The sequence below is a fragment of the Rhizobium sp. rho-13.1 genome, assembly GCF_007000305.1.
Classification (GTDB): Bacteria; Pseudomonadota; Alphaproteobacteria; order Rhizobiales; family Rhizobiaceae; genus Rhizobium; species Rhizobium rhododendri.
The window spans coordinates 172616-230286 of the sequence record NZ_SCFL01000006.1 but is presented as its reverse complement, the minus strand read 5'-3'; the positions used below and the strand labels follow the sequence as shown (position 1 = coordinate 230286).

Here is a 57671-nt window from a genome sequence, read left to right as displayed (position 1 = left end):
TTCGGCCTTGAGGCCCCCCGACACCAAGTCGAGCTGTGCTTTGGAAAGGCCAAGTAAGCTACTATACGTTAGAGGCCGCGGTCAGAAAAATGCAGACGCGGCCTGGTTTTATGCTGAACCAAAACCGGCCGCGAAGGAGATCAAACCGCGTGGACTTTTGGAAAAGTGTGAAGATCGGAGCGTGATTCACTTTTCGTCGCGACCAAGATCGACCCTGTTGCTCAAGAGTAGGGTAGGGAAGCGACAGAGCTCGCATCCAAAAGCCTCTCTAGCTGAGACCAAAGCGGGAAAAATTTACGCTGCGACGCGCAACGTCATCCATTCCATAAGGCTATCGATCGCCATCGGCCTGGCGAATAAATAGCCTTGAAATGTATCGCACCCGATGCCGCGCAGGATGTCAAGCTGGCGAGTGTCTTCGACACCTTCCGCGATACATTGCATCTTCATCGATCGGCATAGCGCAACGACCGCCGCCAGTATTTCGCATCCCGACTCGCTCGCTGTCCCAATCACGAAGCTTCGGTCGATCTTCACCTTATCGATCGGCAGCCTGTGAAGATAGCTCAGGCTGGATTGACCCGTACCGAAGTCGTCGAGCGCGATTTTGATGCCGAGGCCGCGAAGAAGGCGGATTGATTGCTCTGCAGCATCGAAGTCACGCATGACGGCGGTTTCCGTCAGTTCCATGATGATGCGGGAGGGCTCAGTGCCGGATTCGAGGATCATTGCAATGATGCCAAGCACGGTCTCTGAGGACGTGAGGTCATGGGCAGACAGGTTGAACGATAACTTTATTCCGGCGGGAAGCCGTGTGAGATGCGCGAGCGCCTTGCGCAGGAGCGTCAAGGTCAGCCGGTGGATGATGCCTGCCCGCTCGGCAAGTGGAATAAAGATATCAGGGCGGACAGGGCCAAGAGTCGGACTGGTCCATCTGGCCAGCGCCTCCACTGCCCTCATCTCGAAATTCGGCCCACTGACGATTGGCTGAAGGTCGAGCTCCATTTCGGTCTCGAGATCGGCGGCCTGCAGTGCCGCTTCCACGGCGCGGTCCGACCGAATGAGCCGCTCGTGCTCGCTTGAATAGAGCACGGCAAAACCGCGTTGCTCGCTCTTCGCTCTGTAGAGGGCATAATCAGCTTGGTCGTAGAGTGTCATGGCGCTGACGACCTCGGACGTCGACGTAGAAAGACCACAAGATGCTCCGATAGAGATGACGATATCGCCAAGCTTGAAAGGCACCAAAAGAGCTGCGCACATCCGGTTCGCAAATACCGTCGCCGCTTCTCCGTCCATTCCCAGAAAGAAAGCGAATTCATCGCCTCCAAGACGTGCCACCATTGCTTCAGATCCGAAAGCCACCCGAAGTCGCTCTCCGGCGGCTTCGAGCAACTGGTCTCCGACGATGTGGCCATAGGTGTCGTTGACCGCTTTGAAGCGGTCAAGATCAATAATTCCCACGCAGATCCTGCCGCCCCTGTTACCATCCAGTCCGATACGGCCCGACAACTCCGAGAAGAACAGCCGACGGTTTGGAAGTCGAGTAAGGGGATCCGTATGCGCGAGAACCGTCACCTCACGGTTTAACCGTTGCGTCTCGGCCTCCGAGCGGACCAGTCGAACGAAGCCGCGATGACTGTTAAGTAGGACGCGGATCATCACGATGGTCACAAGCAGGATATTCAGGGCGATGGCGATGTACACCGCATCGCCAAGCGAAAAATAATAAATGAGATAGGGAATAGTCACGATGGCAGTCACGGCCAGAGCTGCCTGGGGAAGGTGGATCAGGCAAAAGATACATCCAATGACAGTAATTGCGATAAAGATCGCAACGTGTGCCTGTTGGTGGTCACCCCCGTAGCTGCCCAATCCCAAAGACCAGGAGATGTAGACCGAGGCCATCACACCGCCAAGGACAGTGGTCCTTCTGAGCGTCTGGATTGCTTCGGCCCCATTTAAAGCCGTATCAGGCTTTTTCAGCCAGGCAATAAGGCGCAGAATGCTGGCGGATACCAGAACCAGCGGAATCCATACGGTCATCCAAGCAGGGGCAACGTCAAGATGAGTGTAGGCGACCGCAACTGCGTTCAAGCTTAGCAGAGCATAAAGCAGAGGAATTTGGCCCTGGAGCTCGCGGCATTGGGCGATCGCCAGCTCGGGCTGCTCTTCGCGCAAGGTGAGCCAACGAAATAATCGCATATAGCTAAGCATGGCATCCTCATTTTTAGATGAAGATGGCAGCTTCGCGTAAAATCATTCCTAATATACTGATGATAATTACAAGAATAACAGGTTTGGAGAGCAATTCATGCGGTATGCAGCTTGTGTGTATGTGGCTGCAATGAGCGAACAAAGTTGCAGGTGGCACATACCAAGCTCAGCGATTCCACCGCGTTTGTCGTCCCGGCCTATATCGTGCAACAGTACGAAATGCCGTTCGATGCGCACGCTAGGTCAAGGAATTCTGTGCATTTAAGCGCTAAAAGCTCTTGAACATCAAACATGGAAAGCCGCTGCCATCGCCAATTTTGCAGGTGTCTTCCGCATCTCTACGCTGTGACCTTCCTATTGGAGCGGAAGAGCGGGCTCTATATCCAAAACTCCGATCTATCTGACACAGAATTAAAGGCGCCTCCGTGTTTTTAGACAACCTCGTTTGGCCGAAAAAGCGGCCAAGGACAACGGCGTTCATCTGATACCAAAAATAGTTGCTCGCCGTCGGGTACAAACGCTGAAAAGGCGTTCTTATCGTCACCGAAAATTAGGCAATGTCTTGTATTTGTCAAATTGTTGCGTCTGGAGAAGAATAATGAACCTCGCCCGTGTCATAGCCTGTGTGACTTTAACGTTCATCTGGTTTTCCAGTGCAAACGCAGGATCCCTTCCAGAGGCAAAGAACGAGACGATCCTGACCATCTCCGGAAACATCGAAAACACAAATGCAGGGCTGGATGCTCAATTCGACCGCGATATGCTTGAAACGCTGGGCCTAGAAACTGTCGAAACGTCAACGCCGTGGTATGATGGCAAAGTTCGCTTCGAAGGAGTGTCACTCCAAAAGCTGATGACCCTTGTCGGCGCCAAAGGATCGACTGTAACTGCAATCGCACTTAATGACTATAGCTGCGTAATTCCGCTCGAAGACTTTAAAAAATATCATGTCATTCTCGCCCTGAAACGAGATGGAAAATACATGGCGATTCGAGACAAGGGGCCATTGTTTATCGTGTATCCCTACGACAGTGATTCTCAGCTGCAAAACCAGCTTTATTACACACGGTCGGCCTGGCAGGTCGCCAAGCTAAGAGTCGAATAGAGATTAAGCGTGAGATGGATCCTGGGAGCCGTCATCTGCGGCCTGATAGTAGCAACGTGCTACATCGCCACCATTATCGCTGCGCAGCAAACAGGTTTGCAAAAATTTACCCGGTACAACGATTCTTGGACCGTCAATCAAGCGTCTGTCGAGTATTTGAGGCTCGAACGCAGTCTGGCTGCTTATGCTTTAGATATGACAGATGCAAATAGAGCAGACGCCCGCCTCCGCCTCGAGATTGCGATTGGTCGTATTCAGCTTCTCCAGCAGGGCAGTCTACGCGTTCTCATTGAAGGCGACCGACACAACAGAGCCGTGTTCGAGGCGTTCAGAGCAACGCTTCTGAGCTTGGATGAACGGTTGGAGCATCTGGACAGGGCAGGTGTGCAAGCTGCTCTTCAGTCGATGGGCAGGCTCGATTCGCCTTTGATGGGCCTTGGCGTTGCGGCAACCGAGTATGGCGCAACCCTTCTTAACGACGCGCAGGCACAAATGCGTCATCTTTATTTCATTCATATCGGACTTGCGTCAGGACTTATTCTATGTGGCGTCGTGCTGGTGATCTTTCTGCTTCGTCAAAACCGGCTGCTCGGTCGCGCCCACACCCGCACGGAGCGATTGGCAACCGATCTTCGCCAGGCAACGGAAGAACTGCAAAATCAGAACCTTCGTCTTGAACACGATGCTCATCACGATGCACTCACCGGTCTTCCCAATCGCGTCCTGCTCAGACAAGACCTGGAGCTACGGCGGGCAACAGCGCATAACGAAGTATCTTCTATTCTTCTTCTTGATCTCGATGGGTTCAAGGATGTCAACGATACGCTCGGGCACGATATGGGTGACGTGCTCCTCCAGGCTGTCGCGGCGAGGTTGAACCGTTTGAGCCATGGCGGCGATACAGCTTGCCGTCTGGGTGGGGATGAGTTTGCCGTATTGTCCACAGGCTTGACCCGGGAAAAGGCATTTGATCTCGCCAATAGCATAATCACAAAGATCGCCGAACCGTATCAGATCGATCAACTGCGAATCAAAATCAATACATGTGTCGGTATTGCTTTTTCGGATGATGTGTCGACGACAGAGGAACTGTTGAAGCAAGCAGATCTTGCCCTCTATGAAGCCAAGGCGCTCGGAGCGGGGCATGCATGCCTATTCGATCCTCAGATGCAAGTACGCTTGCAGGAGACGAAATCCTTTGAGATCGACTTGTCACGGGCTCTGGAACAGGGCGAGATGGAGGTCTACTATCAGCCCCAGGTCATAATGGCGACCCGCGACATTTGCGGCTATGAGGCGCTGCTGCGATGGAAACACCCGACACGCGGCTTCGTCTCGCCCACGCTATTCATTCCGGTCGCTGAGAGGATCGGATTAATCCACGAACTGGGGGCGTGGGTTCTCAAGACAGCGTGTGTTGAAGCTGCGGCGTGGGGACGCCTCTCCAAGATTTCCGTCAACCTTTCTCCAGTTCAGTTTCGTGGGGTGAACCTCATCCAAAAGCTTGCGGCCACCCTCGACCAGACTGGGCTTTCCCCCGACCGGCTGGAATTGGAAATCACAGAATCTGTGATGCTTGACAAAAATGAACAGACGCTTGAAACGCTACGGCAAATAAAGGCGCTCGGGATCCACATCGCAATGGACGATTTCGGTACCGGTTATTCGTCGCTTGGTAGCCTCAGCAGCTTTCCCTTCGACAAGATGAAAATCGATCGATCTTTCGTCCGCGACGTTACGACATCGCCGAGTGCTTTGACGATCGTTGAACTAGCGATAGGGGTAGGCCGCAGCCTGAGCATGACCACAATCGTGGAAGGCATTGAAACGGAGGAACAATTCGAGTTGCTGAGGCGGCTTGGATGTGAACAGGCCCAAGGCTACCTGACTGGACGGCCCATGCCTGCTTCGGAACTTGCGTACCTGCACTCCGATCACGTAGAAGGGCAAAGATTGGTAGGCAAGGCTTTATAGTGGAATTGGGAGTGTGCCGGCATGGAGCTATTGACCATACATGGAATTGACGTGCCGCTGGCACCCTGCGAGGTTTCTCCTGTCATATGGTTGGCGCTTACCAGCGGCAGTTATGAAGCAAAAGAAGCACGGGCGGTTTTCAGGGCTGTTAAACCGGGAGACCGGGTACTTGAACTTGGGTCAGGCATTGGCATCATCACGTCGATCATCGCGAAAATCGAAGGGGTATCGGTGTGGGCGTTTGAAGCCAACCCAACCACTGCACTGCTGGCACAACGAGTCATAAGGGCTAATGGTCTCGACAATGTCATCTTTTCGCAGGGGCTTCTCACAAACGGAGAACCAAAAACCTGCAGGTTTTACGTACGCAAGGACCTTTGGATGTCATCTATGGATGAAAACCAAGGGGCCTACGAGCACGAAATAGAGCTTACATCTGCCAACATTGACACATTCATCATGCGCAATCGTATCAACGCCCTCGTTATGGACATAGAAGGAGCAGAACGGGATCTCCTACAGAACGCCGAGCTGCCAGGGATCGAACGCATCTTCTTGGAACTTCATGACCATCTATACGGGTTGTCCGGTATCCGCGACATTACGCATGCGTTGGCGCTCAAGGGCTATGCCTATGATCCAAGGGGTTCGCAGGGTCATTGCGTTCTGTTTTCAACAGACGATAGTCCACGCCAGTATGACCCTGAGATTTGAAATCAGTGAACAAAAGCAAGATGGCCAAGCCACATAGGCCGGCCTTCGCTGTAGCCAAACCATGGACTTTACGCTTGTATTAACTACGCCGTTGGAAGCAGATGATATTGTCCGGTTGTATCTCCCGCCATTAGCATTTCGTACATTCGATATCCCACATATGTGATTGGTATGTTTCGGGGGTGTTGTGAATGTTCAGGGTATTGACGTGTCTTTCGGGTGAACACGATCTTCGTCTGGTAGTGTTGGCTGGGATTTTGTGCTTCCTGTCGAGCTATGTCGCGATGATGTTGCTCCAGAGAGCGCAGAAAACCGGCGGTATTGCCCGAGGAATCTGGTTGGCGACTGCTGGCGTCGCCGGTGGTTTTGGCATCTGGTCGACGCATTTTATTGCCATGCTCGCCTATGATCCCGGCGTCGTCGTCGGCTACGAGGCCTACCGCACTTTCCTATCCCTGCTAATTGCCGTTGCGACGACTGGAGCCAGCGTCGCCACAGCAACCTACTTGCGCAGTCGTGCCGGTTTTCTGGCTGGAGGCAGCCTTTTTGCGCTCGGTGTCGGCGCAATGCACTTCCTCGGGATGTTGGCGATTGAATTCCCCGGCAAGATCACGTGGGACCGTGACCTCATCGCCGCCTCGCTGCTCTTAGGATGCCTATTTTCGATGGCCGGCTTCTCCGTCGCCTACCAATGCGGAAATAGCCTTAGAAGCAAGCTGCTCTCGGCAAGCATGCTGACGCTTGGCGTCGTTAGCCTGCATTTCACTGCAATGGGTGGGGTCAATATCGTCCCGGCCGCAGTACAGCTGGATCGTTTCAATCTTCTGTCGCCAATCGTGATGATTGTGACGATCGCCAGTGTCTCACTTTCACTTTTGGCATCCGGCCTTGCAGCAGCTCTTTTTGCTGTTCGTGCGGAGAACGCCGCATCTGCGAGCAACGCAAACTTCAAGATGCTGATTGAGGGCGTTACCGATTACGCTATCTACATGCTCGGTCTTCAGGGTCATGTCAGCAGCTGGAACGCTGGCGCCGAACGCGCCAGCGGATATACCGCCGCGGAGATCGTCGGTAAGCATTTTGCAATTTTCTATTCACAGAAGGATCGGCACAACGGGATCCCGGCGACCGCGCTGGACATCGCAAGAACCAGAGACAAATTCGAGGGAGAGTATTGGTACTATCGCAAGGACGGCACGTGTTTCTGGGCACATGTTGTCATCAATCCAATTTTTGCGGACAATGGCGAACTGGCTGGTTATGCCAAGATTATCAGGGACAAGACTATTCACAAGGCCGACGCAGATCGCCTTGCCGCGGTTATGAGAAACCTTGATGTCGCCCTGCAAAATATGTCCCAGGGAATTTGCCTATTCGATGCGAATGAGTGCCTGGTACTGGCCAATGAGCGCTATAGCGAGATATTCGGCTTCCCTCCCGGTTTTATCGTCCCGGGCCTTCGCTATCGCGAAATCGTCGAGCGTGGCTATTCCCTGACCGATGCTTCGCCTGACGTCTACGGTCCGAAAGCGTCGCACCATTACGACCGAAATATGGCCGTCGTACGGGGTGGCGAGCACGGCGCCATAATCCATAGACTTTCGAGCGGCACCTCGGTGCAGGCAAATTACAATACTATGGAGAGCGGCGCTTGGGTCGTCACATTCGAGGACATCACTGCGCGGCTATTGTCCGAAGAAAAGATCTCTTTCATGGCCAGCCATGACGGCCTGACCGGTCTGGCCAATCGTGCAGAATTCAACGCATCTCTCGCGCAGGAGCTTGTTCTTGCCCGTCGAACCGCGGCCCAGCTTGCGGTCATCGTTATCGATCTCGACAAGTTCAAGGAAATCAATGACCAGCATGGACATGCGACAGGCGATCAGGTTCTGAGCGTGCTTGCCGACCGCATGACTGCAATGCTCGACGACGACGAATTTGTTGCTCGTTTCGGAGGCGACGAATTTGCAGCGGTCAAGCGCTTTACTGAGATGGTCGAACTGCATGACTTTCTCGCTCGGCTGGAAGCCTGCCTGTGCGCCGAGATCCACGTCGAAGGTTTTGAGATCAAGCCCGGTGCGAGCATGGGGATCGCGCTTTATCCACAGGATGCTGACAGCGCTGAGTTGTTGCTTGGTAATGCCGATCTGGCGATGTACAGGGCGAAAGGCGCTTTGAGGCAGTCGGTCTGCTTCTACGAAACGGCAATGGATGAGGCGGCGCGCGGCCGCCGCGCACTGGCAAATGATCTATGGGCGGCCGTTGAGAAGAAACAGTTCCACCTGCATTATCAAGTGCAGAAATCGGTTATGACAGGCGCCGTTACTGGTTACGAGGCCCTGTTGCGCTGGAACCATCCGGACCGAGGGAACGTGCCGCCGATGGACTTCATTGTTCTGGCTGAGGAGTGCGGTGCAATCCTTCCGATCGGCGAATGGGTGCTGCGCGAAGCTTGCCGTGAAGCGGCTCGTTGGCAGCAGCCGCACAAGATTGCTGTCAACCTCTCGCCGGTGCAACTGATGAACACCGATATCGCCGCACTGGTTCATACTGTTTTGCTCGACACGGGTCTGAACCCGGCACGCCTCGAACTTGAGATCACCGAAACATCGATTATAACGGACAAGGATCGCGCGCTACACGCGCTTCGACAAATCAAGCAACTCGGTGTCTCAATCGCCATCGACGATTTCGGCACAGGCTATTCGTCGCTTGAAACCCTTCGGGCCTTTCCTTTCGATAAGATCAAGCTTGATCGCAGCTTTATGGACCAAGTGGAGACAAGTCCGCAGGCCAAGGCAATTGTTCGCGCCATTCTTGCCCTAGGTCAGAGCCTCGAAGTACCTGTCCTTGCGGAAGGCGTGGAGACGCGAGTCCAGCTCGACATTCTTTTGTCGGAGGGATGCAACGAAGCACAGGGCTACTTCCTTGGCCGACCAAAGCCAATGCACGAGGACGCGGACGCCGATCAGACAATAACGCCCGAAATGGCGGCCTAGGTTACGAGATGATCGAGGCTGCATTCCTTTGCGCCTCATGAAGCGTCACAACGCGCAGTCCTGAAAGAACTTTGGGGATAATGACCCCCATCCTGCCTCGCGAGGACGGGTTACTGACATCGATTGACGCAAAACACCAGCTCCAACCAGCGCGTTCGGCGGGCCCATTGTCAGACTAGCTTCCGGTCCCCCAGCTTAGTGTTCCGCCTCACCGAAAAGGCGCGCGCCTTCGTCTGTGACAATTCCGACCGTTTCCTGCAGTGCAATCGTGGCGCTCCAGTCGGGTTCGCGCTCATTGAGCAAGTTCAAAACCAAATGACGATCGAGCGGTTCAAGCGTCAATTTGAAAATTGATGTCTCCGGCCAAGGCTCTTCTAAAGAGCCACTTTCGCACAAATCGCGCCGATGTTGACCTGCCTCTTGAAACGCCTTGTCCAGCGTGTCGCAGTACGCGAGGAGCGTAGTATTCGAGGGGCTAATTGGAAATGCCCACACAACCATAGGTTCAGGCATGGCAAATATCCTTTCGGGCGCGAAGTACTCTCAATGCTTGTATCTATAGAACGGATATGGCACTTAGACCAAGAGGAGAAGATAAGCGTCCACTACTTTGCAATCGCCTGTCCTCGCGACCAGAAATGGTTGTATATCCTCTATAAGGCGCCTAGACTAACTGGCGGCCCAGAGGGTTTTACTGGAGGCATGAGCGCCGGCAACCATGCAATGATAGCCGGGGCCGCCTCTGACGGCAACCCGCAGCATTTGGTCAAGGGTGTGGTCAAAGCATGTATCAAAGTAGACGCCCCTGGCACGAGCTAGCTGAGCACCGCTAGCACCTGTTAAAATCACCCACCTCTTTTTGAGGCAGCCTCTAAGTAGTGCGGCCGTCTGCGCAAGAAGGCAGTCTCGCGCGACGAGCGGTGGTCGGTGGTGAGATTCCAAGGTTGCCCGCGCGAATTGTGCGACGAGACTTGCGATATGGCGGGTGTTGGGAGAATTCCAGCATTTCGGCCGCTATGCGTCATAATCGGGCTTCAGGTCCACCCGATACAAAACTAGCTGGCTCGTCCCTTTTTCCTGACACGGGTGAGCAAATCTCGTGCGTGGGCGAGGGGTCCCACTGCCGATACGCGTGAAAATGCTTTTGCGTTGCTCAGTTCGACGGGGTCATGTCTGCTTGCTGCATCACACACAAAGTGGCTGGCAGCGCCTAAACACATGGGACTGTCATATCAAGGCGCATGATCCAACCTCATCAGGGCGACTAACGAGAGCGTGCCCAGTTTTATATCCGCAGTCAGGTAGCTGGAGACTTCGCGCTCGCTGTTGGTAACTAGGGCAGGTGCAGCCTTCATCTTCGCGGCTATATCGCTCGCCAGTCCTACTCGTTGACCGCTGTCGATCGCGGTTCTGACCTATTCGTGTGGCGTGGATGGCGAGCAGCCAATCTTGATAACGAAAGATGAAACGGCAGCCCAGCCGGATGGATGCTCGGCTTCGTGGTCGAACACCATCCCACCGGCCCTAGCGCCGACTTCGGATAATTTTGTTTGTTGTCAACTCTTGCGGCAAGTAGCGATCTGAAGTTGACCTGATTGAAATTTTTATTTGACGACATATTTTAATCCACGCAAACGTAGGAGCTGACATGGCCGTAGGGCTTGAAACCAACGCCCTGACGGGCGTGGCCGGATTGGACGATGTCCTTTCAGGAGGACTTTCACGCGATCATGTGTTTCTGCTGGAAGGAAATCCCGGCACAGGCAAGACGACAATCGCACTGCAATTTCTCCTCGAAGGCGCCAAACTTGGAGAAAAGTGTCTCTACATCACACTCTCCGAAACGGATTCAGAGCTGCGGGCGAGCGCCGCCTCGCACGGGATGGTTATAGATGATACCATTGAGCTCTTCGAGCTCGTCCCGCCGGAAAGCCTGCTCGATCCGGATCAGCAGCAGAGCCTTTTGTATTCTTCGGATCTCGAACTCGGTGAAACGACTAAGCTAATCTTTGACGCTTTCGAGCGCATCAAGCCGAGCAGAGTTGTCCTTGATAGCCTTTCCGAAATCAGGCTTCTGGCGCAGAGTTCGCTTCGCTATCGTCGTCAGATCCTGGCTCTCAAGCATTTCTTTGCCCGGCAGGGTGCAACGGTGCTGCTGCTCGATGACATGACGACCGAGATGATGGATAAAACTGTCCACAGTGTGGTCCACGGGGTCATCCACCTTGAGGAACTAGCTCCAGATTATGGCTCCGAGCGCCGGCGGCTGCGGATCATCAAATACCGCGGACGGGCATTCCGCGGCGGATATCATGACCTTGCCATCAAGACAGGTGGAGTAGAGGTGTTTCCGCGACTGCGTGCCGCCGAGCATCGAACTGATTTCGCCCGTAATATTTTGCCGACCGGCAACGCTGAGTTTGACAGCCTGCTTGGGGGCGGGATCGAACGCGGATCGAGCACGCTCCTCATTGGCCCTGCCGGCACGGGAAAGAGCACGTTTACCTTCGAGTTCGTCAAGGCCGCCGTCGCCCGTGGTGAAAAGGCTGCAGTTTTCATCTTCGACGAGGAGCTTGGCCTACTTTTCGCACGCATGAAAGCGATGGGCCTGGATCTCGAGGGGTTGAGCGATCAAGGCTTTGTTCACATAGAGCAGCTGGACGCCGCTGAGCTGTCGCCGGGGGAGTTTACTCGTCGGGTTATGGACCGGGTCACAGAAGCCAATGCAAAGACTGTGATCATCGACAGCATCAACGGCTACCAGTCTGCGATGCCCGATGAAAACGCCCTCATCCTTCATTTGCACGAGCTTCTGCAGTACTTGAACAGACAGGGAGCCAATACGTTCATCACGGTTGCCCAGCATGGACTTTTCGGCGACATGAAATCTCCGGTGGATGTCACCTATCTGGCCGACACCGTCATACTGTTGCGTTATTTCGAGGCTGCCGGGCGCGTCCGCCGCGCGGTCTCCGTGATCAAGAAGCGTGCCGGTAGGCATGAGGACACGATCCGAGAATACCGGATCGACAATACAGGTCTGAGCCTCGGTGCGCCGCTCTCCGGGTTCCAAGGTGTGTTGCGCGGCGTGCCAGTCCTCACCGATGTTTCCGAGCCTCTCATGGTCATGACCACCGGAGGGCTGGGCAATTCCTGATCGTTTTGCAGACGCGATCATACTTGCCCCTGGCGGGCGGGATGCAGATGTGGCTTCTTCGCTCCTTTCTGCCGCAAAGATTGTGTGCCGGTCGGCTGGAGACCTTCCTTCCTTCGTTGCAGCCCTTGGCGACAAAGTTGCCTTTGGAGTGCTGACAGAGGAGACGGTACGATCGGGCGACTTGAAGCCGCTCGCCAGCTGGATTGCAAACCAGCCGAGCTGGTCGGACATGCCGTTCATAGTGTTAACGCAGAGAGGCGGCGGCCCAGAAAAAAATCCGGCTGCGGCGCGTCTTTCTGAAATTCTCGGCAATGTAACCTTTCTGGAAAGGCCGTTTCACGCCACCACCTTTATCAGCGTGGCGCGCACTGCCATGAAGGGCCGGCAAAGGCAATATGAAGCGCGTGCGCGCCTAAACGACCTTGCAGATGGCGAACGGCGTTTGCAGGCCGCGCTCGAAGCGGGGCGTCTGGGCTCTTGGGAACTGGAACTCAAGGCAAACCGGCTCACGACTTCTGAATTATTCCGCACAACTTTCGGACAGCCTAAAGACGGCCCGCTCTCTTACGAACATTGGTTGGCGACTATTCACGAGGACGACCTGCCGCGACTGAAACGTGCAATATCTCTGACAGTGGAGACTGGCAGGGACTGCGAGATCGACTTCCGCTGCATCTGGCCCGATGCCACCCAGCACTGGGTCGATGTGCGCGCGCAGCTTTACCGGGACAGGAACGGTGGAGCGCAAAAACTCGTCGGCATTGCATCCGATATTACCGAACGCCGCGTGGCCGAGGATACGCTAAAGAGCGTCAACGATCTGCTGGAAGAGCGCGTATCTCTGCGAACAGCCGAGTTGAAAGCAGCCAATGCGGGGTTGATCGAACAGGTGGCCCAGCGGGAGAGGGCGGAAGAGCAACTCAGGCAGGCTCAGAAGATGGAGGTCATCGGCCAGCTCACCGGCGGTGTCGCCCACGACTTCAACAACCTGTTGATGGCCGTGCTTGGAAACCTTGATCTCCTTCGCAAGCATTTCCAGCACGATCCGAAGGCATGTCGCCTGATTGACGGTGCTATCCAGGGCGCAAAGCGTGGCGCGGCGCTGACACAACGCTTGCTTGCCTTTGCGCGACGTCAGGATCTGAGCGTCGAACCGACAGACCTCGGCAAGCTGGTGACCGGAATGGAGGATTTGCTCAAGCGATCGGTCGGCACGACGATAGCAATCGAGGTTCTGCTTGAAGACAACCTGCTGCCTGCAATGATCGATTCAAACCAGGTCGAACTCGCACTCCTCAATCTCGTTGTCAACGCGCGGGACGCCATGCCCTCCGGCGGAGTAATCAAGGTTCGCGTTCGCGGCGAAGAAATACGAGAAGTTTCCAAGGATCTCACGTCAGGGCGCTACCTCGTTTTATCGGTAGAAGACACCGGAACCGGAATGAGCGAACAGACGCTGATGAAGGCAGTCGATCCGTTCTTTTCTACAAAGGAACTTGGAAAGGGAACAGGCCTTGGCTTGTCGATGGTCCACGGGCTTGCTCTGCAGCTGAAGGGAAGCCTGCGTCTCACCAGTGCTGTCGGTCACGGAACTTTTGCGGAGCTGTGGCTCCCCGAAACTTTCCGGCCGATATCTATCGATGACGCTCTCGAGCCGGGTGGCATTGGCGTCACTCGGGCGATACGGATCCTTATGGTGGACGATGATGCTCTTATCGCCATGGCCTCGGTGGACATGCTTGAAGATCTCGGTCACGAAGTCGTGGAAGCAAATTCTGGTGCTGATGCCCTGAAGTATCTGGAATCAGGCAACACGTTCGACCTAATGATCACCGATTATTCCATGCCTGGTATGACCGGTGCTGAGCTGGCCATGGCGGTACGGGAAAAGGTGCCGGGGATGCCAATTCTCATAGCAACTGGATACGCCGACCTCCCAGCTGGTAGCGGGATGGATCTTCCGCGCCTCGGCAAGCCTTACACTCAGGCACAGCTCGCGGCGGAAATCGGAAAGGTCTTGCATCGCGGCTGACCGACGCTGTAGCGAGACATTAAGCCGTTTACAGAGATGACCCTATCAACGTGAGGAATAGAAGCGTCGATCATGGGTATCGGCATCGGGATCCCTCGCCGATTTACAGCATGTGAGCGTGACAGGCGGATAGGGAAACAGCGGCACTGGACGATTTTTTACCTGTTGCACCGCAGGCCATCCATTAACAGACCGATTAGTCGATGGGACCGATCACGCCAATCAGGTGCGTCGGGGATGGAGTAAATGCTTGAGAGAGCATGCAAAAGGTCCGTCGTGTCAATATCACTGCGCACCGCCCGCGATTGGGCTGCACTCTTCAAGAGATCGTCTAATGCAGATCTCAGAACACCAGAGCCTTCGGCAAACAGCGCCGAGTTCGAGGTCATCAATATCCGCAAGCTGTTGGCCATGCCGCGTTTTGTAGCGATATAGCCCACGAACCTGCGCATCCATTCCTCAAGCGCCGCATCGGGTGCATGGGTTTTTGCCAAGCCGCCGGCAGCAGCAGCCAACATTTCCAATTCGCGTCGGTAAACAACCTCCACCAAGTGCTCACGGGTCGGAAAATGTCGATACAGTGTACCGATCCCGACGCTGGCCCGGCGAGCGATGTCCTCAAGTGAGGTCTCGACACCATTCTCGGCGAACGCGTCCGCTGCAACCTCGATCAGCCGCTCCTTGTTCCGGCGCGCGTCTGCCCGCAACGGAGGTTCGCTGGTCGGCTCTTTTTTTGGCTCGGCCGAGGCCAAAGGCTACTCCATCATTTTGCACTTGACGATGACCAGGAAGTCCCTAGATTAAACGGAGGCGCCTCCATTTTACGCGTCTCTTCCTCTTGTAATGCACGCCGGCCTGTCTGTCAGGTCGAAAGTTCTATCGATTGCTTCACCACGACGACAGTGAGAACCCATCATGGCCGGAACGCTTCAAATTTCATTGGACATCAACGGACAATCACGCGAACTCTCCATAGAGCCGCGCGTCACTTTGCTCGACGCGCTTCGCGACCATCTCTGCCTGACAGGCACCAAGAAGGGCTGCGACCAGGGGCAGTGCGGTGCTTGCACGGTTCATGTGGACGGCCAAAGGGTGCTCTCCTGTCTGACGCTCGCCGCCCAGGTGGAAGGTCGGCAGATCTCGACGATCGAGGGGCTGGCTGGGAAAAATGGTGAACTTCACCCAGTTCAGGCAGCTTTCGTGGATCAGGATGCGTTTCAATGCGGATACTGTACCCCTGGCCAGATCATGTCGGCTGTCGCCTGCATCCGCGAAGGCCGAGCCAGATCCGACACCGAGATCCGAGAATACATGTCCGGCAATCTCTGTCGATGCGGTGCCTACAATAGCATCGTCGCCGCCGTGCGCAAAGCAGCGGAGACTGGCGCATGAGAGACTTTTCCTACGTACGTGCGACCTCCATCGACGAGGCGCAACAGGAAGTCCAAAGCGGTGCGGTCTTCCTTGCAGGGGGCACCACGCTTCTGGACCTCGCCAAGTGCGGCGTGGCCGAGCCGGAGCGCGTGGTCGACATCACGCACCTTGCTGGGCTGGACGGGATCGACGCCGATGACACGGGTGTCAGCATCGGCGCTCTTGCTAGGATGGCGGCCGTCGCAGACCATCCCCACATCCTTTCCCATTTTCCGGCCGTGGCACAGTCTCTCTCGCTTGCCGCCTCCGCACAGCTCAGAAACATGGCGACGATCGGCGGCAATCTTCTTCAGCGGACCCGCTGTTCATACTTCCGAGAGCCGGGCGCCTTTACCGCGTGCAACAAGCGGAATCCCGGGTCAGGCTGCTCGGCCATCGGCGGCGTGACCCGCAACCACGCGGTGCTCGGCACGAGCCCAAATTGCATTGCCAGCTATCCGGGCGATCTGGCAATCGCCCTCGTGGCCTTCGACGCCGAGATCAAGATCGGCGAGCGAAGCGTGGCGATAGACGAATTCTTTCTGCTGCCAGGCTCGACGCCGCAAAGGGAGACTTTGCTGGAAACCGGCGAGATGATTACGGCCGTGACGATCCCCGCCTCTCCGGCAGCACGAAATTCGACCTATCTGAAAGTCCGCGATCGCCAATCTTACGAGTTTGCCGCATCGAGCGCGGCCGTCGGTATCGAACTGGAAGCGGACGGCAAGACGGTGCGCGATATTCGTATCGCGCTCGGCGGTGTTGCAACAAGGCCCTGGCGCGCACGCGCGATAGAGGCCGCACTCATCGGCAAGGTTCTCGATGTTGCATCCGTGGAAGCCGCCAGCCGGCTTACAATGGAGAATGCGCTTCCGCACGGCGGCAATCAGTACAAGATCAAACTCGCGCCGCGTGTGGTCGCGCGCGCCATTCTGACCGTGGGAGGTCTTCTATGACGATAATGGAACCCCGCAAGCATGGCGATGCTTCCGACGGCATGATCGGCGGACGGCATTCGCGTTTCGAGGGCACGGTGAAGGTTACCGGAGCCGCCACCTACGCGCTTGAATATCCGTTTGAAAATCTAGCGCATGCAGTACTACTGCAGAGCACAATTCCGGCGGGTCGGGTCCTTGCGGTTGACACTGCACAGGCGAAGGCGATGCCTGGCGTTCTGCTGGTTCTCACGCCTGAGGATGATTTTGGACTGAAGGTCGCCTCCGACTGGTACGGGAATCGCCCGGAAAACCAGAACTACAATCCCCTGCCACGCCAAGTTCGCTTCAATGGCGAGACCATCTGCGCTGTTGTGGCAGAGACGCGGGAGCAAGCGTCGGAGGCAGTCAAGCTGATACGGGTTACCTACGAAGAAACGCCCGCAGTGATGGGCCTCGACGACCCCAATGCCGGTCAGGGCAAAGTCATGGATAATCTGACGTGCAAGTGGGGAGACGCAGAGTCGGCGTTCGCCAGCGCACAGGTCAAGATCGACGTCGTGTACCGAACGCCACGGGAATTCCACGTTGCCATGGAGCCGCATGGGCTGACGGCGAAATGGGACGGCAATACGCTGACTGTGTGGGAGCCAAGCCAGTGGGCCCAGGGAATGGCGCGCAGCTATGCCGAGTGGTTCGGCTTGCCGCTTGAAGACGTCCGGATCATATCCCCATTCATTGGCGGCGGGTTCGGCTCGAAAGGTGCAGCGCTTGCCTACGGTGCTGTTGCGGCTGTCGCAGCAAGAAAACTCGGCCGTCCGGTAAAGCTCGCGGTGACCCGACCGCAGAACTTCACAAGCTACGGTGGACGGGCGGCGACGCGCCAGCAGATTTCGCTAGGAGCGACCAACGACGGGCTGCTGCAAGCGATCATCCATCGCGGTGCGAGCGAAACGTCAGTTTATGTCGACTATCCCGAGCAGACGGGCGCAGCAACGGCAGTGCTTTACAAGGTGGAAAACTTCAGCTCCGAACATCGGGTAGTCCCCGTCAACACTGTGACGCCCGGCGCGCTCCGCGGCCCAGGCAAGAACCCCAGCGCATACGGCATCGAATGCGCCATGGAGGAACTTGCCTATGAGATCGGTATGGATCCGCTCGAACTGCGCCTTAAGAACTATGCCGACCACGATTACCAGTCCGGAAAACCCTGGTCGACGCGTCGCCTGCGAGAGGCCCTGACGGAGGGCGCGGACGCTTTCGGCTGGTCGGGACGCAGCCATCAGCCTCGGTCCATGCGAGAGGGCAGGACATTGGTCGGCTGGGGAATCGGGTGCGGCACGTTTCCTGTTATCCGGGCGCCAAGCTCGGCGATGATACGCATCCTTGGCAACGGCCGCGTGGAGGTGATCAGTAGCGCCATCGATATGGGGCAGGGAACCTATACGATCCTTGCCCAGACAGCGTCCGACGCGCTGGGCGTTCCCGTCAGCCAGATCGATGTCCTGCTTGGCGATTCGCGGATGCCGGGATCGGCGATTGCCGGCGGATCAATGCTTGCTGGGTCGATCACTGGTGCCGTCCACAAAGCAGCGATCGCTGCGCGTGACGAGCTCATCGAACTTGCACTCAATGACGCCAATTCACCCCTCCGCGATACCGGCGCAAACACGTTGACGCTCATCAACGGACGGCTCGGCTCCGCGCGAGGCGGCGAATACACGCTTTCGGAATTGATGTCGGCCCTTGGAAAAGAACATTTGGAAGTTCTCCGCAACACGCTCGATGACGCCACACAATCGGCCGCCGACCACAAGCGAGCTTGGACGACAATGGCCGGCGTCCAAGGGCCGACCATGGGCGACCATTCCATGCACAGTTGGTGCGCGCATTTCGTCGAGGTGAAAATCGACGAGGATTTCGGCACGGTTCGCGTTTCTCGCATCGTATCGGCCTTCGATTGCGGTCGTCTCTACAATCCACGACTTGTGGAGAGCCAATGGCGCGGCGGGATCATCATGGGCATCGGCCAAGCTTTGCTCGAAGAGGGCCTTGTCGATCGGCGCAACGGCAGGCTCGTCAACAATAATGTTGCCGATTACCTCGTGCCGACCAATTCGGATGTCCCGGATATCCAAGTGATCTCTGTCGGTGTCCCCGATCTGGATGCGTCCGCGTTGGGAGGAAAGGGGGTCGGTGAAGTTGGTATCGTCGGCGTGGCGCCCGCGATTGCAAATGCTGTCTTCCACGCGACGGGAAAACGAGTTCGTGATCTCCCCATCACCTTGGAAAAGTTGCTCTAGTTTCAGATTGTCAGTCCAAGCGATGCCGGACGCAAATCCAGCGGTTGCTCAATTCGATGAAAGGTCTGCAGATGTTGAGCTCATGCAGCGTCACTGCGCCAATCGTGCCTAGAAAGGCTCTTATGACCGATGACGCCATCAAAATAATGGAGTTTGCTGCTCAATCCTTCGATGCTGGACACGGAGTGGCCTTTGCCACGCTTGTTGATATTCGCGGAGGATCCGCGCACCCGCTCGGATCCCACATGGCGATCCGCGATGACGGCTTTTATTGCGGTTTCGTGTCCGGCGGATGTACGGAGGCGGCGGTTGCATCGGAGGCGATGGAGGCGATTTCGAGAGGTTGCGATCGCAACCTTCTGCTGGGGGAAGGATCGCCGTTTTTCGATATCGTCCTTCCCTGCGGTGGCGGCATTACGGTTGCAATCCATGTCCTTCGTGAGAGCGTGGCCTTATGGTCCATTCTCGCCAGGCTTGGAAAGCGGCTAACGGCAAGCCTCTGCTATCAACCTGACACCCAGCGGCTGATTGCGACAGAGACGTTCGAGCCGACAGGCTGGAGGGGACAGACGTTCATCACGCACCATCGCCCGCGTGTCCGGGTAGTTCTCGCCGGCCGGTCGGTCGAGGCCGATGTCACCGCCAGAGTCGCGACGGCTGCAGGGTATGACATCTATTGCTACGACGGTAGCGGGCCGGCGCTTTCACCAGAAATTATCGATGCCGACACGGCTGTATCGCTCCTCTATCACGATATCGATTTTGAAATCCCGGTCTTCGAGGCGGTGCTGCGTTCTAGGCCGTTCTACGTCGGTGCGCTCGGGAGTGCGCGCACACATGCCAGACGTGTTCAACGGCTGGAAGAACTCGGGTATAGCCGCGGCGAGATTGCCCGGATCAAATCTCCGATAGGCCTTTTTAATAAGGCCAGAGATTCACAGTCTCTGGCGCTCTCGGTTTTGGCCGATATTGCCGCACGGCGGCTCTTGGAGGAGCAATGAAGCCCTCTAGGCTGATCGAAAGTCACTTAATCGTTAAAGTAGTCGTGCCACCTTACATGTTCGCCGCGTAGGGTTGTTGTGATAGCGCAATAGCTGGACGCTTGCTGAACGGATTGGTACCTCGACTGCTCCATGGCCTCGGGAAGGGGAACGCCACGATTGGCCGCCTCGGTCAGATAACCCGATCGCAAGCAATGCGCCGAAAACTCCCCAGCCTCCAGCCCAGCCAGCGCGGCCCGGTGCTTGACGATATCATTGACGGCCTTCGGATCGAGGGCGCAACGGGAGACAGCCCCACCGAGCACTGGTCTCGGCCGCAAACGACACCGACGATCTCAAGAACGCCACGCCAGCCCAGCCATCAGCGGTTCTGAACGGCCTGAAGGACGCTATCGGCGTGGTCGAGCAGGGCCAGGGGAACGCCACAGGTCTCGAAAACGCGCTGACCGGTTCGGAACCGACCTATCTCCAACTTCTCCAAAGTCTCACCGACGCCATCTCGACGACGGCGGGCACCAACGGGTCTGCGCTCCGGCAGTTTGCAATTCAAAACGCCGCACTCGTCGACGGACTGATGGCAAATACCGCCTTCACGCAATCGGTCGGCAAGCTCATCCAGGTTGAATACATGATCGCGGTCGGAGCCGCCGCAGCGCTTCCGGTGGCGCAAGATCTCGCCGCCATGTGCAGCTTGGGAGTTCAGGCCTGTGCCGCACAGGCTAATGTAATCTTCCAAGACATCGTCGCCTCAATTCTTGAGCTTGGCGGCACTGGCGTCGGACTCGCCGGCATCAGCGCGCTAGATAAGGAGGCTGTTGATCAAGCGTTGACGAAGGCTGCTGCAGAAAATATCGCTGTCGATGTTGGCTTCGACACCTCAAATCTTGAGAGCAAGCTGAAGAGCTACCTGCTCGATTCGACTCATCCGCAAAACCAGGGCAAGGCAAACTGGTTCAGTCAGACCCTAGGGTTTGATCAAAGCAATTGGCAAGACTTGGCTCCCCAGCTACGGTTCGATCCTGCAACGGCGGTGTCCACGAAGACTACCCCGTGCGGCCAGACATTCGAGCAAACCATACCGATTACCCTCGCCACCGGGAACACGATCGACACCAGAATTCTTCATGAAAGTATACGCTTGAACCAGAGATAGGCAGGTAATTTGCCCGCGACTTTGGGCTCGTACTTGCGGCCAGGAATGCGCTTGTAGGCCTGTTGCCGTAGGTGAAGAATTTATGACCGCGTTGTCGTCGATGGCCAGTCCATCCGTTGTAACGCTCGAAGACGAATGATCAGGAGCGCGTTGTCGGATGCTTGCGACGGCTTAACGCAGACATCAACATCAGCCGGTGCTTGGTCGCTCGGATTGTTTGTCTTTTCACGGTTGAAAACTTTGGGAAAGATTACTGACATGCCTATCCACCTCGATGAATGATCCATCTCGAGTTAACAACGATCTGAACGCGGGGTTCCGAGATCGACAGATTTTATGCTTGTGGAGAACTGCAACGCAGGGGGTAGCTTATCTTCCGCGTCTTACGTGACGATCGTCGGGAGTAGGAGACATGGTGGCTGTAATAAACCTTAATTCCATTACTCAGTAGATAATTGCTCAACAGATAATGTCCCGGAACTAATCATTCTAAAAGTTGTTTTGAGAGCAACACAGCCATGAGGGCCAGCAATCGTGGAATGCGTCCGGGTGCTTCGGTCGCGGCTGATGTCTCGGCACTGTAGGATCGTTCGGTCGTATTGCTGGCGCGGCTGCGGCGTTGCCCTCTCCAATCCAATGAAGGAACGGCCAAAATATGAGGCCAAGACGTCTGGTTGTTATAAGTGACTTTCAAAGTGGCGAATATCTCGGTGGATCGGTTGTGCCGGTTTCAGAGTTCTACCAGCAATGGATCTCGGGCAGTCGTGGGAAGAGCCCAAGAGGCACCGGTCGGCCGGATCACGTCGAGGTAAAGGGTGGCTATATCGAGAGGTTGCCGCTCGCTGCCCTGCACAGCGGCCTTGTGGACTGCGCGGAGATCTGGACCCACTGGCGCGGAGAGACGCCGCCGCTTGATCGGGAGGACGCCGACAGCCCCTGGCTTACCCGCCGGTCCTTTCGGCTGGATGGGCCGGATGCGCCTTTCGCCTCGAACGACATGCTTGCCCACATAAAAGCCTTTGGACCGCCGGACATCCTTTGCGTCTGGGGGCTTGGGGTTAGCGAAGACATTCTTCTCGCCTGCCGCGACAGTTTCAAGATCTACAATTCCATCGATGCGCCGGCGCTTCGCATCCCATTTGAGGTCAGTCGCCATTTCGATCTCGTGCTGACCGGCGCCGAATGGCAGTCCGAGGCAGTGCTGGCCCGCCATCCGGAAATGCAGACAGCAATCATGCCGGTCGGCCCCGAATTCGCATCCGATCTGACGTTTCGGCCGCTACCCCTACCAAAGGTCTACGACGTCATTTATGTCGCGGCAGCACAGGCTTACAAGCGTCACGACATCTTGTTCGATGCGCTGGAGAAGATGCCGCGCAGCATCCGGACGCTGTGCGTCTTCGGCTACGGAGAGCTTGCGGACGACCTGCGCCACCGAGCCGACACATCGGGTCTGAACGTCGATTTCGTCGGGCCACCCGGTGTGGACTTCGAGGAGGTCAATCGGCTGATGAACCAGTCCCGCATAGGTGTCGTGTGCGGCATCGATGACGGAGCGCCCGCCATCCTCACGGAATATATGCTGGCCGGCATCCCGGTGCTTGCCAACGATGCGCTAAGCTGCGGACTGCAATACATCACCGATCTGACGTGGGCGACAGCCAGCGGCGACCGATTTCACGAGGGCATTTCCGATATGCTGGCACGCCTGGATACCTTCACTCCGCGCGAGATCGTTCAGGCAAACTGGACATGGCCTCACACCATCAGGAGGATCGCGCCATTGCTGCAGAATTTCGACAGGGCGGCTTTCCACCGTTGGAACTAAGGGATTACTAGCTGGTTGCAGGTTTCACTACTTGAAGAGGAACCCCATGAACCTGCTGCATCCCCTACCGCGCACCTCGGAATCCCGCATTCTCGACAAGGCCCCCCTTGTCTGTTTCTCTCACCTCCGGTGGGATTTCGTGCTGCAGAGACCGCAGCATCTGATGCAGCGATTTTCACAGCAGCGCCAAGTCTTCTTCTTCGAGGAATACATCCCGACCGACCATCATCTTGCCTATATCGAGATCCATCCGTTTGCCGGCACGACCGTCAAAGCGGTCCGTCCGAGGATCCCCCATTGGTGGACCGAGGCGGATCGGCAGGAAGCGCTTGGCAACCTGCTGGACGAACTGCTCGAGCTGCATGGTGGCGTGAAACCCATCCTCTGGTACTACACGCCGATGATGTACGCCTTTTCCGCGCACATCGACGCTGCGGCTGTGGTTTACGATTGCATGGACGAACTTGCTAATTTCAAGTTCGCACCCATGCAGTTGAAAGACGCCGAGAGGGCGCTGATGGCGCGTGCGGATGCCGTGTTCACTGGCGGCTTGAGCCTTTATGAGGCAAAGCGGGACAAGCATGACAACATCCACGCCTTTCCCTCCAGTGTCGATATCGAGCATTTCCGCGCCACGCGCAACGGCATGGCGGAACCGGCGGATCAGGCAGCAATTTCGGGGCCGAAGCTCGGCTATTACGGGGTGGTTGATGAAAGGCTTGATCTGAGCCTCATTGCTGCGGTCTCCAGGGCGCGACCGGATCTCTCGCTCATCTTTCTCGGTCCTGTCGTCAAGATCTCTGATGAAGAACTGCCGCGCGCGGCCAATATCCACTATCTCGGTCTCAAGTCCTATGCCGACCTGCCGGCCTATCTTTCCGGCTGGGACGTCGCTCTCATGCCGTTCGCGCTGAACGAGGCGACACGCTTCATCAGTCCGACAAAGACGCCGGAATATCTCGCAGCAGGACGACCGGTGGTCAGCACCTGGGTAACAGATGTTGCACGTGCCTATGGCAACCTCGAGGGAGTTTTTCTCGCCAACGGCGCGAAGGAGTTCGCTGACGCCTGCGACAGGGCGATTGCGCTGGCCGGCGAGAGCAGCGACTGGCTCGGCGACGTGGATGCGATGCTGGTCCGCTCCTCCTGGGACAAGACCTTCGATCTCATGTCGGAAATCGTGGCACAATCGATCTACTCTAGCGCCAGGAGGCAGGTCCACCCGTTGACGCATCATCCCCTCGCAGATGAGCTCGGCGCGACAGTCGCGGTCGGGGGCAAGTAATGCCCCGCATTCTTCTGGTAACCGACAGTCTCGATCCGTCGGGAATGGGAGAGCACATGCTTGCCCTTGGCCGTGCCATGGACAAGCGATGGGACGTGACCCTGGCGCTCTTGTCGGGAGAACGAAGCCCGTTACTCACCCGCGCCCTGCGGCACGGTCTGAGCGTAAAACGCCTCAACTCGAAAGATGATTTTGCAACCTGGCTGGGCGGAAAGCCCTTTGATCTCCTGCATGTACACGCTGGCATCGGTTGGGAGGGGCATTGGCTTACCGCTGCGGGAATAGAGCGCGGCATCCCGGTCGTCCGTACCGAGCATCTTCCTTACCTCCTCACCGATGTCGAACAAGTGGACGAATACCGCCGACAGATCGAAGCCATCGGCCACCACATCGTCGTCTCAGACGCCTCCCAGGAGAGCTTTGTCGGTCACATCGCTGGCGACAGGCTGAGCGTCGTCAGGAACGGCATATACCCGCTTCAGCCGCAGGAATCTGCAACCGACGTCAAATCAGAGATGGATCTGGATGGCCGCACTGTTCTCCTCACGGTGGCGCGGTTTTCGACCCAAAAGGATCACGCGACGCTGTTGCGCGCCATGCCGGACGTTATCGCCGCTCATCCGTCGGCCACGCTGCTTCTCGTTGGCTCCGGCGATGAGCAGGAGGCCACCGAGGCGCTCGTCTCGACGCTTGGGATTTCGGGCCATGTACGCTTCCTCGGCCAGAGACAGGATGTCGCAGACATTATGAACATCGCCGATCTCTTCGTGCTTCCATCGCGATTTGAAGGCCTGCCGCTGGCGGTTCTCGAAGCCATGTCGCTCGGCATCCCCGTCGCAGCCACACGCGTCGGCGGCACCGTAGAAGCACTCGGCGAGCATCACGAACTCTTCGCCACGGCGGGGGACCCCATATCCCTCGCGGCGGTCATTAAAGCGGCGCTTTCCGACCCCGACCGGGCAGCACGCACGGGCGGAGCGGGCCGCGCACGTTTCGCGACCAACTTTTCGGCAGCCCGGATGGGAGCGGAAACGGCCGCAATCTACGACCGCCTTCTGCAGGAACCTGCAATAGCTAAGCAAAAGGATACAGCCATGAAAAAGACGCGTCTCGCCTTCATCGGCGTCGGAGGCATTGCGCAACGGCATCTGGACATTCTCGCCACTTTCGAAGACGTTGAATTGGTGGGCTTTGCCGATCCCGACCTCGAACGCGCCGACCGTGCCGCCATGCGCTTCGGTACACGGTCTTTCCGGCACCACAAGGACATGCTCGACGAGCAGCGCCCCGACGCGGTCTATGTCTGCGTACCGCCTTTTGCGCACGGCGAACCCGAGCATGACCTGATCGCGCGCGGGATTCCCTTCTTCGTCGAAAAACCTGTGTCGCTCGACCTTGAGACGGCAGAGGCGATTTCGGCAGCAGTGGCGGCAAAGGGCCTCATCACGGCGGTCGGCTACCACTGGCGCTATCTTGACACCGTTGACGAGGCGCGGACGTTGCTTGAACACAACCCCGCGCAGCTGCTGTCCGGTTACTGGCTCGATTCCACGCCGCCGCCGCAATGGTGGTGGAAGCAGGACAAGTCCGGCGGACAGATCGTCGAGCAAACAACCCATCTCCTCGACCTCATCCGCTTCCTGATCGGCGACGTCAGAGAGGTCTACGGCCGCGTCGGACACACCGACAGGGCCGAATTTCCGGGCCTCGACGTGCCGACGGTGACAACGGCAAGTCTGACCTTCGAGAGCGGCGTGATCGCCAACATCGCCTCGACGTGCTTGCTCGGCTGGAACCACCGTGTCGGCCTGCACATCTTTGCCGACCGGCTCGCCATCGAATTGACCGACCGCGACATCATGATCGACACCGGGCGAGGACGGCCGACCCGCGGCGCCGACGGCGACCCGGTCTGGCGCGAGGACCGCGATTTCATCGATGCTGTCAGCGGCGGTGAAAACCGCATCCGTTGCCCCTATGGCGATGCCGTGGCGACGCACCGTCTGGCACTCGCCGTCATGGCATCTGCCGAGAGCGGCGAACCCGTCCGTCTCGACATGCCGGAGATCACGCGGCCGGCGCCGGCGCCCCTGCAGTTCCAGCCGCGTCCGGAAGCGCATCACGGAATGCCGCCCGGCCACCGCATGATCCGCTCGCTCGGCGTCGAGGGACCAGGGCGGCCCTATTTCTTCGAATACGAGGAGGGACCACCGTCCGATGGCCAGGTGAGGCTGGAGACACTTTTCAGCGGCCTGTCCGCAGGGACGGAGCTTACCTTCCTCAAGAACACCAACCCCTATTTTCGGTCGCGCTTCGACAGTGATCGTGGCGTGTTTGTCGGTAACGAAGCAGATCTCCACTATCCGGTCCCGTTCCTCGGCTACATGGAAGTCGCGCGGGTATCCGAATCACGCGCGACGGGTTTTGCCAAGGGCGCCATCGTCGCCTCCGCCTATGCCCACAAGACCGGCCACACGGCCAACCCCTATCACGACGTGTTGATCCCAATGCCTGACGGCATCGATCCTCTCCTCGGCGTCCTCGTCGCCCAGATGGGTCCGATCGCCGCCAATGGCATTCTGCACGCCGACGCATTGTCCTATGGCGCCCATGTCCCGGCGCTCGGGGCAGGCATTAAGGACCGGCCGGTTCTCGTCATCGGTGCTGGCACCGTCGGGTTGATGACGGCCCTCTTTGCGCAAGCGCTCGGGGCGTCCGACGTCGTTATCGCCGATCCCTCCGATTTTCGCCGAAGCAAAGCGGAGGCGATGGGCCTGACGGCGATGACCGAGGACCAGGCCTGGAACCACGCGAAAGCCCGCTGGCATGATGGAACTATGGGGCGCGGTGCCGATATCGTCTTTCAGACGCGTGCCCACTCGGACAGTTTGCACACGGCCCTGAAGGCGCTGCGTCCGCAGGGTACTGTCATCGACCTTGCCTTCTACCAGGGCGGTGCGGATGCTCTGAGGCTCGGCGAGGAGTTCCACCACAACGGCCTCAACATCGTCTGCGCGCAGATCAATCGCGTGCCGCGCGGCCTTGCCCCCTTGTGGGACAGACGCCGGCTCGCTCTGGCAACGATCGACCTGTTGAAGGCGCGGGGCGGCGACATCCGTGAGCATATGATCACCCATGTCATCCCTCTGGACGACGCACCGGGCTTTCTGACCGACCTTGTCGAGAACAGGCCAGACTTCCTGCAGGTCGTCTTTCAGGTGGCCCAATGAGTGCGGGCGCGCCCCCAACCAGGATCCTGTTCGTCTTCGCCTGGCTCGTCGTCGGCGGAGAGGAGACGGAAGTGCGTCTCCTTGCCGAACACCTTGATCGGCGCCGCTATCGCATCGACGTGGTCGCCTGCTTCCGCAAGGAGGGGATGCCAGAGCAAACCCATGATCAGCTGCGCGCCCTCGGTGTAGACGTCGACACCGCGCCTTACCAGTTGTCGTTCGATGATACGGTCGGCTACCTCGCCGAAAAGGCAGCGGGCTACGACATCGTCGTCTCCTGTCAGAATGTCGCGGACATCTATCCGGCGCTCGAGCGGATGCACCTGCGACCGTTGCTGATCGAACATGGCGGCCTGGTATCGGAGGCGCTGGCCGGACCGAAACACCTGACAAGCCGCTATGTCGGCGTGTGCCGGTCGATCCGAGACGCCGCAGCGTCGAGCATGCCGGGGCGTGAGCAGCACGCCATCGAGATCCCTTCGATGGTGGATCTGACGGCGTTCGAGACGACCCGTCGCGCTCACTTGCGCGCCGGCCTCGGGATTACGGACAGCCAGACGCTGACCGGCTGGGTCGGGCGCCTGGACCCAAAGAAAAATGTCGCCGATTTCATCGAGGCCGCGGCACTGGTCTCGGCCGAAGATTTGAGCGCCCGCTTCGTCATCGTCGGCGGCCCCGATGCGTTCATGCCGGACTATGCCGATGATCTGAGCAACTTGGCGCTTGAGCGCGGTCTCGGCGGCAAGCTCGTTTTTCTCGGCGACCGCAAGGATATCGCCGAGCTGCTGTCGGCATTCGATATCTTTGTCTGGCTGTCCAAGGGCGAGGGCATGCCGCATGTGATCGCGGAAGCCGGTGCTGCTTCGCTGCCTGTCATTGCGACGCCCGACAACGGCGCGCTGCAGCAGATCGATGATGGTATATCCGGCCTTTTCGTACCCTACGGCGATCCCGCCTCCGTGGCCAGAAAGATCGCCGAGCTGATCGCCAATTCCCAAATCCGCCGCCAGCTCGGCTCGGCTCTTCGCCGTAAAGTCGAGGACACCTACTCCGTCGCAAAGGTACTCCCGCAGTGGGAGCAACTTTTTGCGGAAGTGCGTGCCGAGCGCAGGCCAGCGGAACCCACGAGCCTCTTCAAATCCTTCCTGCAGGGCGGGTTTGAGTGCTCCACTCACAGATTGCGGCCACGCGGAGGCGAGGTTTCAGGCCGGCGGCTAGACGTGATCCAGTCAATCGGACACGACCGATATGCTGAACAGGATTACCGGCAGCTGGCCGGCTTCGGGATCCGTACCGTGCGAGACGGCTTTCGCTGGCACCTCATCGACAGTCACGGATGTTACGATTGGTCAAGCATTCGGCCGATGCTCAAGGCGGCGGCGACAACAAAGACCCAGGTGATCTGGGACCTGCTCCATTACGGCCTGCCGGACGACGTTAACATCTGGTCACCAGCATTTGTAGACCGTTTCGCACGTTTTTCTCGGGAATGCGCGCGCATCGTTCGAGAGGAAACCGACGAAATACCATTTTACTGCCCAGTCAACGAAATCTCGTTTTTTGCGTGGGCCGGGGGTGACGCCGGATACCTTAATCCATTTGGCAATGGTCGAGGGTTCGAGTTGAAAGTACAGCTCGCGCGCGCCGCTATCGCGGCCATGGATGCCATCCTCTCAGTAGATCCTCGAGCCCGCTTCGTCCACTGTGATCCGATCATCAACGTCGTCACCGACCCATCGCGACCTTGGGAAGCCGGTGTGGCGGGCGGTCACCACCAATCACAATTCCAAGGCTGGGACCTGATCTCGGGCCGCATGTGGCCACAGATCGGCGGAACAGAACGCTATCTCGATATCATCGGCGTAAATTATTATTTCAACAACCAGTGGATCCACGGCGGTCTGCCGATCGATCACGGCCATCCTCTTTACAAGCCCCTCAGCAAGCTTTTGGCGGAGACCTACGCCCGCTACGGACGACCTATCCTGATAGCGGAAACCGGGATCGAGGATGACCGGCGCGCATCGTGGTTCCAGTATGTGTCGGACGAGGCACAACGCGCACGCCAGTTGGGCGTTCCTCTGGAAGGTCTTTGTCTTTACCCTATTGTCAATCACCCCGGGTGGGACGACGAACGACCCTGCAAGAACGGTCTCCTGTCGTCGCACGTCACGCCGACGGGTCGTGAGGTACATCAACCCCTGTTGGATGAATTGAAAGCGTCACAAATACGAAGCGCAACAAGCTCTTGGTGATCAGCTCGTACGCTTCGCCAGTCCACGCCCCGGCTCGCGGAGATTTCCGCGACCCGGGATAGTTCTATGTTTGCTTGGCTGTATGATGGCCGTCCAATACGCAGCTATCCGCATTCTTTCCAATCCGCCAAAATCAGCCGTGGCAGTTGATCCCCGGCCTACAAAAGTCAGGCTTCGGCGTTCTGATTCACGACCTTAGTCGCGATCGAGGTCAGAGCGATGTCTGTCGCCTGCTCCTCATCGAGCGTCGTCTGAAGCAATTTCGCCGCGTCCTTCATACCGAGTTCAAGCGCCCAGGTGCGCAGCGTGCCGTAACGCGACATTTCATAATGTTCGACAGCCTGCGCCGCGGCGAGCAAGCCTGCATCGAGTGCCGGGGAGCCTTCGTATTCTTCCATGATCTCAGCACCTTCCTCGGTGATGCCCATCATCGCATCGCATGTCTTTTGCTCCGGCTTCTTGCCGATAATCTTGAAGACTTCTTCAAGGCGCTCGACGTGAATTTTGGTTTCAGCGAGGTGTTTGGTGAAAGCGTCCTTGAGCTGTTTGCTTTTGGCGGCGTCATGCATCTTGGGGAGGGTCTCGACGATCTTGTTCTCGGCGAAATACACGTCCTTCAGTGTGTCGTGAAACAGAACGTCTAGGGTCTTTGCTGCTTTGGCCATGGTCGGGCTCCTGGTACATGGGGTTGCCTCGCCGCTGCGGGGTCGCCGGGCGGCTGAGAGGTGCGATTGGAACGGGCAAATATGATACTGTTCTCGATGATCTGGTGGCGACTATGCCGGACGTTGTGATCGCAATCACAGGTCCGTGATATTTGAACTTGCGGGAGAGTGGGATGTTCCGCACTGAGCGGAACCTCGAACCATTTTTCTCAGGCGTGAACAAGAAAGGCGGATGCCATCACTCATATGCCAGCCAGTTCGTACCGAGATGATCAAACCGGATTGGCGGTAAATTGGGGCAAAAGGTGGCGTGATCCCGAAGCGAGATTGCGAGCCACACGTCCCGATGCCTGGCGAATGGGTTCCGAAACCAACCCCAGGTCGACATCTTCTTCCTGCACCCAAATCCGATTGTGTGAAAAGTCTTTGCGAGCAAGGTGTTGTTCAGCAATGGCGAGATACAGTCCGGCGTGGCTTGTCAGGTTCTCGACTGTCGCATCGAACTGGTGGGTTACCGCCTCCAGAGCTTCACGTGTTACGACGACAACCCAGAAAAGCTCGCCATCGGTCGCGAGAAGATGACCGTTCTCGCCGACGACGATCGGTTGGTGGCTCAATTCCAGGGTCATCTCGCTTCTCCTTTACGTTAGGCGCGGCGGCCGCTATCGGCGTTGGCCTTGATGCTGTTTCTCAGGGCGTCCATGATGTTGATAACATTGCCGGAAGGGGCAGGGGTCGCCACAGCAGGCTTCGCCTTCACGGTCTTTTTCAACGCCTTCTTCTTGAGCGCGATCAACTCCAAAAGTTTGCCCTGCACAGGATCGACGACCATCTTCGGGTCCCATGGTCTGGTCTGCTGCTTGATAAATTGCTGGACGAGAGGCATCATCTCGGGATCGGCGACCTCTTCCCCGACGCTCACGAAATAGAGGTCTTCGTCACGGATTTCGTCTCCGTAGCGTAGAGTCCAAAGCACGATGCCCTTGCCACGGGGCTCGAGCATGACCATCCTCTCCCTGCGAGAGATCACCAGCTTTGAAATTCCAACCATCTTTTGCGCCGCCATGGCGTCCCTAATCACCGAGAAAGCTTCCTGGCCGACCGGGTCTTCCACCGAAAGGTAGTAGGGCGTCTCCAGCCACACCCACTGGATCGTGTCTCGCTGCGCAAAAACCTTGATGTCGATTGTCTTGGTGCTCTCAAGGGCGACGGCGTCGAGTTCGTCTTCCTCGAGCATGACGTATTCGTTCTCGCCGCGCTCGTATCCCTTCACCTCGTCGCCATCGGCTACTTCCTTGCCCGTGACTGCGTCGACATAGTGGCTGACGACCCGGTTCTGGGTTGTCCTCGACAGGGTATGGAACTTAACCTTCTCACTCTCGGTCGTCGCGGGCATCATCTGCACGGGGCAGGTGACCAGGCTGAGCTTGAGATAGCCTTTCCAGTAAGGATGTATCGATGCCATGGCGGTCCCCTATCAGCCGGCGCGACGTTGTGAGGCGGAAGCAGCTTTGGCTTTCGGTGCGGTGGCACGGGTAGCCGTCTTTGGGCGCTTGGTGCCGGCATTGCCGTTCGCGGCGGTCCGCTTCGGCGCGTTCCCGGCGGCTGCCAGCATACCAGCGCTCTCTCGCAGCGCTTGGAGGAGATCGGTCGGCTCAGATACCTTGACCACTTTCGGTTTCGGTAGCGTGCGGCCCTCCATCTTGGCCTTTACGAGTTCGGCGAGCGCGCTCTCGTAGCGATCGTCAGCTTCGCTGACGTCAAACGTTCCCTTTTTGGTGCCGATGATGTGGGAGGCTAACTCCAGCATCTCTCCCTTAATCTCCAGCTCAGGCATGTCCTCGAAGGCTTCCTTTGATGAGCGTACTTCGTAATCGAAGTTCAGCGTGGTCGCGATCAGTCCTTTGCCGTGCGCGCGGATAAGGACTGTGCGCATCCGGCGGAAGAGGACAGTCTGCGCGATTGCGGCGACCTTGGCCTCTTTCATGCCGTCGCGCAGCAGGACGAACGCGTCCGCTCCCATCTTGTCGGGGGCGAGATAGTAAGGCTTGTCGAAATAGACGTCGTCGATCTCCTGGCACGGGATGAACGAGGTAATCTTCAGCGTCTTGTCGCTCTCGTGGACAGCAGCGGCCACTTCCTCGGGCTCAAGCACTATGTACTGGCCGTTATCGATTTCGTAGCCTTTGACCTGGTCGTCGCGCTCTACGGTTTGGCCAGTCTCGCTGTCGATGAACTCGCGCCGAACGCGGTTGCCCGTCTTCCTGTTCAACGTATTGAAGGCGATCCGGTCGGAAGCAGAGGCGGCGGTATAAAGCGCCACCCCGCAAGCGACTTCGCCGAATTTGAGAAAGCCCTTCCAGTTGGCTCTAGGTGCTGCCATGACGCGATACTCCAACTCACAACTTCCGCGAGTCAATCGAATCCGGGATGATTCGTTCCGCGTCAAAACGAATCAATTTCAGCGATTTGCAGCATGTCCAGCGAAGAATTTGACGTCCACAACTTAGACCCATGAATCCAATGCATCTTTTCGGCTCGACGTGCGTTTGCCTCGACTACAACCACAGTGGAGTCCCTCATGCTCAAAGCGCGATTTGATCAAAGCCGAAGCCGACAAGCGAAACGTCTGCTGCGATAAAGGCCGTCGGTTCAAGGAAAGCCCTCGGCGTCGGCCAGTCATTGTGTGCAGACGGGTGGCACAAGGAAAAGCGGGACGCCCAACTCGGAAAGGGAGACTAAGGTGACCATAAAGTCAGCAAGTGAAGATCGCGACTTACAACGTGAACGGCGTCAACGGTCGACCCGACGTTCTCCTCGATGGCTGGAGACGACGTCGCCCGATGTCGTTTGCCTGCAGGACCCCAAGGCGTCGATAGGCTGACGTAGAAGATGAGCGTCTCATTAGCGTCATCCCAGCAGCGGCTCGTCATCCTCCTGCATGGGATGGGTGGAAGCGGTTCCTCCATTATGCCCATTGCGGGCCCGTGGCGACGGACATTGCCGAATACGCGGTTCGCCGCTCCCGACGCTCCCTTTCCTGGGGCACAGGGTGGACATCAGTGGTTTCGAGTGGATGGTCAGGAGTTGCGCCCGGATCATGTCGATTTCGTCCGTGAGGCTTTCGACGAGCTGATCTCGGAAGTGGTAACACGCGAAGGCTTCGAACGCGCGCTTGACCGCGTCGCGTTCGTAAGCGTCTCGCAGGGGTCCCTTATGGCCCTAGACGCGGTGGCCTCCGGCAGGTGGCAGATCGGAGCGCTCGTGTCCTTTGCGGGGTTACTACCACTTCGTCCGGCGGTGATGTCGAATCGTATGCCTATCCTTCTGATCCACGGACAAGACGATTCCAGCATACCAGTCCAGGCCTCGAAGGCGGCCGCCGGGCAGTTGCGGACTGCTGGCTTCGACGTGGAACTTGAAGTTCTGCCAGGGGTTGGCCACACGATAACCCCTGAGGGTGCGGAGATAGCCCTTGCCTTCCTCAGGAAGCAGCTCGCTTAGGACCATCGACCGCGTCCCAGCTCGTCTTATCTCCTGTCTTCATTTTCAAGCGAACAGGTCTGCTGTCTTAGGTGGCAGTCCTCCAAGGCCTCCCACGGCTGTGTACGGCGGCAAGACCATCATGCTTTCCTCGGGGAGGGGCCGCTGGAGCTTCTTCGCCTCCCACCACGGCGCGGTCAGCCAGAGTTCGCACTCTTCTCGCGTCGTCAGCATGACTGGCATTGCCTTCGGATGTATCGGCTTAACGAGCGCATTCGGTCTGGTCGTCAGGAATGCGTAGATGTCATGCTCGCCGTGCCGGGGCGCCTTGATCGGCCCTCTGGCACCCTTCCATCGCGTGTGAATGCCAGCTAACGCAAAGACGGGTTGATCCTCGTTGACGACGAACCAGCGCAGCGGCTTCTTGCCCGTGGTCGGATCGGCAACCTGTTCATATTCTGAGAACGCCGTCGCCGGAACCAGGCAGCGGTTGCCTATGCCCAGCCACTGCTGCCAATGCGGTATCCATGTCTTGCGAATATTGGTCACGCCTCTGTCGGGTTTGTCCTCACGATGGATCTCCGGCGTCGGCATGCCCCATGTGCTCATGGCCAGCTCGCGCTCGCCACTGGCGTCGAGGCGGACGATTGGGCCAGGACGGTCGGGTGTATGTGTAGCGACGGCTCGAGGTTGCCCGCACGGAAGTGGGTAATCGAGATGAGGTCGCGGATGGCCGCCTGGTTGGTGGTAAGGTTGTAGAGGTTACACATCGCGCCATTCTCCCGTTCCCTTCGGAGATAGCTCCGGACGGCCATTGATCAAGCGCGACGCCTCGGCCTCCAGCCGGCGGCTCGACCCCAATTGATGCAGCCGTAAATGCAGAGCTTCTGAGGTCGGCCGGACTATGACCCGGACCGCCGTCTATTCTCTGGAATCCAAAGTGGGTCCTCGGACGGCGAGAAGAGTTGTGCGACCCATGGTCTTTCTAAGAGAGGCGCCGCGAAAGGCAGAGCGAAGGAAACAAATGGCAGCTGTCACGTTGAGCTGAGGTAGTCACAATAAAAATGGTGTCATATTGACCAACGACGAGAAGCCCGCAGGCGACATAAACGTCTCCAGCTTGAGTGCATTGTCGCCGAGCGCTGACCAAAGAGAACTCTACACGATCGCGTTCGAGCGCTCGCGGACACCCATGGTGATGGCCGATGCTGGCCAGGGGCAAAACCCGATATTATTCGCCAATAAGGCTTTCCTCGAGCTCACGGGTTACGCCTTGTCTGAAGTCGTCGGCAGGGACTGCCGTTTTCTCCAGGGTCCAGCGACATCCAAAAGCGCTACCTCTACTATAGGCGCGTCCATCCGGTCGGGCGTCGAGGTTGCAGCGAATCTGTTGAATTACCGAAAAGACGGCAGCGAATTTTGGAACGAGCTTCACATTAGCCCGATCCGCAATGACGAAGGCGAGATCGCATACTTCTTCGCTTCCCAGATGGATGTCACTGAGTTGCGTCGAGTGGCTGGCCTGGAGGCCTCTGAGCGGCGTCTGCTCAGAGAGGTGGATCACCGCGCGAAAAATGTTCTCGCTGTCGTCAATAGCATTGTTCGCCTGAGCAAGGCGACCGACCCAAGTCGTTATGCAAGCGCGGTCCGTGATCGCATTCAAGCGTTGGCGGACGTCCACACCCTGCTCGCCGAGAAGGGATGGGATTCCATTTCACTTGAAGAAATTGTTCGTCAGCAGTTCACGGCATTCGGACCGCATGCGGTCCAGCTTGAGGGACCCGGCATCGGTGTTGAAGCGACTGATGCGCAGCCCCTTGCGCTTGTTCTCCACGAACTGGTGGCAAATGCGACCAGCCACGGCGCGCTAGCCAACGAAGCTGGCAATGTGGAAGTTCACTGGAGAAAGGTTGAGCCAGGTGGTCTTGAAATTGATTGGCGGGAGAGAGGACCCGTCGTTCCTGCCGCCACCAGAGCTGCTGGATTTGGCACAGCCTTAATTGATGCTTTGGTGGAAAAGCAGCTTCGAGGAAGCATCAGCCGCGACTGGAGGACTGAGGGCCTGTCGCTGGTAATCCGTCTGCCCAGTGAGCGACCGCTCGGTACCGCGCCGATTGTGGGGTGAGTGGTCGGGCTGCGATCTTATTTGGAGGGTTTGCGATTGGGCGGATTGAACATCAGCCGCTTATCTCGTAGCACCAAATGGTGTAGAACTCGACACTGCAACGGATGCCTGTCACGACGAAACCCAATTCAGATCCTAAAAAAGACGTTCGTTTTTCTGACGGGCAATCTCCAGCGCTTGTCTGAGATGAGTCAGACGGTTCAGCCTATTCGATGACGAGTGCGAGATCTCGCTCCGACAAGCAGGACAGCATTCGGTCTTGAAATGGAACTGCCTGCGCCAAAGTTCACCAATCTCTCCTTTTTGCGGCGAAAGCCCAAGGAACTCACAGGCGAAGGAGCCCTTGCGTGAGCGTTGGCAAGTATACTATGCCGTTCGATATTGATTTAAATCAAATACATTCGTCCGAATTTTCAAAAAAAGACATTTTAAAGCAGGCATTGTAGTTTAAAGCAGAATTTTAGTCGCATATTTGCGACAGCGGACAAATACAGTTTTATTCAATACTGAGACAATTAACCTTCGCGGGCCACGCTCAAACTCCCAGGCGCACAATGCGCCAAGACAGAGGAGCGACGGACTGTGCGCATACGATCAATCCAGCTTAAAATTGCCCTGCTCGCGGGCGTCTGCGTCGTTGCGGCAAGCGGCGCATTGGTAGGGTATAGCATCATATCGGCCGCCAACAGTAAGGCATTCGTCGGTGAACACGTCGATACACTGACGGAAGACAGCACCAAGAACCATCTCAAGACATTAGCTCTTGCGCAGGCCGCGTTGATCAAGTCGCCGCTCGACATGGCATTCGACTCGGCGCGTAACATGGCCCGGATGTTCGAGATATCGGCGAGCAACGACAATGGAGCAGCGACGCCGGTTGGCAAACGCCGCGCTGAATTCAATGCCATCCTTCTCAACGTGCTGAAGGACAATCCACGCTTCAACGGCACATACAGCGCCTGGGAGCCCAATGCACTTGATGGGCAGGATCAACTCTTTCGCAACAAGCAGGATGTCGGATCGGATGCGACCGGGCGATTCCTGCCTTACTGGACACGGAGCGCCGATGGCAAATTGGCTGTCCAACCCCTTGTCGAATACGACAGCACAGCGCTTCACCCCAACGGCGTCATGAAAGGTGGATGGTATCTTGGCCCGAAAGGCGGCGGTGACGAAAGCGTCCTGGACCCATTGCCCTATGTCGTTCAGGGCAAGAACGTCTATCTGGCGACGATGTCGGTTCCCATGACCATCGACGGCAAGTTCGTCGGTGTTGCCGGAGCCGATTTCGATCTCACCTTCGTCCAGAAGCTTGCGGAAAATGTAAAGGCATCGATCTACGACGGCAAAGCCGCTGTCGACATTGTCAGCTACAAGGGCCTTGTCGTCGCATCCAGTGATCATCCGGATGCAATTGGCCGCCCGTTTGACCAAATAAGCTCAGCGGCCATGTCGCAACTCCCATCGATACAAGCCGGCCGCGATACCGTCGAGGGAAATGCCGAGACGTTTACGGCTCTGTCACCCATCGTCATCGGCCGGACGAAAACGCCATGGTCCATTATTATTCAAGTCCCGAGATCGGTAGCAATGGCGCAGGCCAAGGCCCTCACATCATCGCTGGCAGACCGTAACCATGCCGACACGCTGTTCCAGATTATCGTCGGCTTCATCATTGCAGCCGGCGGCATCGCGGCGATGTGGTTCGTGGCCCGCAGCATCGCGTCTCCCATCAAGCAAATGACGACCGCCATGGGCCGATTGGCGCAGAGCGATGTCTCCATCGAAGTCCCCGGCCTCAACCGGGTCGACGAAATCGGTGCAATGGCTGCCGCCGTCTCTGTCTTCCGAGAAAACGCGATACAAAAAACAGCAATGGAAGAAGAAGCACTGGCCAATCGCTCGATGAGCGAACGGGAGCGCCTGGAACGTGAAGCGGAAAAGGCACGTGAAGCGGCGGAATCGCAGTTCGTCGTCGATTCCTTGGCAGCCGGGCTCCAGCGGCTGGCTGACGGCGACGTCGCCTATCGGATTTCGACACCCTTCGCCGCCCATCTCGACACGTTGCGTCTCGACTTCAATAACTCGCTGACCAAACTGCATGAGGCGCTACAGGCAGTCATGGAGAATGCTCGCGGCATCGACGGTGGTGCGAATGAAATTCGATCCGCCGCAGATGACCTGGCAAAGCGGACCGAGCAACAGGCGGCCTCCGTCGAGGAAACAGCGGCTGCCCTGGAACAGATCACGACGACGATGCGTGATTCCACGAAGAGGGCGGAAGAGGCAGGCGTTCTTGTCTCGCGCACCAGAATTGGTGCGGAGAAGGCCGGGGAAGTCGTGCGCAACGCGGTGCATGCCATGCATCAGATCGAGAAATCCTCCGGCGAGATCAGCAATATCATTAGCGTCATTGATGAAATCGCCTTCCAGACCAATCTGCTCGCGCTGAATGCGGGCGTGGAAGCCGCGCGCGCTGGAGATGCCGGCAAGGGCTTTGCGGTCGTCGCCCAGGAAGTGCGGGAGCTTGCACAGCGCTCTGCCGCTGCCGCCAAGGAGATCAAAGCGCTCATCATCACATCCGGAGAGCAGGTGCGTACCGGTGTCACCCTCGTTGGGGAAACGGGGAAATCCTTGGAAATCATGGTCGGCGAGGTTCAGAAGATCAACAGTCACGTCAGTGCCATCGTGGAATCGGCGCGCGAGCAGTCGGTCGGTATTCAGGAGATCAACACGGCCGTCAACACGATTGACCAGGGCACGCAGCAGAACGCCGCCATGGTCGAGGAGTCCACGGCTGCCAGTCACAGTCTGGCCAGCGAAGCCGACGCTCTGAACAAGCTGATCTCGCAGTTCAATCTTGGTGGTCATGGGCTGATTCATCAACCGGTGCGGCTGGCTTCGAACAACCCACGCCCGGTAGCGTCGCCCGCAAAAGTGCTCGGACGCAAGATTGCCAATGCGTTCGGCGCGTCTGCGGAACAGTCCTGGAAGGAGTTCTGAGATCACTGCCGCTGGGCATCTCGTTTGCTCAGCGGTGTCCGCCCGCACCAAGCAGCAGCCCCGCATTTTCTATAAGGGTGGCGCGCTGTGCTCATCCCAAGGTGAAGGAAATGCTGAAACATATCGGCGAGGATCAGCTGTGAATCGGAATGTCTACGCGTCGTGTTCATCAACACATCAAAAGGGTTGGATGTCTTCCCTGTGGTCGCGGGGCAGTCCGAACCCGGTGTTCCGGGTCGAGCGGTCAAGACATCCTCGGCGTCGAGTGGTCGGAAGATCCAGATCCTGACCGCCGATAAAATTAAAAGGATATTGTCCTGTGGAAGAGCATATGTGACGGTGTCAGCGGTGGGGCCGCCGTTACGGTCGAGACGGTTCTTCCCATCATTGAGGAAGTCACGGAGTCACTGGATATCAATCCTTCCATTCCGATCCGCATGACCCGGATAAAAACGACAAGATAAGGCGACTTTCCTCCATTCCCTGGCCGTGTCGTCTCTTAGGATCCGCCTGCCGGAGGGCCGGCCACTTTCAATGCGTGGGGCGGTAGCGCCCGGACCTCCCTTCGCAATTTGAGGGCTCTGGTAAAGAGTTTTCGAATTTCTTGCAAAGTATTCCAAGACCTTTTCAGGTCCGACTGCTGGTCGAGGATCGTCGACAAGTGGGGTTAAGCAGCAGCCAATATTGAGGTCGGTAACCGAACAGTGAAAGTCGTCCCCTTCGGGCTACTGGCGGTCGCCAACGTACCGCCAAGCTGTTTTACAAAGGCTTCAACGAACCGGGAGCCGAGACCAGAACCTTCAACCTTCGACGCAAGGCCAGATCCATTATCGCTGACGGTGAGCGTGACTTCGCCGTCTCTCCTGTGAAAACCGAGATTAATTTCGCCCCTACCTTTGGGGAAAGCATGCTTTATTGCATTCGTCGCGAGTTCATTTGCAATCAACCCAATGGCGACAGCGTGGTCAGGTAGAATGCTGAGGGGCTCTGCCGCCGATGTTACGGTAATGTCGGATGATTGTCCCAACAGGCTGGATTGGACACTTGCACTTATACCCTCAAGGTAGGAAGGCATCGGCACCGGCCCAAGCCTGCTCGATTGGGCGATTACATCGTAGAGCTGAGCGACCGCTGAAATTCGTGCCTGCATTGCCTGGTAACCTAGAACACAGGGTTCGCCTGCCCGCTTCAGTTCAAAGGCAACGAACGCGGAAATGATCTGAAGACTATTTTTGATCCGGTGCGCCAGCTCGGCTGCCAACATATCTCTGTGACGGTCAAGCAGGACCTCGTCCGTCGCGTCTTCGAACACGACCAGCAACCGTGTCATATGATTGCCTGGACGATATACCTTGCGGGCGTTCACTTTGAAGATACGGCGACCAATTCCGGGAAAATCGTCCTCGAGTAGGAAGCCGTCCATTACTTCTTGGTGAGGAACCACTCGCTCCAATAATTTGCGCAGGGCAAAGGTATCCCACTGTCCCTGACCGAGAGCTTCGAGCTTTCTCCCGACAACTTGGCTTGCGGTGGCATTGAAAAGAGCGAGGAAAGAGCGGCTTGCTGTCACCACGGACATATCGGGCTCGAGGATGACCAATGGGTCCCGGATCGTATCAACGATATTTTGGGCGATGCGCCAGTTTCGCTCTGCCTCGATGTGACTGACCCGCGCCTCTGTCACGTCATCGATTGCCAGCAGCAGAAAATGGGAGCTATCTCCAGAACGAACCAGCTTCTGAGCATTCAGGAGCATCACCTTGCGTCCGATGCCGGTAAATACGTGGTCGACCTCGAACCCTTCGACGGAGTTTTCTGTGGGGAGAACTTCCTCAAGCAGACGCTTCAATGCATCGATATTCCATTGTCCATTTCCCAGATCGTAAAGCTTGCGACCAACCGTGTCCGGTTCGCTCACCTTAAACATCGCATAGAACGCGCGATTGGCTGAAACGACCGTGAGATCGCTGTCGAGGACCAGTAGGCCATCTCGTAGAGTGTCGACAATGTCTTGAGCGGAGATGGCGCTCATCGTGAAGTCCTGCATAATTTCTCTCAGCGTTGAAAAGAAGCAACCATATGATGGCGGATTTTGGATACGCGCAAATGACACCTCAGCTTTTTCTCGCTTGGTGGCGGACGCGGCGCACTCTTGAATACGGCCACGAGCGCCAAGCCTGGCTTAAGTGTGCATCTTCACGCAGTGCCGGACCGCCTTTCCCATTTGGCCGGTTCCGGTAAAGGGTTTTCGAACTTCTTGCGAAGGCTTTCCATGACGTCTTCGACTGGAATGCCTGGTCGAGGATCGTCGATCGCCGCCTGGATGACACGTTTCAGCAGCTCGTTGCGCAGATCGACATGGGGTTCCAGATCACGCGCTTCGCCCAGAAGGACGAAGGTAGCCTCGGAAGGATCCACGAAGGCTCCTCGTTCTATCCGGTCGAGGAGCCACACCGCGAGATCGGGCGGGAGGTAAGCCTCAAATATCAAGCCTCCAGCTGCCGCTTGATCGCGAAGGCGCATTGCTTGCTCTACCGCGTGAGCTTTGTCGGCTGGATCGGGCCATTCGGTTGTTTCGCTCATGATGTCATGCTCTCTGTCATGCTTGAAAATATCTATCCACGTCAGTGCAACGTTGGCTTAATCATTGGCAGCATTTTTACGGTGTCGCTGACCATTTTGTGCAGTCTTCGCCAGTCGGGAAGCTCGTGCTGGTTCACACTTACCGGCATTCCGGTCAACAGCCAACTGGCACAGGTTATCTCGGAAGTCCTATGCTGCCGGTCCAGCCCGTGCATGGCGAGCACGGTTCGCGCGTCTTGAACATTTGATGCCGGCCGAAAGTAGAATACCCGCACGTGCCGCCGAGCGCCCGCAGAGGGATCGAAGAATTGGAAGCTGCCCTTGCAGCTTCCATCCCCAAATCCTTCGTGATGACCTCTGCGGCTCTAAGGCGTCAGCGCGTCTCCTCCTTCAGGGCCGGACCTTCGCCACCGATTTCCAGATAAGGCGGTTGCCCGCGCAGTCCGGCTGTATCTCCGGCTTCCGCTCAGTCTGGGCATGGTTGAAGACCTGATGGCGGCGCGTGGGATCATCGTCTCGAATCAAACAGTGCGCCGGTCCCAGAGGCCCACGTTCAGGGGTTGTAAGACCCGGCTCAGATCACGCCCAAAGACGAAGAGCCCGTTCCATCCTGTCTGCTGCAAAGGTAACGATGTACGCAACGACCATATAGACGACCACGGCGATCAGGAACGCTTCGAGGTAGTAGAAATTCAAAGCGGCCGTCAGCTGGGACTGCGCGAAGATATCGACAACCTCGATAGCGAAGCCGAGGGACAGCGCCTTCATGATGACCATGATCGAATTGGCAAGATCCGGAATTGCTGCAACGATCACCTGCGGAAACATGACCCGCCGAAACACCTGGGTCTTGCTGTAGCCCAAGGAATAAGCGGCATCAGCCTGGCCGGTGTCGAATGAATTCAACGCACCCTTCACGACCTCGGCCTGGAACGCTGCAACGCAAGCAGTCAGTGCGACGACCAGCGTGACCCAGTTCGGCGTAGCATGGCCATTGTAATTCTGACCTACCAAAGACGCCAAAATCCGGGAGGCTGGTGGGAGGCCATAGTATGCAAGGAAGATCACGATCACCATCGGGACGCCTTTAAAGGCAATCTTATAGGCGACGACGATTTCGCGCAGTACCGGGATCCGTCGATATTCGATCATCGCAAACAGCCCGCCGATGATCGTTGAGCACAGGAAAATCACAAGCGCCATGGCAAGTGTTACGGGAACGGCGCCAAGGATGTCGTAGAGATCAGGCAGCAGGACTTCGGAATCGAACATGTGGACCCTCTCTTCGATCAGACGCTTGGCATCAGTGTGGCTTTGAGCGGCGCGGAATTGGGCGTAAACTTGGCGTTTCGCTTCTCGAAGGAGCGTACGATCAGCCAGGCCGCCAGGCAGAGCGTCGAATAGATTACCGCCAGCACAAGGTAGGTCTCGAACTGGTACTGGTTGTAGTCACGTTCCATGACCAGATGCGCCGTTGCCATCACGTCGGCTGCCCCGATGTACATAACGAGCGCAACGTTGTGGATGAGGTAGATGATGGAGTTACCGTAGCCGGGGAGGGCTATGTGCATCGCCTGCGGCCCGACGACCCGTGAGAGCTTTTGCAGGAAGCTGTAGCCGAGACTGTCGGCTGCATCATGCTGGCCGCGGTCGACAGCCAGATATGCCGGACGCAGGACCTCCGAAAGATAACCGCCGTGGTAAAGGCTTAGAGCGACCATAGCAACAAACGTGGCCTTATGGACTGACGGAGAACCTGCCTGTCTCAGCCGCAGCGTTCTTCACAAGTAGCTGGGTTCAATTTGTCCAGCTCTGCGCAGCGGGCGGAGTTGGACGCGAAACACTTTTGCCCCTTACTCGTTTCCTTCAAAAACAACGGAAGGAGGCCGCAGATTGCCCAGATATTTTTTCGACCTCCATCGTGTCGACAGCGAGCTTTTCGACGATGAAGGCACAGAGTTTGGAAAGCCTGATGATGCGGTGATAGAGGCTGAGGTAGCTATCCTGGAGTTTTTCGTCGAAAGCTTCAAAATGAGCAAAGAGTTTGATCTTGTGGGTATCCGTATCTGCGACGCCGCCGGCGTTTTGGTTCGAGAGGTTTCGAGCCGGGACATTCTCGCGAACCTAATCTCGCCCGAGGTAATTAGCATTTAAGGCTAAGGAAATTTAGTCGTTGTGTTGGGAGCTGCGGAAAATGCGCGTTGAACCGCCTCGGGTTGGCTAGACGTATCGGCTCGTCACCATCAAATGCTCATACTCACGCTCTGGCACGCCGTAGCAGCCACCTGCGATTTTAAGGATTCTTTCCCGATCGAGAATACGTAGGTGCCCTCGTGTCGCTTTTATCAAGCGATCACCCTCCAGGATTTGAATTGCCTCGGTTACGCCGGTGCGGCGTACCCCGAGCATCATCGCGAGAAATTCGTGTGTCAGCACGAGATTATCGCCATCGGTGCGATCGTGGTACATCAGAAGCCACCGGGCCAGACGCTCTCTGACGGAATAGCGGCCGTGTGCCAAGGCCGACTGGGCGATTTGAATTTTGCAGTACTGAACATACCGCAGGAGGAACCAATGAAGGCTCGGCACATCCTCCAATGATCGAAGGAATTTACTTGCGTCCATTTGAAGCGCTGTTCCGCCCGCCAGCATGAGCGCGCCATTTGGCGTATGAAATGAACCCAGAATGACGTGCGCCGCCGTCATGCCCTCCCAGCCAATATGCCCGACCCCGATGCCCTCATGTTCAAGATCTGCGGTCGTTACAATGGAAGCGATGCCACTTTCCAAAAAGTGGACATGTGTGGTCTCCGTGTTTGGCCGCACAATTATATCTCGAAAAGCGAGACCGACCGTCTTGAGATGCGGCCGAATGCGCTCGAAGCCCTCGGCAGGCATCATCTTCAGGAGACGGTTTGTCATTGCATCTTGGGCGAAATCGGACATGGAGGACCTTCCGCAGGGAACAAACTTCCCTCAGCCTCTAATTGCGTCAGCGCGACAGCGGTAATCGCAATAGGGGTGCCGCCATATGCATCTTCTCACCGCCAATAGCGATCCGATTTTCGCAAATCGCAGGTTTTCGTTTACTCCATCGATTGGGAGATCCGCTAATATCAGAGGTGGCTTCAATTTCCATTTGAGAGTGATCCCCAAACCTCCGCAGCCGTTGAGATCGGAAGCTTTGACTTCAAGACCACGCAAGGCTAGTCCCGGCCAGCCGCTTAGCATTTACTCTATTTTATCACGAACGAGCCGAGCATCACCTACGAGATGGCCAATCTTTTGCGGGCGCGGGCGAGGCTGTTCGGAAACCGCCGCGCAAGTCAAAGTGCAGCAAATCTGCGCACTTACACCATATGTCCGCGCAACTGTGTGTGAAGCGATATACGCGTGTTCGCCGCAATATTGTCGGCTGCAAGATTCACCCATGTTGCCCCGCGCAACCGTTCAGGCCTTGCAAATAATCGGCGCTGTTGCATGTTCGCTCTGACTGGAGGAAATCATGGCCCAGCTTGCGCACCCCGTTCCCGACCCATGCCTGCCCGGGCAGGAGAGTGTCTGGTCTTTCCCAAGGCCAAGCATCGCCCAGCCGGCGCGCAATCACCTGAAAATCATTTACAACGGCCACGTTCTTGCAGAGACCACTGCCGCCGTGCGCACAATTGAAACAAGTCATCCGCCAACCTATTATTTTCCGGCCGCGGACGTCGATCTCTCGTTGCTTCGCGAAAGCAGCAGCAGGTCGATCTGCGAGTGGAAAGGACAGGCACGCTATTTTGATATCGTTTCTGGCGACAGAATAAGCCGGAACGCGGCTTGGGCCTATCCGCATCCCACGACATCCTTTGCCTTGATCAAGGATTTTATTGCCTTTTATCCGCGACCCATGGACCTATGCCTGGTGGATGGCGAGGCCGTCGTGCCACAGGCCGGGATGTTCTACGGCGGATGGATCACTTCAGCCGTGGCCGGCCCGTTTAAAGGCCCCCCTGGGACCGAGCGCTGGTAAATGAGTTCAGATTTCGTCAAGAATATGGATTTTGCTACCCACTCATTTCGGGCCGAGACCTTGTATGCTCTGTCGGGCAGCTTCTATCACAATCGGGATTGAAAGGCAGTCCCTTGGAATTGAAGCGCATATGTGGCCGCCAGTAAAAGGGCGTTGTCATTTCCAACAGTGCGGCGCAATATGTTGTCTTTCCGTGTCGAAGGTCTACGAACATGAGGGTTTGTATCTACAAGACCGATGAAGCTCCCGACCTTACGATGTTTCTTCGTGAGGGATACGCGATGCCCTGCACGGAAGAGAGCAGCTGGACGCAGTTAAAGACCATCACAAGGGGCGAAGTCAGTGATGAATTTCTGGCCCAGATGCAGCGCACCGGTCACTGTGTAGTAAGGCTTAGTCAAGTCTCGTCGAGCGATCGCACCGGTCCGACGCCAAACAAGAACCAGAGGAAAGCTAGCATCTATCATCTGGGCAGCCTTCCATCGTTTTTCCGTAGAATGCTGCATAGCTGAGGATTCAACTCCCGTTGCGCATGTTCCTGGCTTCGCAGGCCACTTGTCCGAATCTGGTCAAGACCACTCAATAGGCCATGTTTCAGCGGACAACCTTCCGCGCAGATTACCAGTCTTCGGTGCCGCAATATGTGAAAGCGCTTCGCTCCAGCATTTTAGCAAGCTTCCAACGATCCCTCCTTCCGAAAGGGCAGTTGTGCGCTTTGGCGTTTCGCTGATCTAAGGTGGCCCTTCATCTTTGATGGGCTTGTTTACCCATGAAATCCGTTTCGGTACGCGTTAGGGCCAACGCCGACGTTCCGCAGAAAGGCACGTCTCATGGTCTCGGTCGAGCCGAAGCCGCACCGCGTCGCGGCTCGCATCACGCTCGCACCATCCTCCAGAAGCCGGCGCGCGCTCTCGACGCGGAACGTCTCGATACTCTGCGCCGGGGTGCGGCCGGTACATTTTTGATAGCGCCGCGAAAAAGACCGAAGGCTCATGCCTGCTTGATCGGCCAGCACGCCGAGAGACAGATTATGGTCGAGACATGTGGTCATGCTGTCTCACTTCGACGTCGTCGCGAAGTTGATTATCCAAGCCGCAAAGTAATTTGGTCGTTGGGGCTACGCGCTTAGCGAGGGATTAGAAGCTTTCTCTGGTCCGTCCGCAAACGTAACGTCGCAAGAAGACAGCCGACGTTACAGCATACCAAACGGGGGCAGGAGTTGCTACCGATAGCCAGTCGAGGCACCTTTCTCGGCGAAAGCTTGGGTCTTGGGCGCAGCGGTCTATAGCGCCGGACAGGTCGAACGCTGTTCCGGCGTAGCGGGCATCGCAGCGTAAAGTTGCTCATTCGCCTCCATAACAATGCTGGCGACTAGTGAGGATGCGCTATCGATGTTCCTAAGTTGCCGCGTTTATGGAGGCATAGTCGCCGCTGAACTTCTGGTCAAAGCAACGTTTCCCGGTCATGGAGACTTTGAAGCTGTCATGCGGGATACGAGACGTCTGCGCAGCAGCTAACCTTCCGCGCAGTGAGAATGATCGCTGGCACTCCCGGTCAGAGAGTGCTACGCCCTTTTCAAGGGGCAGCCATTTGGCGACGATCCCGGTGAAGGAATCCAAAAATGGCTGATACGAATTTTCGTCCGCTGCACGACCGCGTCGTTGTGCGCCGTGTTGAGGCTGAAGCCAAAACCAAGGGCGGCATCATCATTCCGGACACTGCCAAGGAAAAGCCGCAGGAAGGCGAAATCGTCGCTGTCGGCAGCGGCACGCGCGACGATAAGGGCATGCTCATTGCGCTCGACGTCAAGTCCGGCGACCGCATTCTGTTTGGCAAGTGGTCCGGCACCGAAGTCAAGCTCAACGGCGAGGACCTTCTCGTCATGAAGGAAGCCGATATCATGGGCGTCATCGGCTGATCTGAGCCGCTTTCTTTTTTCATTTCTTTTTTAAAGACCATTGAGCGATACGCTCGGAGTTTCTTCCTATGGCTGCTAAACAAATCAAATTCGGTCGCGACGCACGCGAAAAGCTCCTGCGCGGCGTCGACATCCTCGCTGACGCAGTAAAGGTCACGCTTGGTCCTAAGGGCCGCAACGTCATCATCGACAAATCCTATGGTTCACCGCGCATTACTAAGGATGGCGTAACGGTTGCCAAGGAAATCGAACTCGAAGACAAGTTCGAAAACATGGGCGCCCAGATGGTCCGCGAAGTTGCTTCGAAGACCAACGACATCGCCGGTGACGGCACCACGACTGCAACCGTTCTGGCCCAGGCCATCGTCCGCGAAGGCGGCAAGGCTGTTGCTGCCGGCATGAACCCGATGGACCTGAAGCGCGGCATCGATCTTGCCGTTGCCGAAGTCGTCAAGGACATCGTCTCCAAGGCCAAGAAGATCAGCACTTCGGACGAAGTGGCCCAGGTCGGCACGATCTCTGCCAACGGCGAAAAGGAAATCGGCCAGTACATCGCTGAAGCGATGCAGAAGGTCGGCAATGAAGGCGTCATCACAGTTGAAGAAGCAAAGACTGCCGAAACCGAACTCGAAGTCGTCGAAGGCATGCAGTTCGACCGCGGCTACCTCTCGCCTTACTTCGTGACCAATCCAGAAAAGATGGTTGCCGAACTGGAAGACGCTTACATTCTCCTTCATGAGAAGAAGCTCTCCAACCTGCAGGCAATGCTGCCGGTTCTCGAAGCTGTCGTCCAGACCGGCAAGCCGCTCCTCATCATCTCTGAAGATGTCGAAGGCGAAGCTCTTGCAACGCTCGTCGTCAACAAGCTGCGCGGCGGCCTGAAGATTGCTGCTGTCAAGGCTCCTGGCTTCGGCGATCGCCGCAAGGCAATGCTCGAAGACATCGCCATCCTGACGGGCGGCACTGTGATCTCCGAAGATATCGGCATCAAGCTCGAGTCGGTTACGCTCGAAATGCTCGGCCGCGCCAAGAAGATCTCGATCACCAAGGAAAACACGACGATCGTCGACGGTTCGGGCCAGAAGTCCGACATCGAAGGCCGCGTCGCGCAGATCAAGGCCCAGATCGAAGAAACCACGTCTGATTACGACCGCGAAAAGCTGCAGGAACGTCTTGCCAAGCTCGCTGGCGGCGTTGCCGTCATCCGCGTTGGCGGTGCGACCGAAGTTGAAGTCAAGGAAAAGAAGGACCGTATCGACGACGCGCTGAACGCAACGCGCGCTGCCGTACAGGAAGGCATCGTCCCCGGCGGCGGTACGGCACTTCTGCGCGCATCTGTCGTCCTCAACATCAAGGGCGCCAACGACGACCAGACGGCCGGCATCAACATCATCCGCAAGGCTCTGCAGTCGCTGGTTCGCCAGATCGCAGAAAATGCTGGTGACGAAGGCTCGATCATCGTCGGCAAGATCCTCGAAAGCAACACCGACAACTACGGCTACAACGCCCAGACCGGCGAATATGGCGACATGATCGCCATGGGTATCGTCGACCCGGTCAAGGTTGTCCGTACGGCTCTGCAGAACGCAGCCTCGGTTGCCTCGCTGCTGATCACCACCGAAGCCATGATTGCCGAAGTGCCGAAGAAGGACTTGGCTGGCGGCGGCGGAATGCCAGACATGGGCGGAATGATGTGATCATTCGATCGGTTAGATAGTGGGACCACAAGGGAGAGACATGGAGACATGCTCTCTCCCTTTATTTTGAGCGATACAGGGCGATGTGTGAGACGACACTGAATAGCCAAGCCTGTTGAAACGGGAGAAGTGAGATTGGACTGAGTGCCCCTTCGAAATGCTCAGAAGGTTTAAACCCGCAACCGGGCGAACCCAGATCAATTCGGATGTCATAATGGTGCGTTCCATAATTTAACATTGAGCCCGGCGATGCGATAAGGGTTTTTGCCTAGGGCCGCCAGATCAGAAATACAATTTCGTCTGGGGGCATACGCTCATCCGGCGTACTGCTGGTCCGTGCCATGATCCATCCAATCGACCACCTTGCCGTCTAGGGCTTCGGCGATAGCGATGTGCGTCATCGCATTGCTTGCCGTTGCGCCATGCCAATGCTTTTCGCCAGGCGGAAACCAGACGATGTCGCCCGCCCGGATATTTTTGATGGGGCCACCCTGGCGCTGAACAAGGCCGACGCCGCTGACGACGATAAGGGTCTGGCCCAGCGGATGGGCATGCCATGCAGTGCGGGCGCCGGCTTCGAATGTGACTGTCACTCCACCAACCCGCGCATCGCCTGTGCCGTAAAACGGAGCGTCGATGCGAACGGTCCCCGTAAACCATTCGGAGGGGCCTTTAATGGAGGCATCCGAACCGTTCCTCTTGATTTCCATCTTTCCTTCTTCCAATTTTATCTATGCCGTTACGGCAGCATTATTTGATGAGTGCCAATTTATTGGATTTCGGACTGTGCGTATAGGTGGTAAAAACCGCATGCAGTCATAAGGAAAACCGATAAATGGCGCGGACGAACACTGCTACGGTTGGACAGCCAGTTATTGCGCATGAACTGCCAGATGTTTTCGACGGGGTTCAAACCGGGCGACAATCCGTGAACACTACGGCCTGGTCGAACTTCAAGGGCGCTGGTGAAAGTAGGCAGCCACGACCGGACGTATGATTGCCACCCGCCTAGAGCTTGGACAGCGACTTGAAAGGGAATATGGCCACCCAAAGCCCGTCAACCTCGCCGGTGGGCGGTTCGCATCAACGCGTTCCAATGGTCTTGGCGACACGGCTCCTGCCGCTCCTTCGGGGTGACGTAGGAATTCCACACTCGGTTAACTTACAGCGCCTCAGCACCGGCAGTCGAACCCCACAATGCGAACCAGCTCGGATGCATAATCATCAGTGGTTGACCGCGGTAATCACCTGTTCAAACAGACAAAAATAGACAAAATACGCATATAAATATACATAGTGTGAATATTGATATTAGATTTCTACTTATACAATCGAATTAAGGAAACTTTATACTGTCGACTTCATCATAATTGGTAGAGAAGGCGCACGTGGAACACAGACAATGTGCGCGGCCGCATTCAGGCAGAGAATGCATTTCGCATGCGATGGAGCCAACTGGACCCGTCAACATTGGAGCTCGTGATGAAATTGAACCTTTTCGCCGGCAGTACTGAAGCGACAGCTGTGCTCCATGCACTGAGCAAGTGTCTAGCAATCATCGAATTCAAACTCGACGGTACGATCATCACGGCCAACGAGAATTTCTGTCAGGTCCTAGGATATCAGTTGTCGGAGATTGTCGGAAAGCATCACTGCATCTTCGTCGATCCCACAGAGGTCAGTACCCAAGAATACAAGGAGTTCTGGACGAGGCTCGCAAGAGGAGAATTTGATCGCCGCCAATACAAGCGCATCTCTAAAGGTGGTCGAGAGATCTGGATTGAGGCTTCCTACAATCCGGTCTTCAGGCGCGGAAAGCCATATAAGGTCGTGAAGTTTGCGACGGATGTCACTGAGCAGAAGCTCAGAGCCACGGAAGATAAAGGTAAGCTCGATGCGATCTCTAGGGCGCAAGCGGTCATAGAGTTCACGCCCAGCGGTGACATTCTAACGGCGAACGAGAATTTCTTGAAAACCCTCGGCTATAAACTGGCGGAAGTGCAGGGCAAGCACCACTCAATGTTTTGCGAACCCAGTTACACCAACAGCGACGACTATCGCCATTTCTGGTCGAAATTGGCAGCAGGCGAGTTCGTCTCAGATGAATTCCTGCGCATCGGAAAGGGAGGACGGCGCGTCTATATCCAAGCGTCGTATAATCCGATCTTTGATATGAACGGCAGAGTTTTCAAAGTAGTCAAATTTGCATCAGACGTCTCAGAGCGCGTAAATAACGTCGAGCAATTGGCGGGTGCCCTGCAAGCCATGTCTGCCGGAGACCTTACGCAGGAAATCCCATCACCTTTTATTCCTACATTGGAGAAACTACGGAGCGACTTCAACGAGACGTCATCTAAGCTCCGCACGACACTTCAAACAATTTTGGAAAACGCCGGGGCAATTGCTGCAGCGTCGCAGCAGATCCAGTCCGCCTCCAATGATCTGTCCAGGCGGACTGAACAGCAGGCGGCTTCGGTTGAACAGACAGCCGCTGCCTTGGAGGAGATTACCACCACCGTAGCGGACTCAAGCCATCGAGCTCAGGAAGCAGGCAATCTTGTACGCCGGACTAAAGAACATGCTGAAATTTCTGGAAACGTTGTCAATCAGGCTGTCGACGCGATGGGGAAGATAGAGAAATCGGCGGGTGAGATTGCCAATATCATCGTTGTTATTGACGAGATCGCGTTCCAGACAAACTTGCTGGCTCTAAACGCAGGTGTCGAGGCCGCGCGCGCTGGCGATGCTGGCAAGGGCTTTGCTGTTGTTGCCCAAGAAGTACGCGAGCTAGCTCAACGCTCAGCTAAAGCTGCCAAGGAAATAAAAGACCTGATTAGGACGTCGGACGCGCACGTCAAGAATGGCGTCGGCCTGGTGGCTGATACTGGCAATGCCTTGCGAGAGATCGTAACTCAGGTTGTCCAGGTTGATGGAAATGTCAAAGCCATTGTGGAAAGCTCAAAAGAACAAGCAACGGGCCTGAAGGAAATCAATATTGCGGTCAACACTATGGACCAGGGAACGCAGCAGAATGCAGCAATGGTCGAACAGACGACAGCCGCGGCGCACAGCCTCGCAAGGGAGGCTGAACAACTATTCGACCTTTTGGGGCAGTTCAATATCGGTACCGCTGCTAAGAGCCACCGTCCGCCACTCGCAGCGGCAACACAGATATCGCGACCAGCAATATCGCCTGCGCGCCAGATGACAGTCAAAATTGCAAAGGCCTTTTCTGGAAATTCTGCGCTTAATTCAGATCGTAGTTGGGAGGAATTCTGACTCCTCGGGCAGGCTGGCAGAAATCCGATCTTTAAACTTAATTTGCTCAAGCGAACAACATAGCCGGGAGCTTACACACGTGAGCTAAGCAGGAGTAAATTTGCCCTCTCATTACCTTATGAAGGATGAATGACAACAATGGCAACGATAATTCCCTTTCCGCGCTCAAGCGAAAGTGACAGACCTCTGAATGTAAAGTCCAACACCTTCGACCCTGCCTTAAAAGATTTTGCGAGCCTGGTCGATGATTTTCAAGACAACCTGACTTCGATTCGAGCGCATTTCATAGTATTACAAAATAAATTCGATTTAATCGTCGCGGCGGAAAAAGATGCTCAAGCGAATTAGTCCCGAAAGAGTTCGCCCTGGCATGTTTGTTGAAGCTGTAGAAGGCGTATGGCTGAATGCGCCATCTTTGGCACGTCGTTTCATGGTCTATAATGAAAATGAGGCTAACGTTCTTAGAACGAGCAAAGTGAGCGCAGTTTTTATCAATACCGCGTTGGGCTTGGACATGGGCCGCCCCGACTGCGAATCAGAGGCGGCGATCTCCGCCTCCGTTGTGGTGACACACAATTTGACCACCAAAGCGATGAGTTCTCGCTACCTTAGAGAGCTACGATCGGCGTTAAAGACACTCAATGAAACCACAGCACTTCTGCAGAACGTCTTCGAAAACGCAAGAGATAGCGGCGACGTAAAATACGAAGATGTGGCTACGATCGTGAGCAAGATTGCAACGTCGATGGAGCGGAATCCCTCGATCTTGGTCGGTATTTCGAGGCTAAAGGCTAAAGATGACATAACATATATTCACTCGATCGCCGTTTCTGCATTGATGATAAGGTTCGCCCGCTACCTCAAGCTCCCTGAGGACAAGGTTCATGTTTTGGGCGTGAGTGGTCTGGTCCACGATATAGGAAAGATAAAGATACCGACTGAAATTCTTAGTAAGCCAGCGTCTTTGACCGATACGGAAATGAGCTTGATGCGAGACCATCCTTCTATCGGACATAAGATGCTTTCGCGACAAAGCAGCATGCCGGATTTAGTTCTCGATGTTTGCTTACACCATCATGAGCGGATAGACGGTACAGGCTACCCTTTGGGGTTAAGTGGGAAGCAAATCAGCCTTGAAGCTCGGATGGCGACAATCTGCGACGTCTACGATGCCGTCACCTCAGTAAGACCATACAGAGCTCCATGGTTAGCTTCTGAGGCAGCATCATGGATGCTGGAAAAGACTAGTTATTTTGACCGAAGGCTCCTATTGCTGTTTCTACATGGGGCAATGCGCACCTAGTAATGGTCTGGCGCTCGGTCCCTGGCGACAAGCAAGTAGGGCGAAGGACTCGAAACGACGATCGCGCGTGCGGATTCGTTAATGTACGAGTGTTGGCAAGATTTACGAAGGCCGGCCGATACTGCGCTTTCCGAGTCAAGACTCCTGTAAACATCATGGGAGTCGGCAAGGGCTCTCCGTATAAACCCATCAATAGGGCACATGATTTCGAACAATGTTTTATCAATCAGTCCTTCTCCGTGACGCTTTAAGCAGGTTCCATTTAAGCTTCTATCTGGAAGGTCAGCAACATTTCTATCTTCGTGCTCGGTGTCGTCGTGATTGATACCCTGTTCAGCTGTATTCAAAAGGCGATCAACATGCTTTTCGCTGCGCGGCGCACCACGTACGAAGCATTACAAGCCATCAGGAAGAATCTAGAATCGCTAAATATAACCAATACCTTAGCAGCAGTGTCGGTCTGCATTTCTTCCCAGAGATGGGCCGACATTTGTGTCCTCAAGCAGGATTGGATTGAATTGTGCCTAATTTATAAGTTGATTGGTCCAAAAACCGCTTCGATCGCTGCTTTCATCCTTTCGATTGTAAAGGGTTTAGCAAGGACGTTATTGGCGCCGAGTGCGGCTGCTTTCATAACGAGCGCTCGGTCACCTTGTGAAGTGAGCATGAGAAAGGCGGCTTTTTTGGTGCGAGGATTATTGCGAACCGCCGCTAGGAGCCCTAGGCCATCCATTTTTGGCATGTTGAAATCTGAAATTACCAAATGGTGCGGCTGCTGCGCCATAATTCTTGCACCTTGCTCGCCATCAACCGCTACGGTGATTTGTTGAAAGCCCAGTTGTTGCAGGGCATCGCCCAGCAAAACACGGCTAGTGAATTGATCATCGACTATCAAGACCTTCACTCTTTCCGCAATGGACATATATTTTTCCTTCTTCACGTCAAAAGCGTACTTCGCAGACAACGCTGCTAGTGACGGATGTGCTTCACGCTTGAGGCACTTCAAAAAATGAGAGATGGCTATCATACCGTCCGCCAACGTGAAGTATGTGATTTCCCTTGTTGCGAGTTGGAGGAACTGGGGGAGCCAGCCTTGTTGCACGCTCTTCCTTTTTACCGTGAAAATGTTTGATTTCGGTCGGACGGGAGGGCGGGAAAGTCAAGCCATCTACCGGGAACGGTATTTCAGCTTCTCCGAACGCCAACGGGATGAAAGGTGGAAACCGGAAACCGGAAATGGCAAGCTCCATTTGTTCTCCTTTGTGAAAAATCATCGCCATCGGAGATAGGGCAACTACAACTTGAACCACCTCATTGGGAGTAAGTCTCAATTCGCGATGCATTGCCAGTATTGGATTAACATCGGTCGATCGTTCTGGGTCGAGTTCACGGTAGCTAACCCTCAAAAGGCCTGAGCAGGCGTTGCCGTCCGGGGGGCCTGGAAGCAATTCTTTCAGCCGCTTCACCAAAGATGGACGTTTGCGCACTGAAACCGCGATATCCATGTCATCAGACCCCTGAGCTTCCACCCAAATCCGCAGCGTCATGTAGCCGCTGATTTCCGTGTCCCGATCGAATTCGAAAACGAATTTCGTAAGGCCGCCATCAGCATCGTGGGAGACGGAATTCTCGGATGCCATGGGCTCAAGCGCCAGCGTATCGCGCTGGAGAAACAGTTTTTTCTTCACGGCTCTGTCCGGTGGGAAGCTTGTCTCTGCCCGATCGACGATGTCCTCTCCCCCTGGGTCGAGCACAGCCATCCGAATGACCGGTGTTGACGGCCAGCCGTTATCGATAGCTTTTGCGTAGTGATCAAAAAAGCGGCGCAGATCCTCGACATGTGCGGGATCGTAATAGTCTGTCCATTCCTGAGTATTATGGATCCTCAGCCATTTCTTCGACGTTCCAATATGTCGCCAGGCGTCGAACGTGCCGACAGTATGTGCCATATTGGTGTAGCTGGCGACAATATATGCTGGTACGTCGATCCGCTCGACCCTGGCTCGCCGGTCGTGCCAGTACGCATTCATGAACGGATTGTCGAGCAGGTTTCGGCTTTGATCTTCAATGTACCCAGTGCCTGCAAGCGACTGGGCAATAATCTCGCCGAACACCATCGACACCGGTATGCCGGGCGCAGGGCTCTGCTCTACGAGCCCCTCCCACGGCGCAATTGCCACAAGGTGGGGCGGGCGCTCGGCAGCAGTAAACCATTGCGACACAGCGAGCCAGGAGTTGCCCGACATGACCACTTTGCCGCTACACCAGGGTTGCTCTGCAGTCCATTCGATGAAATCGTAACCGTCTTCTGCAAGTTGGCGGCCCCAATAGTTGATGTTTCCTTGCGACATTAAAGCGCCACGGGGATCAGGATTTACGACGGCGTATCCATGCTGGCACCAATAGGCAGGGTCAGCTCCTTCGAACCTCTGCAGCTCGGAGACAAGGCTCAACGCGACACCTTGGCGACTCGGAAGATCATCAAGCCACTGGCCGCCGAGTTCTTTGCCATAAGGGCTCCAACTAAAGATTGCTGGTACTTTTTGATCGCCGACGGGCCGAAAGATATCAGTATAAATCGTCGTACCGTCACGAAGCTTCATCGCCACGTCCCGTTCAAAGACGATGTCAACGGGCAATGGCTTCGCGCCTTCACGACGGATGGTCCCAGCCTTCAACGTCCATTTGCCTGGATTGAAACCAAGATACCGTGCCCTCGGCGCTGTGGGGGGGAGTAGCTTACGGTACTTGAGTGGAAATAATCCGTCCGGAGAATCCGGTGTGGGATAAACTTTGGTAGGGATTACCACGAAATCTGGTTCTGCTGCGCAAACCTTATCGATTCCCGTCAGTCGTTCTGAAAGAGATACAACAGTTATCCAAGCTGCTATTCGTGATGCGCTTGCTAGGAGTTTGCGGCGAGAAATGAATAAAGTCACCTTGTTTATCCTTTCAATCGACTGAAGCGGCGATGTACATCATTGCTTATCGAGGCAATCAGCATTATAGATAGAGCTCTATCATTATAGATGACCTCTATCAACACTAAATCGGGAGAGCGGGTTGCAGGAGTTAATGGGAGATGAAAAGAATTCAGAATTCTCGCCGCCCCTTGGCTATCTATTGCGACAGGCCGCGGCGGCTCATCGACTAAAAATGGATCGCGCGCTTGCCGACCTCGGGATCACACCGCCGCAACTACTTGTAATGACGCTAATTGCCAACAACCCCGGCAGCTCTAACGCCGACATTGCTCGGCTAGCGTCACTGACGACACCGACCGTGACCGTTATCCTCAAAAATCTTGCCGTTCGAGGAGTGTTTCATACGAAAAGACATCGAATTGACAAGCGCATCAAATTGCTACAATTGAGCAAGGACGGCGAAGTCATTTTGGCGGAATGTCGAAAGCGAGCCGTGATTGTCGAAAAAGAATTAGAGTCGCAGTTGGTGCCTGCTGACATCAACGTAATTAAGAAGTGGCTACAATCGGCTTCGGACGCGGAGCCACTGAGCGATTGCTAACAAGCAACGGAAAGTACCGATGGCTGTGAAACGTCACTACATCACGCGCCGCGACACGATCAGTTCCGGCCGCGATCGCCAGCTCTGGTCATCCGTTAAACGCCGCCGACGCCCACTGTCGACAGTCTCCACCCGGCTGAAACGCACCGAGTTATCGCTTGTGACACCGCGAAAGTACTGTCTATATAGACAGAAAATCCCCACGATCACGCAAATCCTCTGATCGGATGAGCGCGGTGACAAATGCTTGCGTTCAATTGCAACTCCAGTATTGGCGCGCAAATAGCTAGCCTGCCAACAGCGAGGTTTATTGATGATAGACGTCAGGCAAAGCCTCGTCACAATTTGCTTTTCAATTGAAGCGGCGTCACCCCGAAAGCACTCTGAAATTCGGAGCTAAACCTATGAACATTTGTAAAATGCCAAAGTCGAGCGACCTCTTTGACAGACAGAGTGGGATCAGCCATCAGCGACCGCCGC

At 56.2% G+C, this 57671-nt stretch carries 44 protein-coding genes and 6 pseudogenes (2 of these 50 running past the window's edge); 29 read left to right on the top strand and 21 right to left on the bottom strand.

Going from position 1 to position 57671, the window contains the following annotated elements:
- Nucleotides 1-364: the 3' portion of a DUF427 domain-containing protein gene (locus tag EQW76_RS17315; RefSeq protein ID WP_143123003.1), read on the top strand. 23 nt of this gene lie to the left of the window's left edge; the window shows 364 of its 387 coding nt (coding positions 24-387); its start codon lies off the left edge, out of view; its stop codon occupies nucleotides 362-364.
- On the opposite strand, the gene EQW76_RS17310 is transcribed toward EQW76_RS17315, so the two are convergent.
- Complete coding sequence (locus EQW76_RS17310; RefSeq protein ID WP_143123002.1) at nucleotides 295-2214, bottom strand: EAL domain-containing protein; 1920 nt, start codon at nucleotides 2212-2214, stop codon at nucleotides 295-297. The genes EQW76_RS17315 and EQW76_RS17310 overlap by 70 nt on opposite strands.
- 598 nt (nucleotides 2215-2812) lie before the next feature.
- Between EQW76_RS17310 and EQW76_RS17305 the strand changes: the two genes are divergently transcribed.
- The 4 genes from EQW76_RS17305 to EQW76_RS17290 all read left to right on the top strand — a co-directional run bounded on the left by EQW76_RS17305 (nucleotide 2813) and on the right by EQW76_RS17290 (nucleotide 9006).
- Entirely contained in the window at nucleotides 2813-3319 is a 507-nt protein-coding gene (locus EQW76_RS17305; RefSeq protein ID WP_142831047.1) for an oxidoreductase, read from the top strand.
- 9 nt (nucleotides 3320-3328) lie between these two features.
- On the top strand, nucleotides 3329-5293 hold the full coding sequence (locus EQW76_RS17300; protein WP_143123001.1) for an EAL domain-containing protein: 1965 nt from the start codon (nucleotides 3329-3331) through the stop codon (nucleotides 5291-5293).
- A gap of 21 nt (nucleotides 5294-5314) precedes the next feature.
- The gene (locus tag EQW76_RS17295) at nucleotides 5315-6007 is read left to right on the top strand and encodes an FkbM family methyltransferase (protein WP_142831049.1); all 693 of its coding nucleotides are present in this window, start codon (nucleotides 5315-5317) and stop codon (nucleotides 6005-6007) included.
- A 191-nt stretch (nucleotides 6008-6198) separates the two neighbouring features.
- On the top strand, nucleotides 6199-9006 hold the full coding sequence (locus EQW76_RS17290) for an EAL domain-containing protein (RefSeq protein ID WP_143123000.1): 2808 nt from the start codon (nucleotides 6199-6201) through the stop codon (nucleotides 9004-9006).
- A gap of 195 nt (nucleotides 9007-9201) precedes the next feature.
- On the opposite strand, the gene EQW76_RS17285 is transcribed toward EQW76_RS17290, so the two are convergent.
- A complete protein-coding gene (locus EQW76_RS17285) occupies nucleotides 9202-9519 on the bottom strand; it encodes a hypothetical protein (protein WP_142831051.1) in 318 nt (105 codons plus the stop codon).
- A gap of 833 nt (nucleotides 9520-10352) precedes the next feature.
- Nucleotides 10353-10520, bottom strand: a pseudogene (locus EQW76_RS29815) (IS3 family transposase); the annotation flags it as partial.
- A gap of 134 nt (nucleotides 10521-10654) precedes the next feature.
- Here EQW76_RS29815 and EQW76_RS17280 point away from each other — a divergent pair.
- Nucleotides 10655-12163, top strand: coding sequence for an ATPase domain-containing protein (locus EQW76_RS17280; RefSeq protein WP_142831052.1), 1509 nt, complete (start codon nucleotides 10655-10657; stop codon nucleotides 12161-12163).
- 181 nt (nucleotides 12164-12344) lie between these two features.
- Nucleotides 12345-14195 carry an ATP-binding protein gene (locus tag EQW76_RS17275; protein ID WP_244615403.1) on the top strand — a complete coding sequence of 617 codons (1851 nt, stop codon included), beginning with the start codon at nucleotides 12345-12347 and terminating at the stop codon, nucleotides 14193-14195.
- 158 nt (nucleotides 14196-14353) lie between these two features.
- On the opposite strand, the gene EQW76_RS17270 is transcribed toward EQW76_RS17275, so the two are convergent.
- Nucleotides 14354-14947 carry a TetR/AcrR family transcriptional regulator gene (locus EQW76_RS17270; RefSeq protein WP_142831054.1) on the bottom strand — a complete coding sequence of 198 codons (594 nt, stop codon included), beginning with the start codon at nucleotides 14945-14947 and terminating at the stop codon, nucleotides 14354-14356.
- A gap of 163 nt (nucleotides 14948-15110) precedes the next feature.
- Here EQW76_RS17270 and EQW76_RS17265 point away from each other — a divergent pair, with 163 nt between their 5' ends.
- The 4 genes from EQW76_RS17265 to EQW76_RS17250 all read left to right on the top strand — a co-directional run bounded on the left by EQW76_RS17265 (nucleotide 15111) and on the right by EQW76_RS17250 (nucleotide 19847).
- Nucleotides 15111-15587: a (2Fe-2S)-binding protein gene (locus EQW76_RS17265; protein WP_142831055.1), complete on the top strand. Its 477-nt coding sequence runs from the start codon at nucleotides 15111-15113 to the stop codon at nucleotides 15585-15587.
- Complete coding sequence (locus tag EQW76_RS17260) at nucleotides 15584-16564, top strand: xanthine dehydrogenase family protein subunit M (RefSeq protein WP_142831056.1); 981 nt, start codon at nucleotides 15584-15586, stop codon at nucleotides 16562-16564. The genes EQW76_RS17265 and EQW76_RS17260 overlap by 4 nt, the downstream gene beginning before the upstream one ends.
- Nucleotides 16561-18846 carry a xanthine dehydrogenase family protein molybdopterin-binding subunit gene (locus EQW76_RS17255; RefSeq protein ID WP_143122999.1) on the top strand — a complete coding sequence of 762 codons (2286 nt, stop codon included), beginning with the start codon at nucleotides 16561-16563 and terminating at the stop codon, nucleotides 18844-18846. Before EQW76_RS17260 ends, EQW76_RS17255 begins: the two co-directional genes overlap by 4 nt.
- A gap of 122 nt (nucleotides 18847-18968) precedes the next feature.
- Nucleotides 18969-19847 carry an XdhC family protein gene (locus tag EQW76_RS17250; protein ID WP_279309163.1) on the top strand — a complete coding sequence of 293 codons (879 nt, stop codon included), beginning with the start codon at nucleotides 18969-18971 and terminating at the stop codon, nucleotides 19845-19847.
- Between the two features lie 33 nt (nucleotides 19848-19880).
- Here the strand turns inward: EQW76_RS17250 and EQW76_RS29810 are convergent.
- Nucleotides 19881-20147, bottom strand: a pseudogene (locus tag EQW76_RS29810) (integrase); the annotation flags it as partial.
- 97 nt (nucleotides 20148-20244) lie between these two features.
- Between EQW76_RS29810 and EQW76_RS29415 the strand changes: the two are divergent.
- The 5 genes and pseudogenes from EQW76_RS29415 (at nucleotide 20245) to EQW76_RS17220 (ending at nucleotide 29598) form a co-directional block, all read left to right on the top strand.
- Nucleotides 20245-21000 (top strand): DUF6883 domain-containing protein, encoded by a 756-nt coding sequence (locus EQW76_RS29415; protein ID WP_202617209.1) that lies wholly within the window; start codon nucleotides 20245-20247, stop codon nucleotides 20998-21000.
- A gap of 721 nt (nucleotides 21001-21721) precedes the next feature.
- Nucleotides 21722-22828 (top strand): glycosyltransferase, encoded by a 1107-nt coding sequence (locus tag EQW76_RS17235; protein ID WP_348539983.1) that lies wholly within the window; start codon nucleotides 21722-21724, stop codon nucleotides 22826-22828.
- A 163-nt stretch (nucleotides 22829-22991) separates the two neighbouring features.
- Nucleotides 22992-24023: pseudogene (locus EQW76_RS17230) on the top strand (glycosyltransferase); the annotation flags it as partial.
- 89 nt (nucleotides 24024-24112) lie between these two features.
- Nucleotides 24113-27343: a glycosyltransferase gene (locus tag EQW76_RS17225; protein WP_244615405.1), complete on the top strand. Its 3231-nt coding sequence runs from the start codon at nucleotides 24113-24115 to the stop codon at nucleotides 27341-27343.
- Complete coding sequence (locus EQW76_RS17220; protein WP_142831060.1) at nucleotides 27340-29598, top strand: glycosyltransferase family 4 protein; 2259 nt, start codon at nucleotides 27340-27342, stop codon at nucleotides 29596-29598. The genes EQW76_RS17225 and EQW76_RS17220 overlap by 4 nt, the downstream gene beginning before the upstream one ends.
- 167 nt (nucleotides 29599-29765) lie before the next feature.
- On the opposite strand, the gene EQW76_RS17215 is transcribed toward EQW76_RS17220, so the two are convergent.
- The 4 genes from EQW76_RS17215 to EQW76_RS17200 form a co-directional block, all read right to left on the bottom strand.
- On the bottom strand, nucleotides 29766-30263 hold the full coding sequence (locus EQW76_RS17215; protein ID WP_142831061.1) for a DUF892 family protein: 498 nt from the start codon (nucleotides 30261-30263) through the stop codon (nucleotides 29766-29768).
- A 272-nt stretch (nucleotides 30264-30535) separates the two neighbouring features.
- Nucleotides 30536-30892: a hypothetical protein gene (locus EQW76_RS17210; protein ID WP_143122997.1), complete on the bottom strand. Its 357-nt coding sequence runs from the start codon at nucleotides 30890-30892 to the stop codon at nucleotides 30536-30538.
- Nucleotides 30893-30909: 17 nt separating this feature from the next.
- Nucleotides 30910-31728, bottom strand: a complete 819-nt coding sequence (locus tag EQW76_RS17205) for a Ku protein (protein WP_142831063.1) — start codon at nucleotides 31726-31728, stop codon at nucleotides 30910-30912.
- A gap of 12 nt (nucleotides 31729-31740) precedes the next feature.
- Nucleotides 31741-32646, bottom strand: a complete 906-nt coding sequence (locus EQW76_RS17200) for a Ku protein (protein ID WP_142831064.1) — start codon at nucleotides 32644-32646, stop codon at nucleotides 31741-31743.
- Nucleotides 32647-33025: 379 nt separating this feature from the next.
- Here EQW76_RS17200 and EQW76_RS30245 point away from each other — a divergent pair.
- Together EQW76_RS30245 and EQW76_RS17190 are read left to right on the top strand one after the other, a co-directional pair.
- Nucleotides 33026-33135 (top strand): annotated as a pseudogene (locus EQW76_RS30245) (endonuclease/exonuclease/phosphatase family protein); the annotation flags it as partial.
- A 20-nt stretch (nucleotides 33136-33155) separates the two neighbouring features.
- Nucleotides 33156-33767 (top strand): prolyl oligopeptidase family serine peptidase, encoded by a 612-nt coding sequence (locus tag EQW76_RS17190; protein WP_142831065.1) that lies wholly within the window; start codon nucleotides 33156-33158, stop codon nucleotides 33765-33767.
- 45 nt (nucleotides 33768-33812) lie between these two features.
- Here EQW76_RS17190 and EQW76_RS17185 read toward each other — a convergent pair whose 3' ends face one another.
- Both EQW76_RS17185 and EQW76_RS30240 read right to left on the bottom strand, forming a co-directional pair.
- A complete protein-coding gene (locus EQW76_RS17185; protein ID WP_341798992.1) occupies nucleotides 33813-34355 on the bottom strand; it encodes an SOS response-associated peptidase family protein in 543 nt (180 codons plus the stop codon).
- A complete protein-coding gene (locus EQW76_RS30240; protein WP_341798991.1) occupies nucleotides 34352-34516 on the bottom strand; it encodes a hypothetical protein in 165 nt (54 codons plus the stop codon). The genes EQW76_RS17185 and EQW76_RS30240 overlap by 4 nt, the downstream gene beginning before the upstream one ends.
- 305 nt (nucleotides 34517-34821) lie before the next feature.
- Here EQW76_RS30240 and EQW76_RS17180 point away from each other — a divergent pair, with 305 nt between their 5' ends.
- Both EQW76_RS17180 and EQW76_RS17175 read left to right on the top strand, forming a co-directional pair.
- Nucleotides 34822-35871, top strand: a complete 1050-nt coding sequence (locus EQW76_RS17180) for a PAS domain-containing protein (protein WP_143122996.1) — start codon at nucleotides 34822-34824, stop codon at nucleotides 35869-35871.
- Nucleotides 35872-36453: 582 nt separating this feature from the next.
- Nucleotides 36454-38874: a methyl-accepting chemotaxis protein gene (locus tag EQW76_RS17175; RefSeq protein ID WP_143122995.1), complete on the top strand. Its 2421-nt coding sequence runs from the start codon at nucleotides 36454-36456 to the stop codon at nucleotides 38872-38874.
- Nucleotides 38875-39541: 667 nt separating this feature from the next.
- Here the strand turns inward: EQW76_RS17175 and EQW76_RS17170 are convergent.
- The gene (locus tag EQW76_RS17170) at nucleotides 39542-40906 is read right to left on the bottom strand and encodes a PAS domain-containing protein (protein WP_142831068.1); all 1365 of its coding nucleotides are present in this window, start codon (nucleotides 40904-40906) and stop codon (nucleotides 39542-39544) included.
- Between the two features lie 164 nt (nucleotides 40907-41070).
- A complete protein-coding gene (locus EQW76_RS17165; RefSeq protein ID WP_142831069.1) occupies nucleotides 41071-41457 on the bottom strand; it encodes a hypothetical protein in 387 nt (128 codons plus the stop codon).
- 405 nt (nucleotides 41458-41862) lie between these two features.
- Here EQW76_RS17165 and EQW76_RS29805 point away from each other — a divergent pair.
- A pseudogene (locus EQW76_RS29805) lies at nucleotides 41863-41988 on the top strand (IS6 family transposase); the annotation flags it as partial.
- A gap of 48 nt (nucleotides 41989-42036) precedes the next feature.
- Here EQW76_RS29805 and EQW76_RS17155 read toward each other — a convergent pair.
- Both EQW76_RS17155 and EQW76_RS17150 read right to left on the bottom strand, forming a co-directional pair.
- A complete protein-coding gene (locus EQW76_RS17155; RefSeq protein WP_142831070.1) occupies nucleotides 42037-42729 on the bottom strand; it encodes an ABC transporter permease subunit in 693 nt (230 codons plus the stop codon).
- Nucleotides 42730-42746: 17 nt separating this feature from the next.
- Nucleotides 42747-43181: pseudogene (locus tag EQW76_RS17150) on the bottom strand (ABC transporter permease subunit); the annotation flags it as partial.
- Between the two features lie 169 nt (nucleotides 43182-43350).
- Between EQW76_RS17150 and EQW76_RS17145 the strand changes: the two are divergent.
- Nucleotides 43351-43611: a hypothetical protein gene (locus tag EQW76_RS17145; protein ID WP_142831071.1), complete on the top strand. Its 261-nt coding sequence runs from the start codon at nucleotides 43351-43353 to the stop codon at nucleotides 43609-43611.
- Between the two features lie 66 nt (nucleotides 43612-43677).
- On the opposite strand, the gene EQW76_RS17140 is transcribed toward EQW76_RS17145, so the two are convergent.
- Nucleotides 43678-44403 carry a Crp/Fnr family transcriptional regulator gene (locus tag EQW76_RS17140; protein ID WP_142831072.1) on the bottom strand — a complete coding sequence of 242 codons (726 nt, stop codon included), beginning with the start codon at nucleotides 44401-44403 and terminating at the stop codon, nucleotides 43678-43680.
- Between the two features lie 559 nt (nucleotides 44404-44962).
- Here EQW76_RS17140 and EQW76_RS17135 point away from each other — a divergent pair.
- Nucleotides 44963-45469 carry a DUF427 domain-containing protein gene (locus EQW76_RS17135; RefSeq protein WP_142831073.1) on the top strand — a complete coding sequence of 169 codons (507 nt, stop codon included), beginning with the start codon at nucleotides 44963-44965 and terminating at the stop codon, nucleotides 45467-45469.
- A 763-nt stretch (nucleotides 45470-46232) separates the two neighbouring features.
- On the opposite strand, the gene EQW76_RS17130 is transcribed toward EQW76_RS17135, so the two are convergent.
- Complete coding sequence (locus EQW76_RS17130) at nucleotides 46233-46520, bottom strand: helix-turn-helix domain-containing protein (protein WP_142831074.1); 288 nt, start codon at nucleotides 46518-46520, stop codon at nucleotides 46233-46235.
- A 570-nt stretch (nucleotides 46521-47090) separates the two neighbouring features.
- Here EQW76_RS17130 and groES point away from each other — a divergent pair.
- Together groES and groL are read left to right on the top strand one after the other, a co-directional pair.
- On the top strand, nucleotides 47091-47387 hold the full coding sequence (gene groES, locus EQW76_RS17125; protein WP_142831075.1) for a co-chaperone GroES: 297 nt from the start codon (nucleotides 47091-47093) through the stop codon (nucleotides 47385-47387).
- Between the two features lie 68 nt (nucleotides 47388-47455).
- Complete coding sequence (gene groL / locus EQW76_RS17120) at nucleotides 47456-49084, top strand: chaperonin GroEL (protein ID WP_142831076.1); 1629 nt, start codon at nucleotides 47456-47458, stop codon at nucleotides 49082-49084.
- 314 nt (nucleotides 49085-49398) lie between these two features.
- Here groL and EQW76_RS17115 read toward each other — a convergent pair whose 3' ends face one another.
- Nucleotides 49399-49794, bottom strand: coding sequence for a cupin domain-containing protein (locus EQW76_RS17115; protein ID WP_142831077.1), 396 nt, complete (start codon nucleotides 49792-49794; stop codon nucleotides 49399-49401).
- Between the two features lie 772 nt (nucleotides 49795-50566).
- Between EQW76_RS17115 and EQW76_RS17110 the strand changes: the two genes are divergently transcribed.
- The 3 genes from EQW76_RS17110 (at nucleotide 50567) to EQW76_RS17100 (ending at nucleotide 53666) form a co-directional block, all read left to right on the top strand.
- The gene (locus EQW76_RS17110; RefSeq protein ID WP_142831078.1) at nucleotides 50567-52363 is read left to right on the top strand and encodes a methyl-accepting chemotaxis protein; all 1797 of its coding nucleotides are present in this window, start codon (nucleotides 50567-50569) and stop codon (nucleotides 52361-52363) included.
- Nucleotides 52364-52492: 129 nt separating this feature from the next.
- Entirely contained in the window at nucleotides 52493-52711 is a 219-nt protein-coding gene (locus tag EQW76_RS17105; protein WP_143122994.1) for a hypothetical protein, read from the top strand.
- Nucleotides 52695-53666, top strand: a complete 972-nt coding sequence (locus EQW76_RS17100; protein WP_143122993.1) for an HD-GYP domain-containing protein — start codon at nucleotides 52695-52697, stop codon at nucleotides 53664-53666. Before EQW76_RS17105 ends, EQW76_RS17100 begins: the two co-directional genes overlap by 17 nt.
- Nucleotides 53667-54195: 529 nt before the next feature.
- Here the strand turns inward: EQW76_RS17100 and EQW76_RS17095 are convergent.
- Together EQW76_RS17095 and EQW76_RS17090 are read right to left on the bottom strand one after the other, a co-directional pair.
- Entirely contained in the window at nucleotides 54196-54588 is a 393-nt protein-coding gene (locus EQW76_RS17095) for a response regulator (protein ID WP_142831118.1), read from the bottom strand.
- 64 nt (nucleotides 54589-54652) lie between these two features.
- Nucleotides 54653-56344: a CocE/NonD family hydrolase gene (locus tag EQW76_RS17090; RefSeq protein ID WP_202617180.1), complete on the bottom strand. Its 1692-nt coding sequence runs from the start codon at nucleotides 56342-56344 to the stop codon at nucleotides 54653-54655.
- Nucleotides 56345-56729: 385 nt separating this feature from the next.
- On the opposite strand from EQW76_RS17090, the gene EQW76_RS17085 reads away from it, so the two are divergent.
- Nucleotides 56730-57191, top strand: coding sequence for a MarR family transcriptional regulator (locus EQW76_RS17085; protein ID WP_244615410.1), 462 nt, complete (start codon nucleotides 56730-56732; stop codon nucleotides 57189-57191).
- A gap of 338 nt (nucleotides 57192-57529) precedes the next feature.
- Here EQW76_RS17085 and EQW76_RS17080 read toward each other — a convergent pair whose 3' ends face one another.
- Nucleotides 57530-57671, bottom strand: the 3' portion of a protein-coding gene (locus EQW76_RS17080; RefSeq protein ID WP_143122992.1) for an AraC family transcriptional regulator. It continues 824 nt past the right edge of the window; the window shows 142 of its 966 coding nt (coding positions 825-966); its start codon lies off the right edge, out of view; its stop codon occupies nucleotides 57530-57532.

Excerpts from the sequence above, each read along its gene's own strand:
- EQW76_RS17310 (WP_143123002.1), bottom strand. The coding sequence starts at position 2,214 with ATGCTTAGCTATATGCGATTATTTCGTTGGCTCACCTTGCGCGAAGAG.
- EQW76_RS17305 (WP_142831047.1), top strand. The coding sequence starts at position 2,813 with ATGAACCTCGCCCGTGTCATAGCCTGTGTGACTTTAACGTTCATCTGG.
- EQW76_RS17295 (WP_142831049.1), top strand. The coding sequence starts at position 5,315 with ATGGAGCTATTGACCATACATGGAATTGACGTGCCGCTGGCACCCTGC.
- EQW76_RS17290 (WP_143123000.1), top strand. The coding sequence starts at position 6,199 with ATGTTCAGGGTATTGACGTGTCTTTCGGGTGAACACGATCTTCGTCTG.
- EQW76_RS17285 (WP_142831051.1), bottom strand. The coding sequence starts at position 9,519 with ATGCCTGAACCTATGGTTGTGTGGGCATTTCCAATTAGCCCCTCGAAT.
- EQW76_RS17280 (WP_142831052.1), top strand. The coding sequence starts at position 10,655 with ATGGCCGTAGGGCTTGAAACCAACGCCCTGACGGGCGTGGCCGGATTG.
- EQW76_RS17265 (WP_142831055.1), top strand. The coding sequence starts at position 15,111 with ATGGCCGGAACGCTTCAAATTTCATTGGACATCAACGGACAATCACGC.
- EQW76_RS17260 (WP_142831056.1), top strand. The coding sequence starts at position 15,584 with ATGAGAGACTTTTCCTACGTACGTGCGACCTCCATCGACGAGGCGCAA.
- EQW76_RS17255 (WP_143122999.1), top strand. The coding sequence starts at position 16,561 with ATGACGATAATGGAACCCCGCAAGCATGGCGATGCTTCCGACGGCATG.
- EQW76_RS17250 (WP_279309163.1), top strand. The coding sequence starts at position 18,969 with ATGACCGATGACGCCATCAAAATAATGGAGTTTGCTGCTCAATCCTTC.
- EQW76_RS17225 (WP_244615405.1), top strand. The coding sequence starts at position 24,113 with ATGCCCCGCATTCTTCTGGTAACCGACAGTCTCGATCCGTCGGGAATG.
- EQW76_RS17220 (WP_142831060.1), top strand. The coding sequence starts at position 27,340 with ATGAGTGCGGGCGCGCCCCCAACCAGGATCCTGTTCGTCTTCGCCTGG.
- EQW76_RS17215 (WP_142831061.1), bottom strand. The coding sequence starts at position 30,263 with ATGGCCAAAGCAGCAAAGACCCTAGACGTTCTGTTTCACGACACACTG.
- EQW76_RS17210 (WP_143122997.1), bottom strand. The coding sequence starts at position 30,892 with ATGACCCTGGAATTGAGCCACCAACCGATCGTCGTCGGCGAGAACGGT.
- EQW76_RS17205 (WP_142831063.1), bottom strand. The coding sequence starts at position 31,728 with ATGGCATCGATACATCCTTACTGGAAAGGCTATCTCAAGCTCAGCCTG.
- EQW76_RS17200 (WP_142831064.1), bottom strand. The coding sequence starts at position 32,646 with ATGGCAGCACCTAGAGCCAACTGGAAGGGCTTTCTCAAATTCGGCGAA.
- EQW76_RS17190 (WP_142831065.1), top strand. The coding sequence starts at position 33,156 with ATGAGCGTCTCATTAGCGTCATCCCAGCAGCGGCTCGTCATCCTCCTG.
- EQW76_RS17185 (WP_341798992.1), bottom strand. The coding sequence starts at position 34,355 with ATGAGCACATGGGGCATGCCGACGCCGGAGATCCATCGTGAGGACAAA.
- EQW76_RS30240 (WP_341798991.1), bottom strand. The coding sequence starts at position 34,516 with ATGTGTAACCTCTACAACCTTACCACCAACCAGGCGGCCATCCGCGAC.
- EQW76_RS17170 (WP_142831068.1), bottom strand. The coding sequence starts at position 40,906 with ATGAGCGCCATCTCCGCTCAAGACATTGTCGACACTCTACGAGATGGC.
- EQW76_RS17165 (WP_142831069.1), bottom strand. The coding sequence starts at position 41,457 with ATGAGCGAAACAACCGAATGGCCCGATCCAGCCGACAAAGCTCACGCG.
- EQW76_RS17155 (WP_142831070.1), bottom strand. The coding sequence starts at position 42,729 with ATGTTCGATTCCGAAGTCCTGCTGCCTGATCTCTACGACATCCTTGGC.
- EQW76_RS17140 (WP_142831072.1), bottom strand. The coding sequence starts at position 44,403 with ATGTCCGATTTCGCCCAAGATGCAATGACAAACCGTCTCCTGAAGATG.
- EQW76_RS17135 (WP_142831073.1), top strand. The coding sequence starts at position 44,963 with ATGGCCCAGCTTGCGCACCCCGTTCCCGACCCATGCCTGCCCGGGCAG.
- EQW76_RS17130 (WP_142831074.1), bottom strand. The coding sequence starts at position 46,520 with ATGACCACATGTCTCGACCATAATCTGTCTCTCGGCGTGCTGGCCGAT.
- groES (WP_142831075.1), top strand. The coding sequence starts at position 47,091 with ATGGCTGATACGAATTTTCGTCCGCTGCACGACCGCGTCGTTGTGCGC.
- groL (WP_142831076.1), top strand. The coding sequence starts at position 47,456 with ATGGCTGCTAAACAAATCAAATTCGGTCGCGACGCACGCGAAAAGCTC.
- EQW76_RS17115 (WP_142831077.1), bottom strand. The coding sequence starts at position 49,794 with ATGGAAATCAAGAGGAACGGTTCGGATGCCTCCATTAAAGGCCCCTCC.
- EQW76_RS17110 (WP_142831078.1), top strand. The coding sequence starts at position 50,567 with ATGAAATTGAACCTTTTCGCCGGCAGTACTGAAGCGACAGCTGTGCTC.
- EQW76_RS17105 (WP_143122994.1), top strand. The coding sequence starts at position 52,493 with ATGACAACAATGGCAACGATAATTCCCTTTCCGCGCTCAAGCGAAAGT.
- EQW76_RS17100 (WP_143122993.1), top strand. The coding sequence starts at position 52,695 with ATGCTCAAGCGAATTAGTCCCGAAAGAGTTCGCCCTGGCATGTTTGTT.
- EQW76_RS17095 (WP_142831118.1), bottom strand. The coding sequence starts at position 54,588 with ATGTCCATTGCGGAAAGAGTGAAGGTCTTGATAGTCGATGATCAATTC.